General features: G+C 52.9%; 52 protein-coding genes, 1 tRNA gene and 1 other RNA gene (1 of these 54 running past the window's edge). 27 read left to right on the top strand and 27 right to left on the bottom strand.

The window, feature by feature from the left end:
- A protein-coding gene (gene mtlA / locus OGV57_RS22795; RefSeq protein ID WP_003024181.1) for a PTS mannitol transporter subunit IICBA crosses the window boundary here: on the bottom strand, positions 1–216 show its beginning. 1,701 nt of this gene lie to the left of the window's left edge; the window shows 216 of its 1,917 coding nt (coding positions 1–216); the start codon lies at positions 214–216; the stop codon falls past the left edge of the window.
- Between the two features lie 530 nt (positions 217–746).
- Between mtlA and OGV57_RS22790 the strand changes: the two genes are divergently transcribed.
- From OGV57_RS22790 to OGV57_RS22750, 9 genes are all read left to right on the top strand, one after another.
- Positions 747–1,109: a DUF3302 domain-containing protein gene (locus OGV57_RS22790; RefSeq protein ID WP_003844553.1), complete on the top strand. Its 363-nt coding sequence runs from the start codon at positions 747–749 to the stop codon at positions 1,107–1,109.
- A 2-nt stretch (positions 1,110–1,111) separates the two neighbouring features.
- Positions 1,112–2,248 carry an HlyD family secretion protein gene (locus OGV57_RS22785; RefSeq protein ID WP_003024188.1) on the top strand — a complete coding sequence of 379 codons (1,137 nt, stop codon included), beginning with the start codon at positions 1,112–1,114 and terminating at the stop codon, positions 2,246–2,248.
- Between the two features lie 70 nt (positions 2,249–2,318).
- The gene (locus OGV57_RS22780; protein ID WP_003024191.1) at positions 2,319–2,927 is read left to right on the top strand and encodes a glutathione S-transferase; all 609 of its coding nucleotides are present in this window, start codon (positions 2,319–2,321) and stop codon (positions 2,925–2,927) included.
- Between the two features lie 98 nt (positions 2,928–3,025).
- Positions 3,026–4,417, top strand: a complete 1,392-nt coding sequence (gene selA / locus OGV57_RS22775) for an L-seryl-tRNA(Sec) selenium transferase (RefSeq protein WP_044700430.1) — start codon at positions 3,026–3,028, stop codon at positions 4,415–4,417.
- A complete protein-coding gene (gene selB / locus OGV57_RS22770; RefSeq protein ID WP_032937191.1) occupies positions 4,414–6,258 on the top strand; it encodes a selenocysteine-specific translation elongation factor in 1,845 nt (614 codons plus the stop codon). Before selA ends, selB begins: the two co-directional genes overlap by 4 nt.
- A 189-nt stretch (positions 6,259–6,447) precedes the next feature.
- A complete protein-coding gene (gene yiaY, locus OGV57_RS22765) occupies positions 6,448–7,599 on the top strand; it encodes an L-threonine dehydrogenase (RefSeq protein ID WP_032937192.1) in 1,152 nt (383 codons plus the stop codon).
- A 92-nt stretch (positions 7,600–7,691) separates the two neighbouring features.
- Positions 7,692–9,230: an aldehyde dehydrogenase AldB gene (aldB, locus tag OGV57_RS22760; protein WP_003837670.1), complete on the top strand. Its 1,539-nt coding sequence runs from the start codon at positions 7,692–7,694 to the stop codon at positions 9,228–9,230.
- 185 nt (positions 9,231–9,415) lie between these two features.
- A complete protein-coding gene (locus tag OGV57_RS22755; RefSeq protein WP_003024200.1) occupies positions 9,416–9,739 on the top strand; it encodes a DUF3302 domain-containing protein in 324 nt (107 codons plus the stop codon).
- A 5-nt stretch (positions 9,740–9,744) separates the two neighbouring features.
- Positions 9,745–10,881, top strand: coding sequence for an HlyD family secretion protein (locus OGV57_RS22750; RefSeq protein ID WP_003024202.1), 1,137 nt, complete (start codon positions 9,745–9,747; stop codon positions 10,879–10,881).
- Between the two features lie 7 nt (positions 10,882–10,888).
- Here the strand turns inward: OGV57_RS22750 and OGV57_RS22745 are convergent, their stop codons facing one another.
- Entirely contained in the window at positions 10,889–11,851 is a 963-nt protein-coding gene (locus tag OGV57_RS22745; protein ID WP_003844559.1) for a LysR family transcriptional regulator, read from the bottom strand.
- Positions 11,852–11,972: 121 nt separating this feature from the next.
- Here OGV57_RS22745 and OGV57_RS22740 point away from each other — a divergent pair, with 121 nt between their 5' ends.
- Positions 11,973–12,713 carry a MipA/OmpV family protein gene (locus OGV57_RS22740; RefSeq protein WP_003024206.1) on the top strand — a complete coding sequence of 247 codons (741 nt, stop codon included), beginning with the start codon at positions 11,973–11,975 and terminating at the stop codon, positions 12,711–12,713.
- A gap of 99 nt (positions 12,714–12,812) precedes the next feature.
- On the opposite strand, the gene OGV57_RS22735 is transcribed toward OGV57_RS22740, so the two are convergent.
- Together OGV57_RS22735 and OGV57_RS22730 are read right to left on the bottom strand one after the other, a co-directional pair.
- Positions 12,813–14,768 (bottom strand): glycoside hydrolase family 127 protein, encoded by a 1,956-nt coding sequence (locus OGV57_RS22735; protein WP_032937193.1) that lies wholly within the window; start codon positions 14,766–14,768, stop codon positions 12,813–12,815.
- Between the two features lie 10 nt (positions 14,769–14,778).
- Positions 14,779–16,179 (bottom strand): MFS transporter, encoded by a 1,401-nt coding sequence (locus OGV57_RS22730; protein WP_003837680.1) that lies wholly within the window; start codon positions 16,177–16,179, stop codon positions 14,779–14,781.
- 252 nt (positions 16,180–16,431) lie between these two features.
- On the opposite strand from OGV57_RS22730, the gene OGV57_RS22725 reads away from it, so the two are divergent.
- Positions 16,432–17,247, top strand: coding sequence for a helix-turn-helix domain-containing protein (locus OGV57_RS22725; RefSeq protein WP_003844563.1), 816 nt, complete (start codon positions 16,432–16,434; stop codon positions 17,245–17,247).
- Positions 17,248–17,251: 4 nt separating this feature from the next.
- Here OGV57_RS22725 and araD read toward each other — a convergent pair whose 3' ends face one another.
- The 8 genes from araD to yiaK form a co-directional block, all read right to left on the bottom strand.
- A complete protein-coding gene (araD, locus tag OGV57_RS22720) occupies positions 17,252–17,947 on the bottom strand; it encodes an L-ribulose-5-phosphate 4-epimerase (protein ID WP_054528884.1) in 696 nt (231 codons plus the stop codon).
- Positions 17,941–18,801 (bottom strand): L-ribulose-5-phosphate 3-epimerase, encoded by an 861-nt coding sequence (locus OGV57_RS22715; protein ID WP_054528883.1) that lies wholly within the window; start codon positions 18,799–18,801, stop codon positions 17,941–17,943. The genes araD and OGV57_RS22715 overlap by 7 nt, the downstream gene beginning before the upstream one ends.
- Entirely contained in the window at positions 18,794–19,456 is a 663-nt protein-coding gene (gene ulaD, locus OGV57_RS22710) for a 3-keto-L-gulonate-6-phosphate decarboxylase UlaD (RefSeq protein WP_054528929.1), read from the bottom strand. The genes OGV57_RS22715 and ulaD overlap by 8 nt, the downstream gene beginning before the upstream one ends.
- On the bottom strand, positions 19,456–20,958 hold the full coding sequence (locus tag OGV57_RS22705; RefSeq protein WP_054528882.1) for an FGGY-family carbohydrate kinase: 1,503 nt from the start codon (positions 20,956–20,958) through the stop codon (positions 19,456–19,458). Before OGV57_RS22705 ends, ulaD begins: the two co-directional genes overlap by 1 nt.
- Positions 20,959–21,055: 97 nt before the next feature.
- On the bottom strand, positions 21,056–22,375 hold the full coding sequence (locus OGV57_RS22700; protein WP_003837687.1) for an MFS transporter: 1,320 nt from the start codon (positions 22,373–22,375) through the stop codon (positions 21,056–21,058).
- A 31-nt stretch (positions 22,376–22,406) separates the two neighbouring features.
- On the bottom strand, positions 22,407–23,339 hold the full coding sequence (locus OGV57_RS22695) for a DUF4862 family protein (protein WP_054528881.1): 933 nt from the start codon (positions 23,337–23,339) through the stop codon (positions 22,407–22,409).
- A 12-nt stretch (positions 23,340–23,351) separates the two neighbouring features.
- Positions 23,352–23,816, bottom strand: coding sequence for a YhcH/YjgK/YiaL family protein (locus OGV57_RS22690; protein ID WP_003024232.1), 465 nt, complete (start codon positions 23,814–23,816; stop codon positions 23,352–23,354).
- A gap of 11 nt (positions 23,817–23,827) precedes the next feature.
- The gene (gene yiaK, locus OGV57_RS22685; protein ID WP_003024235.1) at positions 23,828–24,826 is read right to left on the bottom strand and encodes a 3-dehydro-L-gulonate 2-dehydrogenase; all 999 of its coding nucleotides are present in this window, start codon (positions 24,824–24,826) and stop codon (positions 23,828–23,830) included.
- Between the two features lie 217 nt (positions 24,827–25,043).
- Here yiaK and yiaJ point away from each other — a divergent pair, with 217 nt between their 5' ends.
- Together yiaJ and OGV57_RS22675 are read left to right on the top strand one after the other, a co-directional pair.
- Positions 25,044–25,859, top strand: a complete 816-nt coding sequence (yiaJ, locus tag OGV57_RS22680) for an IclR family transcriptional regulator YiaJ (protein WP_003024237.1) — start codon at positions 25,044–25,046, stop codon at positions 25,857–25,859.
- A 117-nt stretch (positions 25,860–25,976) separates the two neighbouring features.
- Positions 25,977–26,450 carry a 4Fe-4S dicluster domain-containing protein gene (locus OGV57_RS22675; RefSeq protein WP_054528880.1) on the top strand — a complete coding sequence of 158 codons (474 nt, stop codon included), beginning with the start codon at positions 25,977–25,979 and terminating at the stop codon, positions 26,448–26,450.
- A 35-nt stretch (positions 26,451–26,485) separates the two neighbouring features.
- Here the strand turns inward: OGV57_RS22675 and avtA are convergent, their stop codons facing one another.
- Positions 26,486–27,736, bottom strand: coding sequence for a valine--pyruvate transaminase (gene avtA, locus OGV57_RS22670; protein ID WP_003837697.1), 1,251 nt, complete (start codon positions 27,734–27,736; stop codon positions 26,486–26,488).
- A 176-nt stretch (positions 27,737–27,912) separates the two neighbouring features.
- Positions 27,913–29,943, bottom strand: a complete 2,031-nt coding sequence (gene malS, locus OGV57_RS22665) for an alpha-amylase (protein ID WP_054528879.1) — start codon at positions 29,941–29,943, stop codon at positions 27,913–27,915.
- Positions 29,944–30,259: 316 nt separating this feature from the next.
- Here malS and OGV57_RS22660 point away from each other — a divergent pair, with 316 nt between their 5' ends.
- The gene (locus OGV57_RS22660) at positions 30,260–31,084 is read left to right on the top strand and encodes a protein bax (RefSeq protein WP_003024247.1); all 825 of its coding nucleotides are present in this window, start codon (positions 30,260–30,262) and stop codon (positions 31,082–31,084) included.
- 44 nt (positions 31,085–31,128) lie between these two features.
- Here OGV57_RS22660 and xylR read toward each other — a convergent pair whose 3' ends face one another.
- The gene (xylR, locus tag OGV57_RS22655; protein ID WP_003024250.1) at positions 31,129–32,307 is read right to left on the bottom strand and encodes a D-xylose utilization transcriptional activator XylR; all 1,179 of its coding nucleotides are present in this window, start codon (positions 32,305–32,307) and stop codon (positions 31,129–31,131) included.
- Positions 32,308–32,668: 361 nt separating this feature from the next.
- On the opposite strand from xylR, the gene xylA reads away from it, so the two are divergent.
- The 3 genes from xylA (at position 32,669) to yiaB (ending at position 36,038) form a co-directional block, all read left to right on the top strand.
- Complete coding sequence (gene xylA / locus OGV57_RS22650) at positions 32,669–33,991, top strand: xylose isomerase (RefSeq protein ID WP_003024252.1); 1,323 nt, start codon at positions 32,669–32,671, stop codon at positions 33,989–33,991.
- Between the two features lie 71 nt (positions 33,992–34,062).
- The gene (gene xylB / locus OGV57_RS22645; RefSeq protein WP_054528878.1) at positions 34,063–35,517 is read left to right on the top strand and encodes a xylulokinase; all 1,455 of its coding nucleotides are present in this window, start codon (positions 34,063–34,065) and stop codon (positions 35,515–35,517) included.
- 167 nt (positions 35,518–35,684) lie between these two features.
- Positions 35,685–36,038 (top strand): inner membrane protein YiaB, encoded by a 354-nt coding sequence (yiaB, locus tag OGV57_RS22640; RefSeq protein WP_054528877.1) that lies wholly within the window; start codon positions 35,685–35,687, stop codon positions 36,036–36,038.
- On the opposite strand, the gene OGV57_RS22635 is transcribed toward yiaB, so the two are convergent.
- The gene (locus tag OGV57_RS22635; protein ID WP_054528928.1) at positions 36,035–37,030 is read right to left on the bottom strand and encodes an acyltransferase; all 996 of its coding nucleotides are present in this window, start codon (positions 37,028–37,030) and stop codon (positions 36,035–36,037) included. The genes yiaB and OGV57_RS22635 overlap by 4 nt on opposite strands.
- 172 nt (positions 37,031–37,202) lie before the next feature.
- Between OGV57_RS22635 and OGV57_RS22630 the strand changes: the two genes are divergently transcribed.
- The 3 genes from OGV57_RS22630 to glyS all read left to right on the top strand — a co-directional run bounded on the left by OGV57_RS22630 (position 37,203) and on the right by glyS (position 40,597).
- On the top strand, positions 37,203–37,511 hold the full coding sequence (locus OGV57_RS22630; protein ID WP_003024259.1) for a YsaB family lipoprotein: 309 nt from the start codon (positions 37,203–37,205) through the stop codon (positions 37,509–37,511).
- A 95-nt stretch (positions 37,512–37,606) separates the two neighbouring features.
- Positions 37,607–38,518, top strand: a complete 912-nt coding sequence (gene glyQ, locus OGV57_RS22625) for a glycine--tRNA ligase subunit alpha (protein WP_001168551.1) — start codon at positions 37,607–37,609, stop codon at positions 38,516–38,518.
- 9 nt (positions 38,519–38,527) lie between these two features.
- Positions 38,528–40,597 carry a glycine--tRNA ligase subunit beta gene (gene glyS / locus OGV57_RS22620; RefSeq protein ID WP_054528876.1) on the top strand — a complete coding sequence of 690 codons (2,070 nt, stop codon included), beginning with the start codon at positions 38,528–38,530 and terminating at the stop codon, positions 40,595–40,597.
- Positions 40,598–40,710: 113 nt separating this feature from the next.
- On the opposite strand, the gene cueP is transcribed toward glyS, so the two are convergent.
- From cueP to OGV57_RS22605, 3 genes are all read right to left on the bottom strand, one after another.
- Entirely contained in the window at positions 40,711–41,250 is a 540-nt protein-coding gene (cueP, locus tag OGV57_RS22615) for a copper-binding periplasmic metallochaperone CueP (RefSeq protein WP_003024269.1), read from the bottom strand.
- A gap of 187 nt (positions 41,251–41,437) precedes the next feature.
- The gene (gene cspE, locus OGV57_RS22610; protein WP_000014594.1) at positions 41,438–41,650 is read right to left on the bottom strand and encodes a transcription antiterminator/RNA stability regulator CspE; all 213 of its coding nucleotides are present in this window, start codon (positions 41,648–41,650) and stop codon (positions 41,438–41,440) included.
- 279 nt (positions 41,651–41,929) lie between these two features.
- Positions 41,930–42,220 carry an HTH-type transcriptional regulator gene (locus OGV57_RS22605; RefSeq protein ID WP_003024273.1) on the bottom strand — a complete coding sequence of 97 codons (291 nt, stop codon included), beginning with the start codon at positions 42,218–42,220 and terminating at the stop codon, positions 41,930–41,932.
- Between the two features lie 380 nt (positions 42,221–42,600).
- Here OGV57_RS22605 and OGV57_RS22600 point away from each other — a divergent pair, with 380 nt between their 5' ends.
- Positions 42,601–43,311, top strand: coding sequence for a DUF3053 domain-containing protein (locus OGV57_RS22600; RefSeq protein WP_003837709.1), 711 nt, complete (start codon positions 42,601–42,603; stop codon positions 43,309–43,311).
- 58 nt (positions 43,312–43,369) lie between these two features.
- Here the strand turns inward: OGV57_RS22600 and ghrB are convergent, their stop codons facing one another.
- The 6 genes from ghrB to OGV57_RS22570 form a co-directional block, all read right to left on the bottom strand.
- Complete coding sequence (ghrB, locus tag OGV57_RS22595) at positions 43,370–44,344, bottom strand: glyoxylate/hydroxypyruvate reductase GhrB (RefSeq protein ID WP_003024278.1); 975 nt, start codon at positions 44,342–44,344, stop codon at positions 43,370–43,372.
- A 258-nt stretch (positions 44,345–44,602) separates the two neighbouring features.
- The gene (locus tag OGV57_RS22590) at positions 44,603–45,913 is read right to left on the bottom strand and encodes an MFS transporter (RefSeq protein WP_044700397.1); all 1,311 of its coding nucleotides are present in this window, start codon (positions 45,911–45,913) and stop codon (positions 44,603–44,605) included.
- A 70-nt stretch (positions 45,914–45,983) separates the two neighbouring features.
- Positions 45,984–46,922 carry a sugar kinase gene (locus OGV57_RS22585; protein ID WP_054528875.1) on the bottom strand — a complete coding sequence of 313 codons (939 nt, stop codon included), beginning with the start codon at positions 46,920–46,922 and terminating at the stop codon, positions 45,984–45,986.
- Between the two features lie 3 nt (positions 46,923–46,925).
- A complete protein-coding gene (locus OGV57_RS22580; RefSeq protein ID WP_003024284.1) occupies positions 46,926–47,675 on the bottom strand; it encodes a sugar phosphate isomerase/epimerase family protein in 750 nt (249 codons plus the stop codon).
- A gap of 99 nt (positions 47,676–47,774) precedes the next feature.
- Complete coding sequence (locus OGV57_RS22575; protein ID WP_003837718.1) at positions 47,775–48,791, bottom strand: LacI family DNA-binding transcriptional regulator; 1,017 nt, start codon at positions 48,789–48,791, stop codon at positions 47,775–47,777.
- A 141-nt stretch (positions 48,792–48,932) separates the two neighbouring features.
- Positions 48,933–49,595 carry an OmpA family lipoprotein gene (locus tag OGV57_RS22570; RefSeq protein ID WP_003837719.1) on the bottom strand — a complete coding sequence of 221 codons (663 nt, stop codon included), beginning with the start codon at positions 49,593–49,595 and terminating at the stop codon, positions 48,933–48,935.
- A gap of 159 nt (positions 49,596–49,754) precedes the next feature.
- Here OGV57_RS22570 and OGV57_RS22565 point away from each other — a divergent pair, with 159 nt between their 5' ends.
- On the top strand, positions 49,755–52,088 hold the full coding sequence (locus tag OGV57_RS22565; protein WP_048232986.1) for a molybdopterin guanine dinucleotide-containing S/N-oxide reductase: 2,334 nt from the start codon (positions 49,755–49,757) through the stop codon (positions 52,086–52,088).
- Here the strand turns inward: OGV57_RS22565 and OGV57_RS22560 are convergent.
- The gene (locus OGV57_RS22560) at positions 52,057–52,497 is read right to left on the bottom strand and encodes an N-acetyltransferase (protein ID WP_054528874.1); all 441 of its coding nucleotides are present in this window, start codon (positions 52,495–52,497) and stop codon (positions 52,057–52,059) included. The genes OGV57_RS22565 and OGV57_RS22560 overlap by 32 nt on opposite strands.
- Positions 52,487–53,056 (bottom strand): DNA-3-methyladenine glycosylase I, encoded by a 570-nt coding sequence (gene tag / locus OGV57_RS22555; protein ID WP_048232985.1) that lies wholly within the window; start codon positions 53,054–53,056, stop codon positions 52,487–52,489. Before tag ends, OGV57_RS22560 begins: the two co-directional genes overlap by 11 nt.
- A gap of 157 nt (positions 53,057–53,213) precedes the next feature.
- Here tag and OGV57_RS22550 point away from each other — a divergent pair, with 157 nt between their 5' ends.
- From OGV57_RS22550 to OGV57_RS22530, 5 genes are all read left to right on the top strand, one after another.
- Complete coding sequence (locus OGV57_RS22550; protein WP_003846109.1) at positions 53,214–53,915, top strand: autotransporter outer membrane beta-barrel domain-containing protein; 702 nt, start codon at positions 53,214–53,216, stop codon at positions 53,913–53,915.
- Positions 53,916–54,166: 251 nt separating this feature from the next.
- A complete protein-coding gene (locus tag OGV57_RS22545) occupies positions 54,167–55,369 on the top strand; it encodes an L-lactate MFS transporter (protein WP_003024301.1) in 1,203 nt (400 codons plus the stop codon).
- 213 nt (positions 55,370–55,582) lie between these two features.
- Positions 55,583–57,277, top strand: coding sequence for a kdo(2)-lipid A phosphoethanolamine 7''-transferase (gene eptB, locus OGV57_RS22540; protein ID WP_046670991.1), 1,695 nt, complete (start codon positions 55,583–55,585; stop codon positions 57,275–57,277).
- Between the two features lie 91 nt (positions 57,278–57,368).
- Positions 57,369–57,445 (top strand) — tRNA-Pro (locus tag OGV57_RS22535).
- Positions 57,446–57,476: 31 nt separating this feature from the next.
- Positions 57,477–57,610: non-coding RNA, RtT sRNA (locus OGV57_RS22530), on the top strand.
- The last annotated feature ends 61 nt before the right edge of the window (positions 57,611–57,671 follow it).

Raw genomic sequence — 57,671 nt, 5'->3', positions numbered from 1 at the left:
AACCAGCTTACCACCGGTATAACCGATCAGCAGCGGCAGCAGATAGGTGATCATAGGACCGACAAGCTTCGCCAGCGTTTCGTTCGGCAACCACCCTGTCGGAATGAATAATGCGGTGATAATACCCCACGCGATAAACGCGCCGATATTTGGCATCACCATGTTGCTGAGGAATCGACCAAAGCTTTGCACCTTGATCTTAATATCGGATGACATAAAAACACCCCTTCTTATGTTTGCTATCGCGCAGGCTGAAAGCCCGAGGTTTGTTAATGTAGCGGCAGGAGGTAGCCGGACCCTGTAGATACTGCGAAATCTGGCACTGAATCGTTCAACTGTCCAGTCGACGACCTTTTATGTGATATTCGTCACGTAAATATAGGGTGTATGGCGTTAGTTAATGTGATCTTGATCACAAAATATCGGTACAAAAAAACATCACTGGATCAGAATTCGCCAAAAATGTGGGGTAAATGTGAACTGATTCACATTTTATCCTTTGCTGTTTGTTGAATCTTTGTGATGCAGATCGCAAAGTATTTTCATCTGCATTTGCTCGGATGTGATCTACAGCAGGTTCTACCCCCCGATATTTTTATTGCAAACAAAGCAACTTCTCACCAGAAAAAATATTTATTTTGTGGTATGGCGAAAACCCCAAACTGCAGTTATGTTCAAAACATCAGCCTGGGTGCATGCGGCTGCCGGCATAAAAAAACTCTAATTAGCGTGAATTCGAGGCAGGTATGTTTCTAAATTATTTCGCACTGGGCGTGCTGATCTTCGTCTTTCTGGTTCTGTTTTACGGAATCATCGCCATTCACGATATTCCCTATAATATGGCTAAAAAACGCAACCATCCTCATGCTGATGCCATTCATACGGCGGGTTGGATTAGCCTGTTTACACTCCATGCAATATGGCCGTTCCTGTGGATTTGGGCGACGCTCTACCAGCCTGAACGGGGGTGGGGCATGCAATCACACATCATGTCGAACGGAAAGGACCCAGACCCCGAGATTGCCGCACTGGCAGAGCGCATCACCCAGTTGGAAAAAAGACTGGATGGGGAGAAGAAAACAGATAACTCCACCTTTCCGGAGATTTAATCATGGATTTGTTGATAGTCCTGACCTATGTGGCCTTTGCCTGGGCCATCTTTAAAATATTCCGTATTCCGGTAAACCAATGGACGCTCGCTACTGCTGCATTAGGTGGGGTATTCATTGTTGCGGGACTGATCTTATTAATGAACTATAACCACCCGTATACCTTTACGGCGCAAAAAGCGGTTATTTCAATTCCGATCACTCCGCAAGTCACAGGAATTGTTAGTGAGGTAACGGATAAAAATAATCAGTTGATTAAAAAAGGCGAAGTGTTATTTAAACTCGATCCAGGCCGCTATCAGGCACGTGTTGACAGACTGCAGGCTGATCTTGTTACCGCCACACACAACATCGACAATCTGAAAGCCCAACTTTCTGAAGCCGTCGCCAATACTACCCGCGTTTCCGCTGAACGCGATCGTCTGTATAAAGATTATCAACGCTATTTGAAGGGCAGTCAGGCGAAGGTTAATCCCTTCTCTGAAAGCGATATCGACAACGCCCGGCAGAACTATCTGGCACAGGACGCGCTGGTAAAAGGTTCCGTTGCCGAACAGACGCAGATTCAGAGTCAGTTAGACAGTATGGTCAACGGGGAGCAATCTCAGGTTGCGTCTTTGCGTGCTCAGCTCGCTGAAGCCAAATACAATCTTGAGCAGACTATCGTCCGTGCCCCCAGCAACGGCTATGTTACGCAGGTGCTTATTCGGCCCGGGACCTACGCCGCCGCACTACCTCTGCGCCCGGTGATGGTATTTATTCCGGAACAGAAACGGCAAATTGTGGCGCAATTCCGCCAGAACTCGTTGCTGCGTCTTAAACCGGGTGATGAAGCGGAAGTGGTCTTCAACGCGCTGCCTGGTCAGGTTTTCTCCGGTAAGTTGACCTCCATTCTTCCGGTTGTGCCGGGCGGTTCTTATCAGGCGCAGGGGGCATTACAGTCCTTAACTGTGGTGCCGGGTACCGATGGCGTGCTGGCTACGATTGAGTTGGATCCTAATGCCGATGTGGATGCGCTGCCGGACGGTATCTATGCTCAGGTGGCGGTCTATTCCGACCATTTCGCTCACGTTTCAGTGATGCGTAAAGTGCTGCTGCGCATGACCAGCTGGATGCATTACCTTTATTTGGATCATTGAGATCGTCATCACCTGCCATTTACGGCGACCTGAGCCATACTGATATTTTTGTTGGCAAAAAGGACCCGGCATGAAACTCATTGGCAGCTATACCAGCCCTTTTGTGCGTAAAATTTCTATTCTGTTACTGGAAAAGGGCATCACCTTCGAATTTGTGAATGAACTTCCCTATAGCGCGGATAGCGGCGTGGCGCGTTATAACCCGCTAGGAAAAGTACCCGCGTTGGTCACCGATGAGGGTGAGTACTGGTTTGACTCTCCGATCATCGCAGAATACATCGAGCTGCTGGATATTGCGCCAGCCATGCTACCGGGTGAACCGTTAGCGGCACTCAAAGTTCGTCAACTGGAAGCGTTGGCCGACGGTATTATGGATGCGGGATTAGTCTCGGTGCGCGAGCAGGCTCGCCCCGCCGCGCAGCAGTCAGAAACTGAACTGTTACGCCAGCGGGAGAAGATCACCCGCAGTCTGGATATGCTGGAAGGCTATCTGGCGGACGGTACGCTGAAAACGGATACGGTTAACCTGGCTACCATCGCGATTGCCTGTGCCGTCGGTTATCTCAATTTCCGTCGGGTCGCGCCCGGCTGGTGTGTGGACCGCCCACGTCTGGTCAAACTGGTGGAAACGCTTTTTCAACGCGAAAGTTTTGCCCGCACAGAACCGCCAAAGGCTTGATGCAGATAATACCTGCCTGAGCAAAGTCACGGTACAATCCTTCCTATATCGATAGCCCTCTCCGCGGTGGAGAGGGCCACCAACAGCCAGGCCCTTTCATGACAACCGACATGCGTTCACTCTACAGCCAGCTTCCCGCTATCGATCGTTTATTGCGCGATAGCGCCTTCCCAGCCTTACGTGAATCTCACGGTCATACCCGGGTGGTTGACCTGCTGCGTCATATGCTTGACGAAGCCAGAGATGCGATTCGCGACACGCACGCGCTCCCGGCATGGTGTGAGGACTGGGCGCAAGAAGCCAGCGCCCGGCTGGAACGAGAATCGCAAAGCGCGCTGCGTCCGGTGATTAACCTGACCGGAACGGTGCTGCATACCAACCTTGGGCGAGCGTCGCAGGCCGAAGAAGCGATCGAGGCGGTGGTGCAAGCAATGCGCACGCCAGTGACGCTGGAATATAGCCTGGATGATGCCGGACGTGGACATCGGGATCGGGCGCTGGCGGATTTACTCTGCCGTCTGACGGGAGCGGAGGACGCCTGTATCGTCAATAACAATGCGGCAGCGGTTTTACTGATGCTGGCCGCCACGGCCAACGGCAAAGAGGTGGTCGTTTCGCGCGGTGAGCTGGTGGAAATTGGCGGCGCGTTTCGTATTCCGGACGTGATGTGCCAGGCCGGATGTGTTCTGCGCGAAGTCGGTACCACCAACCGGACCCATGCGAAAGATTACCGTCAGGCGGTGAATGAAAATACCGCTCTGCTGATGAAAGTCCATACCAGTAATTACAGTATTGAAGGCTTTACGAAGTCGGTGGATGAGGCTGAGCTGGCCGCTATTGGCAAGGAACTGGATGTGCCGGTGGTGGCGGATCTCGGCAGCGGCTCACTGGTCGATCTCAGCCAGTATGGATTACCGCAGGAGCCGATGCCGCAACAGCTGATTGCCGCTGGCGTCAGTCTGGTGAGCTTCTCTGGCGATAAATTACTGGGTGGGCCGCAGGCCGGGATTATCGTCGGTAAAAAAGAGATGATCGCTCGCTTACAGAGCCATCCGCTGAAACGCGCATTACGGGCTGATAAAATGACACTGGCTGCGCTGGAAGCGACGCTGCGGCTCTACCTGCACCCGGAAGCGCTGGCGCAGAAGTTGCCGACGTTACGCCAGCTCACTCGCTCGCAGGAGGCTGTCCACGCGCAGGCCCAACACTTACAGGCACGGCTTGCCGAGCATTACGGTGACGAATTCGCCCTGAACGTCATGCCTTGCCTGTCGCAAATTGGCAGCGGCTCGCTGCCGGTTGATAGGCTGCCCAGCGCGGCATTAACCTTTACCCCCCATGACGGGCGCGGTAGCCGCCTCGAGGCACTGGCCGCCCGTTGGCGTGCACTGCCCGTGCCGATCATTGGCCGGATTTATGATGGCCGCATGTGGCTGGATCTGCGCTGCCTTGAAGACGAGACCCGGTTTATGGAGATGATGCTGAAATGATTATTGCAACCGCCGGACACGTTGACCACGGAAAAACAACGTTATTACAGGCGATTACCGGCGTGAATGCCGACCGTCTGCCGGAAGAAAAAAAGCGCGGCATGACCATCGATCTCGGCTATGCCTACTGGCCGCAGCCGGACGGGCGGATACTGGGATTTATCGATGTACCCGGACACGAAAAGTTTCTGTCTAACATGCTGGCGGGTGTTGGCGGGATTGATCACGCGCTGCTGGTGGTGGCGTGTGATGACGGCGTGATGGCGCAAACGCGTGAGCACTTGCAAATTCTGCAACTGACGGGTAATCCGCAGATCACCGTGGCACTTACGAAAGCCGACCGCGTGGACGAAGCAAGAATTGAAGAGGTGCGTGCGGAGATTCAGGCCGCGCTGGGGAATTATGGTTTCGCGGAGTCGGTGCTTTTCGTCACTGCCGCCAGTGAAGGCCGTGGCATCGAGGAACTGCGCGAACATTTGCTGCAATTAACGTCGCGTGAGCATGCCCGCGATCACAGCTTCCGCCTGGCGATTGACCGTGCCTTTACGGTCAAAGGCGCGGGACTGGTGGTGACCGGGACGGCGCTCAGCGGTGAAGTGAATGTCGGTGACACACTGTGGCTCACGGGCGTCAACAAACCGATGCGCGTACGTAGCCTGCATGCACAAAATCAGGCCACCGATCGCGCGCAGGCGGGACAACGTATTGCGCTAAATATTGCCGGTGATGCGCAAAAAGAAGAACTTAACCGCGGCGACTGGCTGCTTGCTGATGCGCCGCCAGAGGCGTTTACCCGCGTGATTGTTTCTTTAGAACATGCCGCGCCGCTGATGCAGTGGCAACCGTTGCATATTCACCACGCGGCCAGCCACGTCACCGGGCGTATTTCCCTGCTCGAAGGGACGCTGGCGGAACTGGTGTTTGATACACCACTCTGGCTCGCCGATAACGACCGTCTGGTGCTGCGTGATATTTCGGCTCGCACGACGCTGGCCGGTGCGCGCGTGGTCACGCTCAATCCGCCGCGTCGCGGGAAGCGTAAGCCGGAATATTTGCAGTGGCTGTCGGCGTTGGAAAACGCACAGAGTGATGGTGACGCTCTGGCGCTGCACCTGACGCGTGGAGCGGTAAATATTCCCGACTTCGCCTGGGCGCGTCAGCTCAACGGTAACGGCATGCGTCCGTTGATCGAGCAGCATGGTTTTATTCAGGCGGGATACAGTCTGTTGGATGCCACTGTTGCAGCGCGCTGGCAGCGCAAAATCCTCGATACGCTGGCGACTTACCACGACCAGCACCGCGATGAGCCTGGACCTGGGCGCGAACGCCTGCGCCGGATGGCTTTGCCGATGGAAGATGAAGCGCTGGTCCTGCTGCTGATTGAAAAGATGCGCGAGAGCGGCGTCATCCATAGTCATCATGGCTGGCTGCATTTGCCCGATCACAAGGCCGGTTTCAGCGATGAGCAGCAAGCTATCTGGCAAAAAGCAGAACCGCTTTTTGGCGATGAGCCGTGGTGGGTGCGCGACCTGGCAAAACAGACGGGCACGGATGAGCAAATGATGCGTGTGGTGTTACGACAAGCGGCGCAGCAAGGCATCATCACCGCGATCGTGAAAGATCGTTATTACCGTAACGATCGGATAGTGGCCTTTGCCAATATGATCCGCGAACTGGATCAGGAAAGGGGATCGACATGTGCCGCTGATTTTCGCGACAGGCTTAACATCGGGCGCAAATTGGCTATTCAGATTCTGGAATATTTTGACCGCATTGGTTTTACTCGCCGTCGGGGAAATGATCATTTATTACGCGATGCATTGCTGTTCCCCGAAAAGTAATGAAACAATTAATTCAGGAATTAAATGAATTAATACAAAATAGATATTGATTGAAATAAGCACATTAGATTATGAACCTAATGTGCTTTTTAATTTTGGTTGTTATTAAAATAACAACCATGATCATATTCTGTTGGATATTTCACTCGTATGCTTCCTGACTCTTTTAGAGTAATTAAGGATCGTACAATGGCTGCTTCAACATTTTTTATTCCTTCCGTGAATGTAATCGGCGCTGATTCATTAAAAGACGCAATGAATACAATGGCGGAATATGGTTTTCGCCGTACGCTGATTGTCACGGATGCCATGCTAACGAAATTAGGTATGGCTGGCGAGATTCAAAAAGCATTACAGGAACGTGATATTTTCAGCGTAATTTACGACGGTACGCATCCTAATCCCACGACCAGCAACGTTGCCGCTGGCCTGCAAATGTTGACTGAAAACGACTGTGATAGCGTTATTTCTCTCGGTGGCGGTTCTCCACACGATTGTGCAAAAGGTATTGCGCTGGTGGCGGCTAACGGTGGCGATATTCGCGATTACGAAGGTGTAGACCGTTCTGCAAAACCGCAGTTGCCGATGATCGCCATCAACACCACGGCGGGTACGGCATCTGAAATGACCCGCTTCTGCATCATCACCGATGAAGTACGCCACATTAAAATGGCGATTGTGGATAAGCACGTTACGCCGCTGCTGTCGGTTAACGACTCCTCGCTGATGGTCGGCATGCCGAAGTCTCTGACGGCGGCTACCGGTATGGATGCGTTAACCCACGCTATCGAAGCTTACGTGTCGATTGCTGCCACGCCGATTACCGATGCATGTGCGCTGAAAGCGGTCACCATGATTGCGCAAAACCTGCCGGTCGCCGTTGAAGAGGGCAGTAATGCTCAGGCGCGCGAAGCCATGGCCTATGCGCAGTTCCTCGCAGGTATGGCCTTTAACAATGCCTCTCTTGGCTACGTGCATGCAATGGCGCACCAACTGGGTGGCTTCTACGATCTGCCACACGGAGTATGTAATGCCGTACTGCTGCCGCATGTACAGGTATTTAATAGTAAAGTTGCTGCCGCCCGCCTGCGCGATTGCGCCTCGGCAATGGGTGTGAACGTTGCTGATCTCAACGAAGAGCAAGGGGCAGAAGCCTGCATCGCAGCGATCCGCGAACTGGCGCAGAAAGTGAATATTCCGGCCGGTCTGCGTGAGCTGAACGTGAAGGAAGAAGATTTTGCCGTTCTGGCGACTAATGCCCTGAAAGATGCCTGTGGTTTCACTAACCCTATTCAGGCGACACATGAAGAAATCATGGCGATTTATCGTGCTGCCATGTAATTCGTGATACCTGTCGTAAAGCAGTAAAAGGCTGGCGAATAATTCGCCAGTCCCGTCTACCCTTGTAGTACCCCTACAGCAAGGAGACGGTCATGACCAATAACCCCCCTTCAACGCGTATTTACCCCGGCGAGTATGGTTACCCCCTGAAGTTAAAAGCCCGATACGATAACTTTATCGGTGGTGACTGGGTCGCCCCGGTGGACGGCGAGTATTACCAAAACCTGACGCCGGTAACCGGGCAATTACTGTGCGAAGTGGCCTCTTCCGGCAAAAAGGACATCGATCTGGCACTGGATGCCGCGCATAAAGTAAAAGATAAATGGGCGCAGACTTCCGTGCAGGACAGGGCGGCGATTTTGTTCAAAATTGCCGATCGTATGGAGCAAAATCTGGAGCTGCTGGCAACGGCTGAAACCTGGGATAACGGTAAACCCATCCGCGAAACCAGCGCGGCAGATGTGCCGCTGGCAATTGACCATTTCCGCTATTTTGCCTCCTGTATTCGTGCGCAGGAAGGGGGAATCAGCGAGGTTGATAGCGAAACCGTGGCTTATCACTTCCATGAACCTCTTGGCGTGGTAGGGCAAATTATCCCGTGGAACTTCCCGCTGCTGATGGCCAGCTGGAAGATGGCACCCGCGCTGGCGGCGGGTAACTGCGTGGTGCTTAAACCCGCGCGCCTGACGCCGCTGTCCGTGCTGTTGCTGATGGAAGTCATCGGCGATCTGCTCCCGCCTGGCGTGGTGAACGTGGTAAACGGCGCGGGTGGGGAGATCGGTGAGTATCTGGCGACGTCAAAACGTATTGCGAAAGTGGCGTTTACCGGCTCAACGGAAGTTGGGCAGCAGATCATGCAGTACGCCACGCAGAACATTATTCCTGTCACGCTGGAACTGGGCGGGAAATCACCCAATATCTTCTTCGCGGACGTGATGGATGAAGAAGATGCGTTCTTTGACAAAGCGCTGGAAGGTTTTGCATTGTTTGCCTTCAACCAGGGCGAAGTGTGTACCTGTCCGAGTCGTGCGCTGGTTCAGGAATCCATTTATGAACGTTTTATGGAAAGAGCCATTCGTCGGGTGGAAAGTATCCGTAGCGGCAACCCGTTAGACAGCGTGACGCAAATGGGCGCGCAGGTGTCGCATGGTCAACTGGAAACTATTCTGAATTACATCGACATTGGTAAGAAAGAAGGAGCAGATGTTCTCACCGGCGGGCGGCGCAAGCAGCTGGATGGCGAGTTAAAAGAGGGGTACTACCTCGAACCAACCATTCTGTTTGGTAAGAACAACATGCGGGTTTTCCAGGAGGAGATCTTCGGGCCGGTGCTGGCTGTCACAACGTTTAAAACCATGGAAGAGGCGCTGGAAATCGCTAATGACACCCAATATGGGCTTGGCGCTGGCGTCTGGAGTCGTAATGGAAATCTGGCGTACAAAATGGGACGTGGGATTCAGGCGGGGCGAGTTTGGACCAACTGTTACCATGCGTATCCGGCACATGCGGCGTTTGGTGGCTATAAGCAGTCGGGCATCGGGCGCGAGACGCATAAGATGATGCTTGAACATTATCAGCAAACCAAGTGCCTGCTGGTGAGCTACTCTGATAAACCACTGGGGCTGTTTTAATTTCACGTCACTGATTGCCCGGTTTTGCACCGGGCAAATCTTTATTCTGCAGTTATATATAAACCCATATATCGTTATATAAATAAGAAAATTGCATCCACTCTGGTCATTCCAATACTATTATCAACTCTATTGTTTAAATCAAATTGCATCTGAATTTCTTAATTTAAATCCCTGAGGCAAATATGTTCCTTAATTATTTTGCATTAGGAGTGCTTATTTTTGTATTCCTGGTCATTTTTTACGGGATTATTATTCTGCATGATATTCCCTATCTAATTGCAAAGAAACGTAACCACCCCCATGCCGACGCAATACATGTTGCGGGTTGGGTTAGTTTGTTTACCTTACATGTTATTTGGCCCTTTTTATGGATCTGGGCAACGCTTTATCGTCCGGAGCGCGGATGGGGTATGCAGAGCGCGGATTCTTCCCTGATCCAGCTTCAGGCAAGGGTTGCGGATCTGGAAAAGAAACTGGGTGAGGCCAAGACCTCTCCGGCGGAGTAATATCGATGGATTTACTAATTGTTCTGACCTATGTGGCGTGTGCATGGTCAATTTTTAAAATTTTTAAAATTCCTGTAAATAAATGGACAGTTCCTACCGCAGCATTAGGCGGTATATTCATTGTTTGCGGGCTTATATTACTGATGAATTATAACCATCCGTATACCTTTAAAGCACAAAAGGCGGTAATTTCTATTCCCGTGGTGCCGCAGGTAACGGGTGTAGTGACAGAAGTGACGGATAAGAAGAATACGCTAATCAAAAAAGGCGAGGTTCTGTTTAAGCTTAATCCAGGGCGTTATCAGGCACGGGTCGATCGCCTGAAAGCTGATATTGTCACCGCACAGCATAAAGAGCAGGCTCTGGTTGCGCAGTTAGACGAAATGATAGCCAACACGCAGCGGGCAAAGGCCACGCGTGACAAACTGGCAAAAGATTACCAGCGCTATGCACAGGGTAGTCAGGCGAAGGTGAATCCTTTTTCTGAACGCGATATCGATGCGGCGCGGCAAAACTATCTGGCGCAGGAAGCGTCGGTGAAATCCTCCGTCGCGGAGCAGCAGCAAATCCAGAGTCAGTTAGACAGCCTGATACTGGGCGAGAATTCGCAAATTGCCAGCCTGAAAGCGCAGTTAGCCGAAGCGGAGTTCAACCTGGACCAGACGGTGGTTCGCGCGCCCAGCGATGGCTATGTGACGCAGGTGCTGATGCGCCCGGGAACCTATGCCGCCGCGCTGCCGATGCGTCCGGTGATGGTATTCATCCCGGATCAAAAAAGGCAAATTATCGCCCAGTTCCGTCAGAACTCGCTGCTGCGTCTGGAACCTGGCGATGAAGCGGAAGTGGTATTTAACGCGCTGCCGGGTAAGGTATTCAGCGGTAAACTGGCTGCAATTAGTCCGGCAGTGCCGGGCGGGACATACCAGTCGAATGGGGCGCTGCAATCCTTAAATTCTACGCCCGGTTCGGAAGGGGTAATCGCCACGATTGAGCTGAATGATAATGCGGAGGTTAGCGCGTTACCTGATGGGATCTACGCGCAGGTCGCGGTTTATTCTGACCACTTCGAACATGTGTCCGTCATGCGCAAAGTCTTGTTGCGCATGACCAGTTGGGTACATTACCTGTATCTCGATCATTAAACTCAGGCTATTTTGCTTGCTCAGTCTGCTGATCCAGCGACTGAGCAAGCTGCCGGCGAATCTCCGCCAACATCTCATCAAGAATAAACTGTACCCGCCATGGCTGATATTCACGTTTGCGGAAAATCGCCACCAGATCCAGCCACCATTCATGCTGTCCGGAGAAACACGGAACCAGCCCGTTAGGCTGACTTTCTTTTTGTACGCTCGCCTTCGGTGCAAAAACAATGCCCAGATGGTTTCGCGCCAACGACAGCGCAGATTGCGTATTGTCGCAAACATAGTTACCCGTTACGCGATAGTCATGCATCTCTTTACCACCGGGGGAGGAGAATCGCCAAATGTTAGCATCATCAATCATCATGGAATCAATCAGAATACAGGAGTGATGCTCAAGTTCTTCAGGAGTGCTGATGGGATGTTGGGCCAGGTATTGATTACTGGCGAAAGCGGTAACCACATATTTGGTAATAAAACTGGCGACCAAAGATTCATCTTTTGGATGTGCATAAGTAATTAAAACATCACAGTCATCAGGAAATTCGACTCCTTCATAAAAGGCTTTACGTTCCAGGTTATAGGTTTTTAGCACCAGACTGATATCGCCAATATCCATAATTTTTGCAATAACATGTTGCGATAAGTAAGCGATAATTCCGGTTGGTGCATATACCGTTACTTTTCCACGTTTCTCGTGCTTATAATCAGCAATGAAATTATTTAACTGCTCGTTTCTGTCTAACATGTCATTGATGTAAGGAAGTAACGCTATACCAAACGGCGTGAGGGTCAGTTGCCGGGTGGTGCGGTCAAACACCTTTAATCCAACTTTTGATTCAAAATCAGCAAGATATTTACTGACGTTGGCCTGTGCGATGCCGAGAACAGTCGCGGCATGACTGATATTTTCACTGGCAGCGATTACCGAAATAATCTTCAGCTCCCGGTGTTTAAGTTGTAATTTATTCATCGCCAAGCCCAATATATATAATTTTTTATATATTACTATATAAATATGAACCTTGCATCGATGAAATTGTAAGCATTATTATGCACCAGTTTTGTAGCTTATTTTAAAATGGAATGTTGGCATGTTAATTAAACACAATATTGTGGCACTGCTCGCCTTTTCTTTTATGGCGAGTGCAACTGCCGCAGAGTTTTCTATTGGCGCTGGTGCTGTATATAATGAATCACCTTATCGCGGGTATAATGATAATGTTCACGCAGTACCGCTAGTCAGTTACGAAAGTGAATCATTTTATTTTAGGCAAACAACGCTAGGTTATATTTTGTCTAAGAGTGAAAGTAATGAATTTAGTATTACTGCCTCTTATATGCCGCTTGAGTTTGATCCCGGCGATAATGACGATCATGCGATGAAAAAGCTGGATAAGCGTGACGCAACTGCAATGGCGGGTGCCGCGTGGTATCACCATGAAAGATGGGGTAGCGTGAAAGTCTCCGCCGCTGCGGATGTGCTGGACAACAGTAATGGCTGGGTAGGGGAAGTTTCACTGTTCCGTCCAATGCCGATGGGCAAGCTGACGCTGACGCCATCGATTGGCGTGCTCTACTATGACGAAAACTTCAATGAATACTACTACGGCATATCGGGTAATGAGTCCCGTCGTAGTGGCTTATCAAGCTATTCCCCAGGCGATAGCTGGACACCGTATGTTGGCCTGTCCGCTAAATACGCATTGACCACTAACCTGACGCTGCTGGCAAGCGCCAATTATAGCGCACTGCCGGATGACATTAAAAATAGCCCGATGGTTGATCGCGATGACAGCTTTACCTTTATGTCCGGTCTGACCTGGCGTTTCTGATTTAAATACGTGCCTGATGGCGCTTCGCTTATCAGGCCTACGTGGATAGGTGTTGTAGGCCGGATAAGACGTGAAGCGTCGCCATCCGGCACGGTTTAATTACTGCTCGTTTATCCAGATACGCATTTCGCCTTCACCACGGTTTGCCCAGCTAAACCACGGAATAAACGTCAATGTATGCGCCTGACGCGAAGTTGGGGAAACATCGTAGTGCCACAACGATTGTTGTGCTGCATCGGCTGCACTTTGCTTCACACCTTCAGCCTGAATTAACATTTTATGGCTGAACAATCCCTTACCTTCGAATACTCTGAACTCACTCTCTTTTGGCAACCACAGATTATGCAATTCCTCGCCGTTGTCGGCCTGCTCCAGGCAATATACCAGTGGCCCACGCTGAATGGCGACCTTACCGGCAACATGACGCACTAATGGATTTCCGTATACCCGACGCACCGGCATTGGCAGGGTCAAACTGAGCGTATCGCCTTCCTGCCAGGTTCGACTGATGTGCAAATAGCCTTTGCGAATATCCTGCTCAACCGGCTGACCATTCAACAAAACCTGCGGCGCGGAGCACCAGTCTGGCAGGCGCAGAGCCAGAGTGTGATAAACCGACCGCGGTGATTCGATGGTGATTTTTACCTGCTCATGCCATGGGTAATCTCCGCTAATACGCAGTTTAAGCGAGCCGTTTACAACAGGGACCTCCATGCTATTGCCCACGTACATATTGATATACAGCGCGTCCTGACGCGGTGTATAGATGTAGTGGCCAATTGAGGTTAACACGCGGGCGATATTCGGCGGGCAACAGGCGCAGCCAAACCAGCGCTGGCGAACGGGTTTCACGTGGTCATAAATATGATTGAATTTTAATGATTTAGGATGTACTTCCAGCGGGTTCACATAGAAGAAGTGCTTGCCATCGAGCGCCATCCCGCCCAATACGGTATTATACAGGGCGCGCTCCATCACGTCGGCATACTGGCTGTCGGCTTCCATTTCCAGCATTCTGCGGGCGAACATCATCAGGCCGATTGAGGCGCAGCTTTCCGCATACACGGAGTCGTTGGGCAGATCGTAATCGCTGCTAAACGCCTCGCCGCTGCTTTGTGAACCGATCCCGCCGGTAATGTACAACTGGCGCTGGGCCATGTTTTTCCACAGACGCAGGCAATCCTGACGCTTGCCTTCGTCCTGGCTTAAGCGTGCCAGATGAGCGACGCCGGTCATCAGGTAGACAAAGCGCACCGCATGCCCGATCGCCGTTTGCTGTTCTGAAATGGGCTGATGAGCCTGGCTATAGGGTTTATCCTTCACCATCCATGCCGGACCGTAAGTATGCCAGTAAGAGGTTTGGCCGCGCTTTTCGTACTCTTCGTCATAGAAATGGGGCTGTGCGCCGCGCTGTTCCACAAAGTAATTTACCAGCGCCATATAGCGTGGTTGCTGGGTCACTTCGTATAAGCGCATTAACGCCAGCTCGATTTCCGGGTGTCCTGGGTAGCCGCGCAGTTGATTCTCCCCGAGTCCAAACACGCTGTCGATGTGATCTGCCAGGCGACACACCACCTCTAACAGACGGCGTTTACCCGTCGCCTGAAAGAACGCGACGCCTGCTTCGATCAAATGACCTGCACAGTACAACTCATGACACTCGGCGAGGTTGGTCCAGCGTTCATCCGGTGCTTTCACTGTGAAGTACGTATTGAGATAGCCGTCTTCACACTGGGCGGCCGCCACCAGTTCAATGACTTCATCGGCCGTTTTTTCAAGTTCCGCATCGGGTTTCTGGCACAGGGACCAGGCAACGGCCTCCAGCCACTTTGCTACGTCGCTATCCTGAAAAACCATGCCGTAAAATTCGCCATCCTGCAGGCCCGCGGCGATACGGAAATTCTCTATCGCATGACTTGGTTCCGCCTCTGCAATGCGGTCATTGAGCGCATCCCATTGATAGGGGATCACCACGTCACGCACCAACTGCTGATATTGTCCGAGGAACGGATCGCTGACGGTGAGCTTATGCAGGTCGACTTCCAGTACGTTCATTTCGTGCTCCTTAAGGCTGTACATGACGCTGACGCAGATCGGTGGCAATGCGCGACATCATCGGATTATTGAGTTTGCAGATGCGGATAGACAGCGCCAACAGCAGGTGGAACAGCGCGGGCAGCAGCGTCTCCATCGCGGTAATTCCTTGCAGCGAGCTGGCGGTTTGGTTACCAGCGCCTGGCTGATAGGCGACAAAAATAAACAGCAGGCTGATGATCCCCGCACTTGAGGCCCAGGCCAGCTTGATGAAAAACAGATTGAAGGCGAAATTCATGCCGGAGGAACGTACGCCGGTTTTCCACTCGCCGTAATCGTCGGCGAAGGCCATCAGTGAGAAGTGCAACGGCAGCGTGAAGCCTAAAATAATGCCGTTACCGAGGATGACTGCCAGCCACAGCGTCTGATAAGCCGGGCCGGTTGGCAGGAACCACATCAGTATCGCCAGGGCCGTCAGCACCAGATTGGTGTAGTAATAGAGTTTGACGGTATCGATGCGGCGGGTCAGGGGGCTGACAATCACTGAACCGATGATGGACGCGAAAGTGACCATGGTGAAAAACAGCGACGTATAGGCGGTGCTGCCTTCCAGCACGTAGGTAATAAAATACATGTACCCGCCGCCGCGAATATTAAAGACGTTGATCAGCAGGAAAGACATTACCAGCATCAACAATAGCTGATCGTTTTTGCGCAGCCCTCCAATGTGTTCACGCAGGGTAAATTTCCCCATCATCGCCAGCGGTACACGCTCGCGAACCCAGAAGAAACAGCACAGGAACATCACCACCGCGATGGCACACAGGATGCCCACGCCAAACTGATAACCCTGTGCGGCATTGCCCTGACCCAGAATATCCACCATCCACGGCAGACCAACGGAAACCAGGAATCCCGCCACGCCGCACAGCACAAAGCGCCAGGACTGACAGGCGATCACCTCGTTATGGCGGGTCGTCATGGTGTTGATCAGCGCACAATACGGTACGTTGATGGCGGTATAGCCGACAGAGAGCAGGAGATAGGTGCCGAATGCCCAGGCGATCTTGACCCCCATGCTGGCGTCCGGGACGGTAAAAGTGAGCACGCCAATAATACCGATCGGAATCGCAACCCACAGTTGCCACGGGCGAAAGCGCCCCCAGCGGCTTTGCGTACGGTCGGCTAGCACACCCATGATGGGGTCGGAAATGGCGTCAAATACACGCAGGGCAATAAATAATGTGCCGACCAGCGCAGGCGTTAACCCGAAGACATCGGTGTAGAAAAATGTCAGGAAGTTCATGATCAGGCAGGTAATTACTGTCCCGCCAGCATCGCCTAGTCCATAACCAATTTTTTCACGCAGGGATAATTTGTCGTCCTGGGCACGCTGTGCCAAATCAGATGTTGTAATCGGAGCCGAAGTCATAAATAACTCCCGGAGAGGATGTTCAGAAAGTATCCCGCTACGTTGCGGGTTATTTGTTTGTAATTTGCAAAATACGTTATTTATTCTGCACGAAATGTTTGGGTCAACAAGGGAAGAGAAAAGTATAAAAAGATGACAATTCCGACTTCATTATAAAAATGTGATTTCGATCCGGCGGAAAGCAGGTTTATCGTGAATAATCAATGATAAAGATCGGTTTAAATAATGTAGAAAGCGGGAATTTGAATATATATGCTCGAATTATCCATGTCTCTTCCGATTAAAGTGCAAAATGGTGGGCTATTTATTTCCCGGGGCGTGGGCAGTCATCCTGCGCGACGATTGCAATCCTGGGAAATTATCTTTGTTGAAAAAGGGACATTAACGATTCGCGAAGGCCAGACAGTTTTTTGCGTGAATGCCGGAGAAAGTTTGCTGCTGTGGCCGCAGCGCTTGCATATTGGCGTTGGGCAATTTCCGGCTGATTTGAAATTTTACTGGCTGCATTTTGAGGTGACGGCAGAAAACGACGCATCAATAACGGAACCGTTACTTGCTATCCCTCAACATACCCGGGTGGGCGAGCCCCAATATATTATTTCGCTGTTTCGCCAGTTCTTACGCGAGCAGGAAAATATTCATCGCAGCATGGCGCTGGAACTGATCCTGCTGCTGATTTTGCAGCAAATATCCGCAGCCGCCAGCGAGCAACCTGTCGACAGCCCCGGGAATGCGTTGGCCTGGAAAGCGCAGCAAATCATTCACACCCGGTTCCACCTGCCGATTTCCGCCTCAACGTTGGCGAAAGAGCTGCATTGCAATGCGGATTATCTGGGGCGCGTTTTCCGTGGCGCTTTCCGGCTGACGCTAACCGAAGCGTTGCACCGTCAGCGGGTAAGGGCGGCAGAAAAACTGTTAATCAGCGATTCGCTGTCGCTAACCGAGGTGGCGATGAAATGTGGATTTAATGATGTGGGTTATTTTCGCAAAATATTCCACAAGCACACCAGCCTGACGCCTGCGGCGTGGAAACGGCGCTATTGCAAAGAACATATCAATAGCGCCTGACCCGTTATTGTCCGTAATACGCATTCGCCCCGTGTTTGCGCAGATAATGTTTATCCAGCAACTCAGACTGCATATCCGGCAACTGCGGGGCTAACTGGCGAGAGAACAACCCCATGTAGGCGCACTCTTCGAGCACCACAGCGTTATGCACCGCGTCTGCGGCGTCTTTACCCCAGGCGAACGGTCCGTGGGAGTGCACCAATACCGCCGGAACCTGCAGCGGATTGAGATCGCGCTGCTCGAAGGTCTGAATGATCACCTTTCCGGTTTGATATTCATATTCGCCGTTGATCTCTTCAGCGGTCATTAGACGCGTACACGGAATAGAACCATAGAAATAATCGGCATGCGTGGTGCCCCATGCAGGGAGATCCAGACCCGCCTGCGACCAGATTGTCGCGTGGCGAGAATGGGTATGGACGATCCCGCCGATCTGTGGATAACGACGATACAGCGCCAGATGGGTTGGCGTGTCGGACGACGGTTTTTTGTTGCCTTCCACTACGTTGCCGCTGGCAATATCCACTACCACCATGTCGTCGGCGGTCATCACCTCATATTCCACGCCGGATGGCTTAATCACCATCAGTTTACGTGTTTCATCCACTGCGCTGACGTTGCCCCAGGTAAAGGTGACTAAGCCATGAGCCGGGAGCGCCAGGTTTGCCGCCAGCACCTCGGCTTTCAGTTGTTCTAACATGGAAATCCCCCTTCCTGCATGCGTGCTTCTATCCAGCGCCGTGCCTGGATAATTTCCAGTACCGGCTCCTTCGCTTTTTCAGTCCACATTTCAATCAGAAACGACCCGCGATAGTTCAACTGATGCAGCGTTTTGAAGATGCCAACAAAGTCCACGCACCCTTCGCCAAACGGCACATCGCGAAACTGGCCCGGATGAGTTTCGGTTACCGGCAGCGTGTCTTTCAGATGGATAGCAGCGATGCGGTCAATGCCCAGCGTCAATTCGGCAGTGACGTCATTCCCCCAGGCGCTGAGGTTGCCCACGTCCGGATAAACGGTGAACCACGGCGATGACAGCATTTCATCCCACTTTTTCCACTTGCTGATCGAGTTCATAAACGCGGTATCCATGATTTCTACCGCCAGCATCACCTGCGCGGCAGCGGCTTGCTCGACTGCCCATGCCAGCCCTTCGGCAAAGCGCTGCTGCGTTCCTGCGTCATGTTCTTCGTAATAGACGTCGTAACCAGCCAGTTGAATAGTGCGGATACCCAGATCGCGCGCCAGACGAATGGCTTTGCTCATTATTTCTCGCGCCCGCTCACGCACGGCTTCATCGCGGCTGCCAAAGGGAAAACGACGGTGGGCGGACAAGCACATTGATGGGATCGCCACGCCGGTTTCCAGCATCGCGCTCACCAGCGATGTGCGCTGAGCCGGACTCCAGTCGAGACGCGACAGACGTTCATCGGTTTCATCCACCGACATCTCGACGAAATCAAAACCGCAGCTTTTTGCCAGCACCAGCCGTTCCGGCCAGGAGAGGTCTTTCGCCAGCGCTTTTTCATAGATACCTAATGGATGATTACGCATGCTGTGTTCCCCAGATGGCGTCGATTTGCGCATGGAATTCGCCAGCAACCTGCGCTGGGTTTTGCGCTCCCGCCAGCGCGCGCCCGGCAATAAAAGCTTTGACGTTAATATCGCGAAACAACGACAGATCGGCGGGCGTGATCCCACCGGTAATCGACAGTTCCAGACCAATATCAGAAAGCGCCTTCATACGCGCCAGGTCTGCTTCTCCCCACTGTTGTCCGCTGGCCTGAGCATCGCGGCCACGATGGTAAATCGCCTGGCGAACGCCAACGCGATACCAGTCGCGGGCATCATCCAGAGTCCAGTTGCCGAACAGCTCCATCTGAATTTCGCCGCCGCAGGACTGCGCGATGCCATGACCTTTCTCTACCGTCGCCAGCGGCGCAGCACAGATGATGGTCATCCAGTTGGCACCTGCTCCAAAGGCTTGCTGCGCGAGGGTTTCGCCCGCATCGGCCACTTTCCAGTCGGCGACGATGATTTTATTTGGGCACTGGGCACGCAGGGCTTTCACGGCGCTCAGCCCTTCGGTTAAGCAGAGAATCGTCCCCGCTTCAACGATATCGACGCTCTCTTGTAGCAGCGCGACGTCGCGTTGTGCGGCTTCAAGGCTGGTGTGGTCGAGCGCCAGTTGCAGTAATGGTCGACTCATCATTCGTGCTCCTTAATGCAGGCGTGGTAGCCCTGTAGTGCGGTAATTAAATCCAGGTATTGGCTGTATTTACGCTGGTAGCTCGCCTGCGCGGCGGCGTCCGGCAATAGCGTGCGTACCGGGTGCTGTAGGCTGCGCTGGGCGTCGCTGAAGTTGGAATAAACGCCGGTGCCGACGCGGGCGGCAAGCGCAGCGCCAAAGCAACCGGTCTCTTCAATCTGTGGCAATTCGATACGTAAACCGCTGACGTCTGCCAGCATTTGCATCCAGATGTCGGAGTGCGCCGGACCGCCGGTGACGCGCAGGGTATGCGCCTTCGTAAAACGTTCGCGCATGCGGTTGAGGTGGGTCATGTGGCTAAAAACCACGCCTTCGTAGATGGCCTGTAATAAGTGGGCGCGAGTGTGTATTGCCTGCATGCCATAAAAGCCGCTGGTCATCTCCAGCCCGGCGTTGCTGCCGTACAAAAAGGGCAGGAAGAAAAGCTCGCTACTGGCTTTCGGTAAGCTGGCGACGGCCTGATTGATCTCAGCAAAAGAGAGTTCGCCCCACTGGGCGGTAAACCATTCCAGATTGCCGGAAGAGGTCGGGCTGGCTTCGTGAACGATGTACTGCCCGTCGTTGACATAGCGCCCATAAACATAGGGATGGGCCTCGTGGTCGCGCAGACCGTGAGCGATCCCGCTGGTGACGGCCCAAGTACCCATCACCGCGTTGAGGGTGTATTCATCTTCGATACCGGCGCAGAGTGCGGTGGAAACCACATCAAACAGTCCGCCGACGACGGGCGTGCCCGCCGCCAGACCGGTTATGGCGGCTGTCTGAGCGGTGATTTCCCCGCATATTTCTGCTGAACCGACAATCGGTGGTAGCGCATTGTCGATCTCACTGATGCCCAGCCACTGGGTCAGGCGCGAGTCGTACTGACCCGAAGTCATGTTGTAGAGGTTCGACTCGGAGATATTGCTCTCTTCACAGCCTTTGACGCCGGTTAAGCACCAGCGCAGATAGTCATGGCCCATCATGACGCAGCCAATTTGCGCGTAACGGTGAGGTTGATTCTCTTTCACCCAGCGCAGCAATGATGCCGGATGCCCGGTCCACAATGTCTGGCGGGTGACCGGGTAGAGCTGCTCAGGGATCCCATCCTGCTGCCAGCGCTGAACGATATCCATCGCCCGGCGGTCGGAAGAGAGGATGGCATTGCCCAGCGGTTTATCCTGCTTATCGAGAAGGAACAGGCCTTTGCCCTGAGCGGAAATACCGACGCCTTTGATTTGATCGCCGCAGACGCCGGTGCGCGCTAACAGCCCGGCGATCGTGGCTACACACTGTTGCCACAACTGGTGCATATCGCGTTCGGCGTAACCGGGCAATGGCGATGCGGTCTGCAACGATTGCCGGTTAATGCCATGTTCATGACCTTTGGCGTCATACAACCCAGCTTTCAGATACGTACCGCCACAATCAATACCCAGCCAGAAGGTCTCTTTCTCACTCATCTTGTTATCTCATTTTTGCCGGATGGCGCTGCGCTTATCCGGCCTGGGACGGTTGCTACCTGTAGGCCCGGTAAGCGCAGCGCCACCGGGCATTGTTTTACGCTGTACGTTTATGTGGATTCAGTGTCTTTAGCGGAGCGGCACCGGCGTCGCATTTGGCTGGCAGCAGCAGCGCCATCAGCGCGGCCAGAGCCAGTGAGATAGCCAGGCAGTAAACCCCCGCATCTTTGCTATACAGGGTGATGAGTACGCCGACCGCATAAGGACCGCAGAAGCCGCCGAGGTTGCCCAGCGCGTTGATGACTCCACGCGCGCCACCGGCCATTTCCGCACTGAACAAACGCGCCGGAATGGTCCAGAACACGCCCGCTGCCGATTGCAGGAAGAAGCCGCAGCCGACCAGCGCGGCATAAGCCAGCCAGACGTTATTTTTCAGCGCCACGGAAAGGAACATGCACAGGGCAAAGCCAATCAACGGCAGGCAGACGAACAGCTTGCGTTTACCGGTGCGGTCAGAGAGAGAAGAGAACAGGAACATCCCGGCAATGGCCCCGACGTACGGCAGAATGGCGAGCATACCGACCTGTCCCATGCTGCTGTGCGTCAACTCTTTGAGGATGGTCGGCAGCCACAGGGTGTAACCGTAAATCCCGGTCTGATAGAAGAAGTTCAGCGCGATGAGCTGCCACATGGTTTTATCGGAAAGCACCGCGCCCAGAGAGGCATTTTTGACTTCCGTTCCGGCAATGGCTTTTTGCTCGGCGGCCAGCGTTTCGACCAGGTAATTTTTCTCGGCCTCAGAGATCCAGCGCGCCTCCTGCGGACGGTCGTAAACGGTATAGGCCCACAACACCAGTACAACGACGGAAAGCAAACCTTCAATGATGAACAGCCAGCGCCAGTCGAGAACGGTGATAATCCAGCCCGAGAGCGGGGCGGTAATGATCCCGGCAATCGGCACAAACATAATCACAATCGCATTGGCGCGACCACGCTCGGCGTCGGGGAACCAGTTACTGATCATCGTCAGCACCACCGGCAGCATGCCGCCTTCGGCAACGCCGAGTAAAAAGCGCAGAACCAGCAGTTGGTACTGATTAGTGATTAACCCCGTGAGGACGGAAATAACCGCCCAGGCAACCAGCGACCAGCCGATAAATTTCTTGCCGCTGCCGTGAACGGCAATTTTTCCGCCGGGAACCTGTAAAAACAGATAACCGATAAAGAAAATACCGCCAGCCAGTCCTGCCATGGTGGCGGAAATACCTAATTCCTCATCCATTCCGCCCGGCATCGCGAAAGCGATATTGACGCGGTCCATATAAGAAATAATACAGGCGATGAGAATAGGTGGAATAATCCGCAGCCAGCGCTGACGGGGTATATCTTTGAGTGTAGGGCGAGAGGTCATGTTCATATTAATATTCTCGTAGAGTAGTATTTTATTTTTATAGTTTTGCTTTATTTAATGCGGCGATACCGTCGCGCAATATTGCTACGCGATGGTTCACATCTGCATTGGCATTTATTTCCAGCAATTTAATACCGGCAAATTGCAATGGTTCGGCTTCTGCGCAGGCGAATAGTTCGCGGGCATGGTCGGTGGTCATCAGGCTTTGTGGGCAGAATGGGGCAAACGGCGCGTGTAAGTCCTGCCATTCGCCGTATTCCCCCGCAAGCGTGGTACCGGAGAACATCAGCGCGCCCAGTTTTCCAGCCCGTTTGGCCTGCTGCGTGTGGGCCAGCGCCAGGGCGGGGTTCTGCCCTTCAATGGTCGATCGCGCCCAGTTAATGCACAGGCTGATGTCATACCCGGCAATGACCTCCAGCACGTTGTCCAACGGCAGAAAGCCTTTGCGCGGCGCAATGCCGGTCATGGCATCGCAATGTTCCAGCACCAGATCGCAGGACCAGTCCCAGGAGGTAATCTCTTTCAGCGAACGGGCAAACGCGTCGGTGGCCTGTGCAACATTTGGGTTGCTGGCATTGGGGGCGGCATGCAGTTCCAGCGCAATCACTTTTCCGGCGTGTGCCGTATTGATATGGTTGATTTTCTGCTGCAGATGACGGTAATACGCCACGCTGGCTTTACGCTGTTCTTCGTCGCTGGAGGCCAGCCCAAAAGCGCTGTTTGCGCCGCGACGGCGCATGGTTTCCATAATGGCGGTGACCACGATTTGCCAGTCGCCCGGCGTATGACGTAATAACCATTCGTCGCCTAACGGGTGAAGATGTTCAAGGCAGGGCTGCTCCAGACCGCGAATATCGGGAGTATCGGCGAGCTGTCGCCAGAATTCCTTCTCTTCCTCTTCACTCTTTTGGTGAAATGAGGGTGCACAGGGGTACGCACCGATAATATAACCGGCATTATTAACGCTCATGTTGTGCTCCTTTTATAAAACTGAAATAGCAACCTTCACAACTATTTTGCGGATCGGCGTGGCGACAGTTTTATGACATGCAGGGCGATGAACATCCTGCGGGAAAAATATGGCATAACTTCCCGGAATCATTTCAATGAAAGATTCATGTTCGCTGGCGTGATAAAAAATAATATCGCGCTGTTCTAATAACGATTCGCTGATTTGGTTATTCCCAGTATCAATCGCGATCCCGATTTTCTCTTCGCCCCAGGCCAGAAATTGAATATCCAGGTAGCGGCGATGCACCTCCGGGCGATTTTCGGCAACGTCACGCGTGGTTAAATCGATAACCTGCGCGAAGATATTTTTACCGTCGATTTCTACCACGCCCGGTTCCAGATTGCGGAAGTCTGTGCTGCGCAGAAAGTCGAGTGCCCTTTCAATCGCCGCGGGTAAACGACATGGGTTAGGCTGAGCGATATGTCCAAAGATCATACACTGACTCCTTACAACGCCTGAATTTTGGCCCAGACGCTGTCATCAACGGTGATACCGTTGCGGCGGTTTTCTTCCAGCAGCTTTGTAAACTCGTGGCCCGGCAGGCGGACAGGTGTGTTTTCATCGGCGCGTTCGGCGGAGGTGATGAAATCCATAATCCGCTGTAGCTTGGCATCACGGGTGGCGCCATCGATCAGCTTGTCTACTTCAATGGCGATGAAAATCTGTGAAACGCCATATTCATCGCTGTTGTCCTGGGTGACCTCGGCCACGGAAGAACCGTCTGAAAGCAGGGTGGCGATCATATCCAGCACAATCGACAGACCTGAACCTTTCCAGTAACCCATTGGTAAAATGCGGCGGTTTTTTTCGATAACGCCCGGCTCTTTAGTGAGATTGCCTTCATCATCAAAGCCACCATCTACCGGCAGTTCGCGACCGGCCAGGCGATTCACTTCCAGCATGCCGTAGGAGAACATCGACATCGACATATCAACCATGGTGATTGGCGATGAGGGGATCGCGACGATCAACGGGTTAGTACCAATGCGGCACTCTTTCGAACCCCATGGCGGCATGACGGCAATCGAGTTAGTCCAGCAGATACCGATGTAACCTTTCTCCGCCGCCTGCCAGCCATAGCTGCCGCCGCGCATCCAGTGGTTGGCGTTACGCAGTGCGACCAGGCCAATACCGTGATCGGAGGCCAGCTCAATGGCTCTGTCCATCATCTTTTTCGCCGTTAGATTTCCGATCGAACGCTGGGCATCCCATTGTTCAATCGCTCCCAGGCTAGTAATGCGTTGCGGTTTGGCCTCAGGAATGATGTCGCCGTTATCTAATTGCTGAATAAAACGAGGAAAACGATTCACGCCGTGCGAATACACGCCGGACTCGGTGGTGCGCGCAAACATTTCGGCACAGGCATCGGCGGTTTCAACGGCGATACCGCGTGCCAGCAGTACCCGATTGAACGCATCTTTCAACTGCTCAAAAGTGACTTTCATTCCTGTTTCCTTGTTTAAATTTGATCGCTTTTTTATCTCTAAATTTCACTATGCGAAATCTGATTTCAAATATAGCGATCAAATTTTGACAGATCAACGGGGTGGTCTATTTTTTAAAATCATCAAAATCAAATAGTTGTGTTTTTTCGGTTCAGATCGTGAACTGAAACACACTTTGCGCTACCATCAGAGCGCGACGAAAAGGGGAGCGGAAGCGATGGGCACAAAAGAGAGTGAAATGACGCAAGACAAAGAGAGGCCAGCCGGAAGTCAGAGCCTGTTCCGTGGTTTGATGTTGATTGAGATTCTGAGTAACTATCCGAATGGGTGCCCGTTGGCGCATTTGTCTGAACTGGCAGGGCTGAACAAAAGTACTGTGCATCGACTCCTGCAAGGGCTGCAATCCTGTGGGTATGTCACCCCCGCGCCAGCGGCAGGGAGTTATCGCCTGACCACCAAATTTATTGCCGTGGGTCAGAAGGCGTTGTCGTCACTGAACATCATCCATGTTGCTGCGCCGCACCTCGAAGCGCTGAATATCGCCACCGGTGAAACCATCAACTTCTCAAGCCGTGAAGATGACCACGCGATTCTGATTTATAAGCTGGAACCGACGACGGGCATGCTGCGTACCCGCGCTTATATCGGCCAACATATGCCGCTGTATTGCTCGGCGATGGGTAAAATTTACATGGCGTTTGGGCATGCGGATTATGTGGAAGCCTACTGGGAGAGCCATCAGGATCTTATTCAGCCCCTGACCCGCAATACCATTACCGGTTTACCGGCGATGTACGACGAATTGGCGCAGATCCGCGAAAGCAGTATGGCGATGGATCGGGAAGAGAACGAACTGGGCGTTTCCTGTATTGCCGTGCCGGTGTTTGATATTCATGGTCGGGTGCCGTACGCGGTGTCAATTTCACTCTCTACCTCGCGACTTAAGCAGATAGGGGAAAAAAATCTACTCAAGCCACTACGGGAAACCGCGCAGGCGATTTCAAATGAGCTGGGTTTTACCGTTCGCGATTAGGCAGAGATCCATAGTTATTCAGGCACCTGACAATATTTAACCGTTTCCCCTGTCCGATCAAAGCGACAAGGGCGACCTCTCTGGCACTCTGTGGTTTTCACGCAGAGGGAGGGGACAATGAACGCGTTTATTATGGCGGATGCGGCAAAATGTATTGGGTGTCGTACCTGCGAAGTTGCCTGCGTCGTCGCGCACCAGCAAAACCAGGACTGTGCGTCGGTCTCTTCTTCTGCGTTTATACCGCGGATTCGGGTAATCAAAGATGACGCCTTTACAACGGCGGTCGCCTGCCATCAATGCGAAGACGCTCCCTGTGCGAATGTTTGCCCAACGCACGCCATTCGTCGTGAACATGGGCATATCTTCGTTGAACAGACACGTTGTATTGGTTGTAAAAGCTGTATGCTGGCATGCCCGTTTGGGGCAATGAATGTCGTTGCCCGTTCGTCGCGGGTGCAGGCGATAAAATGCGATTTGTGCTGGCATCGTGAGACGGGGCCAGCGTGTGTAGAAGCCTGCCCGACCAGCGCGTTGCAGTGTATAGATGCGGTCAGCGTCCAGAAACAGCGTCTACGTTCCCAGCCGCTGTGAAAGTAGCCCGACCCGTGCCTGGGTCGGGTTTATCATCAGCCTTCCAGCCAGGCGCGTTCGATCTCTTCAGCCAGAATCTTCACGCCAGCCTCGATTTTCTCCGGTTCCGGAACGTAGTTCATGCGCATGCACTGATGGGTATGCGGCCACGGTTTATCCAGCCCCGGGAAGAAGTAGTCGCCGGGAACCATCAGCACGCCACGCGCTTTCAGGCGCTGATACAGCAGTTCAGTCGTGATGGGCAAATCTTTGAACCACAGCCAAAGAAAAATCGCGCCCTCTGGTTTATGGATAAGGCAGCGATCTTCTGACAAGTAGCGGCGAATAATCGCAATCGTCTCCTGAACGCGCTGATAGTAAAACGGTTTAATTACCGTTTCGGACAGGCGCAGTAGATCGTTACGTTTAATCATCTCGCACATCATCGCCGGTCCCATCCCGCCAGGAGCAAGGCTGATGATGCCGTTCATATTGGTAATCGCAGTGATGATTTTTTCATTGGCGATAATGATGCCGCAGCGGGAACCTGGCAGACCCAGTTTGGAAAGGCTCATGCACAGCACAATGTTGGGGTTCCACAGCGGACGCGCTTCGCTAAAGATGATGCCAGGGAATGGTACGCCATAGGCGTTATCAATCACCAGCGGGATCCCATGCTGGTTGGCCAGCCGGTCCAGCTTCATCAGCTCGTCGTCTGTGATCACATTGCCTGTCGGGTTAGTCGGGCGTGACACGCAGATCATCCCCGTCTCTTCACCGATGTGCAGGTGTTCAAAATCAACGTGATACTTAAACTGGCCTTCCGGTAACAGTTCGATGTTCGGACGTGCGGATACGAAAAGATCTTCTTCTAGCCCGGAATCGGCATAGCCAATGTATTCCGGGGCTAATGGGAATAACACTTTTTGCGTTGTTCCGTCAGCGCGGCGTCCGGCGAACAGATTGAATAAGTAGAAAAATGCGCTCTGACTGCCATTTGTCAGTGCAATATTTTGTGGCTCGATATCCCAACCCTGCTTCTCACGTAGCAGTTTCGCCAACTCAGACAGGAGCTCGGTTTTCCCTTGCGGACCGTCATAATTGCAAAGCGCATCAGTGGCTTTGCCGTTTGCCAGCATATCTGTCAGCAGAGACTGGAAGTAATTTTGCATCTCTGGAATTTGCGCCGGATTACCACCGCCGAGCATGATGGCGCCTGGGGTGCGTAAACCGTCGTTGAGGTCCTCCATCAGGCGGGTGATGCCTGAATGGCGGGTAAATTTGTCGCCAAAAAGTGAGAATGTCATAGCAGGGGGTCTGTCGAACTGAGTAGTAAAGTGGCTAACCATAGCGCTACCCATGGCAGGGTGCAAATCAGGGGAAGCGGACCGGATTGATGTTTTGTGCTGCAGATGTTTGCCTGGCTGGTTTTTTATTTTGTGTTGGGTTTCCCGCCGTATGCACAGCGGGAAGCCTGTTGGGATCAGGGCTGGCCGGCCCACACCACCATCACCTTATCGTCGTCATGCTCGCGGATAAATCCGTATCCCTGCTTCAGGGTAAGCGTAGTCTGTTTACCGGCGCCGATGGCGGGATGTCTGGCTCGGAACTGACTGATGCGCTGCCAGTGTGCGACGCTGGCAGCAGATTTCCCGCTCACATCCTGCCAGTTCATTTCTGAGCGCGTGCCCTGCAATGGGTCTGAACCTGTTGGTCCAAAGGGTCGGGCCGACTCGTCGCCGTAAAAGAGTTGTACCGCGCCAGGCGCCAGCAGCAATAGCTCGGCGGCTTTGTCTCCACCTTCGCGAAACAGACGCGTATCGTGTGAGGAGAGATAGCTCAGGACGTTGAAATCCTGCAGTTTTTCAGCCATTTGTTGCCAGGTGACATCCATATTTGCCAGACAATCGACGGCCTTTGCCGCCTGCTCCTGATAGTCGAAATTGATCATCGCATCAAAGCCGTGTCGGTAATAGTCGCTTTGCATCACGCCGTGACCCCAGGCCTCGCCGGTCATCCAGAAAGGTTTATCATCCAGCGCTTTATCCGGGTTGGCTTTCTTCCATTCAGCCAGCGCTGCGCTGGCCTGTGTTTTTAATTGCTGCCAGGCGGGAAGCTCGACGTGTTTGGCGGTATCAACCCGAAATCCGTCAATCCCGTAATCACGCACCCACTGGCTGAGCCAGTGCGTCAGATAATCGCGGGGCGTGTAACCGGCAATAGCTTTAGCGTGCGTATCTGGTTTGTGCTGATAAAAGTTTGGCAGCCCGGAAGGTGTGGTGGATTCGGTTTTCAGATCGGGCAGGAAGGCCAGTGACATGGTCAGGTCGTCAAAGCCAGGATTGTCGTAATCGCCAATATCGGTACGGATCCAGTTTTTCCCCCACCATTTTTCCCAACCTGTTTTATCGCTGAAGTTGATGTAATCATTAAAGCTGTGCCAGCTTTGCCCGGCGGCTGGCTTCCAGTCCGTCCAGCGTTCACCGAGCGTGTTTTTCAGTTCATCGCCCGACAAGTACAGCGCCCCAAACTGATACTCCTGCATATCCGCCAGCGTGGCGTAGCCGGTATGATTCATGACGACATCGAACAGGATACGAATGCCGCGCTGGTGCGCACCGTCAACCAGGGCACGCAGGTCAGCTTCATTACCCATATTCGCATCGAGCGTGGTCCAGTCCTGAGTGTAATAGCCGTGATAAGCGTAGTGGGGGAAATCGCCTTTGGTGCCACCGCCGACCCAACCGTGAATTTGCTCAAACGGTGCGCTGATCCACAAGGCGTTGACGCCCAACTGTTGCAGGTAGTCGAGTTTACTGGTGAGTCCGCGCAAATCGCCACCGTGGAAAGTGCCAATTTCCTGCATGCCGTCGTTGCGGCGTCCGTAGCTGTGGTCGTTGCCTGGGTCACCATTTACAAAGCGATCCGTCAGAACGAAATACACCGTAGCGTTATGCCAGTCGAAAGCAGCCGGGGCATCGGTTTCCGCCCGTTCCAGCAGCAACAGCCCGTTACTGGCTGCGGCAGGCTGTAGGGTAATCGACCCATTCTTTACCGTTGCCGTTTGTTTGCTGTAGTAATCGCGCACCACGGCACCTTCCGGAAAGGTCTGGCTCACATCCAGTGTTAACGGCGAACCATCCCATTTCGGGCACTGGCGAATCTGGGTCGTGACAGGGTCTGCGGCGCTTTTTACCGAGAGCATCAACGTTGGCGTTCCGGAGCGAGTATCGACTTCCAGCGTGTAATCGCCGTCTTTGAATAAACGCCACTGCGGCGGCGCGCCTTCACACGGTTTTAGCGATAGCATCTGGTTGAGTTTTATCGCATCAGCAGGCTGCCAGCACTGTTGGTCAAAATTTAGGATTAAAGGACGAGTACCCTTCGTCAACGCTGCATGGCTGACGAATTTACCCGTACCTTCCGCTTCGAAGTTGGGGAGTCCCTGAGAAGTCCATGATGAGGCGATGGCAATGCCGGGCATGAGCGCCAGCGCAACGGCGGCAAGTTTCATAATGCTGTCCTTGGTGCTGCTGTTTTCGCCAGTTTGCCAGTGAAATCAGGCTGGAAACTCATCCTTTGAGTCGATTCCGCCAGGAGGAGAAGTGAGGGTGAGCGATCGCGTTCAAAAAATGAACTTATTTTGCGATAACCTCCACATTTTCTTCGAATTAATGGCACCCTGAACCGTTAATGCGTGACATAGTTTCAGAATTGGACTATTCCTTTGGGTGCTCTTGACGGCTATTTTTGATATGATTTGAGATTCATCTCTCATTTTTGTGAAAAATATAAGGTGTTGGAATGTATAAATCCGACCAGGAGACCTAATGATATTGACTCCCATTCGACGATATGGGGCAATGATTCTTATGTTACTCACCGTTGCATTTTCGGGTGAGGTGCTGGCAAAGACACACACGGCGACAACGAGTCACAAGCCCCAGATAACCAAGGCAAGTAATAAACAGGTTAGCAGTAAACAAGAGTATTCTCGCAATAGTGCAAAGAGTAGTTCACTTCCTGATTTGCGAAAATACCCTTCCGGAACACCAAGGAAAAAAGCGTTTCTCCGGACGGTTATGCCTTATATTACCAGTCAGAATGCTGCCATTACTGCGGACCGTAACTGGCTGATTTCAAAACAGTACCAGAACCGCTGGTCACCGACTGAGCGTACGCGTATGAAAGATATCGCGAAGCGCTACAAGGTGAGCTGGTCTGGCAACACGCGTAAAATTCCGTGGAATACGCTGCTTGAGCGCGTAGACATTATCCCGACGAGCATGGTGGCAACCATGGCTGCGGCCGAAAGCGGCTGGGGTACGTCGAAGCTGGCGCGTAGCAACAACAACCTGTTTGGCATGAAATGTGGCAAAGGTCGTTGTAACAATGCCCCTGGTAAGGTGAAAGGCTACTCACAGTTTGAATCGGTGAAAGAGTCGGTGAATGCTTACGTCATCAACCTGAACACGCACCCGGCTTACTCTTCTTTCCGTAAATCACGTGCGCAGCTGCGTAAAGCCGATCAGGAAGTTACCGCTACCGCGATGATCCATAAGCTGAAGGGTTATTCCACTAAAGGACAGAGCTACAACAACTATCTGTTCGCAATGTATCAGGATAACCAGCGTTTAATCGCCGCGCATATGTAATTCTGTGTGCCGGATGGCGGCTTCGCCGTATCCGGCAATAATCCTCACAGCAACACTTCGCTGTTCACATCGCGATACTCTTTTGGCGTCGTGTCGTACTCTTTCTTGAAGACCGAATAGAAATACTGCAGAGACGGATAGCCACACATCTGTGAAATTTCGTTGATTGAAAGCGTGGTAGAAATCAACAGACTGCGCGCTTTTTCCAGCTTTTCGGCATGAATCACGGCGTGGATAGTCTCTCCGACCTCTTCTTTAAAACGCTTCTCCAGATTTGAACGTGAAATCCCTACTGAATCAAGAACTTGCTCAACCTTAATCCCTTTGCAGGCATGATTGCGGATAAAGTGCATCGCCTGAATAACGGCAGGATCGGTCAAGGAGCGGTAATCGGTTGAGCGCCGCTCAACCACGCGCACCGGAGGAACCAGAATGCGTTGCAGCGGCAGCGCCTCATTCGCCAGCAAGCGGTGCAGGAGTTTTGCGGCCTGGTAGCCCATCTGCCGGGCTCCCTGAGCCACGGATGACAGCGCTACCCGTGATAAGTAACGGGTCAGTTCTTCGTTATCTATTCCTATCACGCATAGCTTTTCCGGTACCGGAATATGTAGGTGCTCGCAGACTTGCAGGACGTGTCGTGCCCGCGCGTCGGTGACCGCGATAATGCCGGTTTGCGGCGGCAACGTTTGTAGCCAGTCTGCCAGACGATTTTGCGCGTGCTGCCAGTTTTCCGGCGCAGTTTCCAGCCCCTGGTAGACGACGCCTCGGTACTTTTCTTTAGCCACCAACTGGCAAAAGGCATATTCACGTTCTGCGGCCCAGCGTTTACCGCTTGAGGAAGGCAGGCCGTAAAACGCAAAACGGTTAACCCCTTTCTCTTTCAGATGCAGAAAAGCGCTTTCTACCAGCGCGTGGTTGTCGGTAGCAATGTAATGTACCGGGGGATAATCTTGCTCCCGATGGTAGGAACCCCCAACGCCGATGATCGGAACATCGACATCGGCAAGTAATTGCGCAATGTCATCATCGTCATAATCGGCAATAACGCCATCGCCTAACCAGTCTTTAATATTATCGATACGGGCGCGGAAATCTTCCTCAATGAATATATCCCACTCGGATTGCGATGCCTGTAAATATTCACCCACTCCTTCTACCACCTGACGGTCATAGGCTTTATTGGCATTGAATAACAGAGTGATGCGGTGACGTTTATCAAACATAAGAACCTGTCCTGGATAGGTTAACGTGGGCCTGTCGATACTAGCAAAACCGCCGGTACGACTGCTTGATGAAGCGTGACAAATTTCCTGATTGCCTGAGGCCAGGCAAAATTTACATACTGTCAGCGGGATGACAATTGTCATTTTTCATCTGCGCATTACGGTTTTTTGTTTAATGGCTAACCTTCGATCGCGATCGCTTTTTTATTTCGTTTTTCAGCGCGTTTTTTTGGGAGCCAGCGCACGTTTGGGTATTCTCTTAATAGCGGTGTGAAATAACGTAATTGAGCAATAAATCAGGAAATTCCAGTATAGCCATATCGCAGTTTACTTACCGTATTACCTGATTATGGAGCTTATTATGCCGGCTTATTTTGACCAACTCGATCGTGTTCGTTTTGAAGGTACTCAATCCACCAACCCGCTCGCATTTCGCCATTACAATCCTGACGAAATCGTGTTGGGCAAACGTATGGAAGATCATCTGCGTTTTGCTGCCTGCTACTGGCATACCTTCTGCTGGAACGGTGCGGATATGTTCGGTATGGGCGCTTTCGATCGTCCGTGGCAGCAGCCTGGTGAAGCACTGGCGCTGGCGAAACGCAAAGCGGACGTGGCATTTGAGTTCTTCCACAAGCTGAACGTGCCTTACTACTGCTTCCATGATGTGGATGTCTCGCCTGAAGGGGCTTCACTGAAAGAGTACAAAAACAACTTTGCGCAGATGGTTGATGTGCTGGCGGCAAAACAGGAACAGAGCGGCGTGAAGCTGCTGTGGGGAACAGCAAACTGCTTTACCAACCCACGCTACGGTGCGGGTGCGGCAACAAACCCGGATCCAGAAGTGTTCAGCTGGGCCGCCACGCAGGTGGTTACGGCCATGGATGCCACGCACAAGTTAGGCGGTGAAAACTACGTTCTGTGGGGTGGTCGTGAAGGCTATGAGACGCTGCTGAATACCGATCTGCGTCAGGAACGTGAGCAAATTGGTCGCTTCATGCAACTGGTGGTGGAACACAAACACAAAACCGGTTTCCAGGGCACTTTGCTTATCGAGCCGAAACCGCAGGAACCGACCAAGCACCAGTACGACTACGATGCGGCGACCGTCTACGGCTTCCTCAAGCAGTTCGGTCTGGAAAAAGAGATCAAACTGAATATCGAAGCTAACCATGCCACGCTGGCGGGCCACTCGTTCCATCACGAAATCGCCACCGCTATCGCGCTGGGTCTGTTTGGCTCTGTTGATGCCAACCGTGGTGACGCGCAGCTGGGCTGGGACACGGATCAGTTCCCGAACAGCGTAGAAGAGAACGCGCTGGTGATGTACGAAATCCTGAAAGCGGGCGGTTTCACCACCGGTGGCCTGAACTTCGATGCCAAAGTGCGTCGTCAGAGTACCGATAAATATGATCTGTTCTATGGTCATATTGGCGCGATGGATACCATGGCACTGTCGTTGAAAATTGCGGCCCGTATGATTGAAGACGGTGGTCTGGATCAGCGCGTGGCAAAACGTTATGCCGGTTGGAATGGTGAGCTGGGCCAGCAAATTCTGAAAGGGCAGATGACGCTGACGGAAATTGCGCAGTACGCTGAACAACATAACCTGGCACCGGTGCACCAGAGCGGTCATCAGGAATTGCTGGAAAATCTGGTGAACCATTATTTGTTCGACAAATAACGGGTTTCTGAGAACGTCCGTAAGCCCGGTCAGCTCGCGCTACCGGGCCTTTCTTTAAGGAACGATGCCTTATGTATATCGGGATAGATCTTGGCACATCAGGCGTAAAGGCCATCCTGCTCAACGAGCAGGGGGATGTGGTCGCTTCGCACACGGAGAAACTCACCGTCTCGCGCCCGCATCCGTTATGGTCTGAACAAGACCCTGAGCAGTGGTGGTCGGCAACGGATCGGGCTTTGAAAGCGCTGGGTCAGCAGCATTCACTCCGCGAGGTGAAAGCGTTGGGGATTGCCGGACAGATGCACGGCGCGACGCTACTGGATGAGCAACAGAAGGTATTGCGTCCGGCTATTCTGTGGAACGATGGTCGCTGTGGTGAAGAGTGCGTGATGCTGGAGAATCAGGTTCCGCAGTCTCGTGCGATCACCGGCAACCTGATGATGCCTGGCTTTACCGCGCCAAAACTGCTGTGGGTGCAACGCCACGAGCCGGAGATTTTCAAACAGATTGATAAAGTTCTGCTGCCGAAAGATTACCTGCGTTTGCGCATGACCGGTGATTTTGCCAGCGATATGTCTGATGCGGCAGGGACAATGTGGCTGGATGTCGCGAAGCGTGACTGGAGCGATGTCATGCTGGCTGCCTGTAAACTGACTCGCGCACATATGCCTGCGCTCTATGAAGGCAGCGAGATTACCGGAACCTTGTTGCCAGACGTCGCTAAAGCCTGGGGAATGCAGGAGGTTGCGGTTGTTGCCGGAGGTGGTGATAACGCGGCGGGGGCGGTTGGCGTAGGCATGATGAATGCCGGTCAGGCGATGCTTTCGCTGGGGACATCCGGTGTCTATTTTGCGGTGAGTGATGGTTTCCTTAGCAAACCGGAAAGTGCGGTTCACAGTTTTTGCCATGCTTTGCCTGAGCGATGGCATCTGATGTCTGTGATGTTAAGTGCGGCATCGTGTCTGGACTGGGCGGCAAAATTAACCGGACTGGCGAGCGTTCCTGCATTGATTGACGCTGCGCAACAGGCTGATGAACTCGCGGAGCCGGTCTGGTTTTTACCTTATCTTTCCGGTGAACGTACGCCGCATAACAATCCGCAGGCCAAGGGCGTATTTTTCGGTCTGACGCATCAGCATGGTCCGGCAGAACTGGCGCAGGCGGTGCTGGAAGGTGTGGGGTTTGCGCTGGCTGACGGTATGGACGTAGTACATGCCTGCGGCGTGCAGCCCGCCAGCATTACGTTGATTGGCGGCGGGGCGCGCAGCGAATACTGGCGTCAGATGCTATCTGACATCAGCGGATTGCAGCTGGATTATCGTACCGGCGGTGATGTCGGCCCTGCACTTGGTGCGGCGCGACTGGCGCAAATTGCCATGAATCCGCAGCGGCCTTTATCAGACCTTCTGCCTCAGCTTACGCTGGAACAAGCGCATTATCCTGACGCCGGGCGCCACGCGCTTTACCAACAACGTCGGGAAACCTTCCGCCGAATCTACCAGCAGTTGCAACCGCTGATGTCCTGATCCTCGTTCCCCTCTGGTAAACAGAGGGGATTTATCAAATGTATATTTCAATCCAATAAATAGTTAGTACGCATGGATTTATTCTGAAAGTCCGGCGTAGTGCCATTTTTCTGTGTTGTCTTTAGCGGGTTATTCATATTGTATCCATGATGGATAAGGAGATCCCAATGAAGACGACAAGGCTGTTGCTATGGATGTTATTCCTCTCTGGCGCACTGATTTACGTTATTGGTTTTTGGCGGGCATGCCCGTTATTGAGTGGCAAAGGCTATTTTTTCGGCGTGCTGATGACGGGAATGTTTGTGACATATGTTTATCAGCGTGCTGAAAATCTCGATCAGAGCGACGAGCGCTTAACCTCTGTATGTCAAATGGTCACACTCATCACGGTAGGGTTGCTGCTGGTGGGCGTCTGGAACGCCCCATTATCGCCCCTTGAAAAGGGGCTTTACCCGATGGCATTCATCGTATGTTTACTGGGGCAAGCTTTATTGCTGCGCCTGCAAAATACGGGGGATTAACTCACCAGCCTGCGCGTATCGATGCGTTGCAGCAGCATGGATAGCAGCAGGCTTCCCGCCAGCGTGGCGCTGAAAATCCACAGCATATCGAGCGGCGGCCAGTTCTTGAGTTCGATGCCATTGGTGCGCAGCGCGTGAATGATCAGCGCATGAAAACCATAAATGCCCAATGAATGGCGAGAAATAAGGCCCAGTAGCGGCAGAGTACGTGTGCTGAGCGTATTTTTGACCAGCGTCAGGAGTGAGACGGCGCAAATAAATACCGCAGGGCCGCAGTAGAGGTACCAGGTGTCGGCAAAATTGCCTCGCCAGCGCAGTTCATGCAATGTGCCACGAGAAATAATAAATACTGCGGTAATGAATAACGCCGCACAGAGCCAGCTGAGCGCGCGCTTTTGCGTATCCATCATGCCAATCGCCCGGCCCAGCATGCCGTACAGGATGTAATAGAAGGTGTCGCCGCTGATGTACAGGTTAATGGGTAGCCATTCAAAACCGCCAATTTTTTGCGAGACGGTATTGGGATTGGCAATCACGCCTATCACCACCATCAACGCCAGCAGCATCTTGCCGCTGATATTTTTCACCTGTATCAGCGGAGAAACCAGGTAGATGACGGCGATCGCGAAGAAAAACCACAGATGATAGAACACCGGCTTTTGCAGCAGGTTCTTCAGCGACAGCTCAGCGTTGATCGAGGTAAACAGCAGGATATAGGCCAGCGCCACGCTGCTGTAAAACAAAATGCAGAGCGCGATGCGCAGGAAATGGCGCGGTTTGGCGCTACGCTCACCAAAAAACAGATAGCCCGAAATCATAAAGAACAGCGGGACGCTGACGCGAGAGGCTGAATTGAGCACGTTAGCCAGATCCCAATTCAACGGGCTGACGCTTTGCGCATTGGTGATGTACCAGGTCGTGGTGTGGATCATCACGACCATTAAACAGGCTATCCCGCGCAGGTTATCAATCCAGAAAATTTTGGGCTGCATCAGTTCCTCTGTGTCCATTAAAAAAAGTCTGACCGATATTTTGCGAACGTAGCTCACTGGAATAATCCGAGTTCTTACGCTAAAGCTTGAGATGGTCTGATGAGATTCTCAAAATAGGATCTGTTTCCAGACACTAATAATAAGACTGACCAGCAAACCAGGCGGTAATAAAATGATGATGAAGTATTTCTTTCCCACAATCGCTACCCTTTTGCTGGTAGCGTGCGCTGACACACAACCGTCTGCACCCGCGCAGAAAGCGCAAAAGGTTAAGGTCAGTGCCACACGTTCGCTGGATATGGAGTCATTGTGCAAAAATGAGGCGGCGCAACGCTACAACACTGGCGCGCAGAAAATTGATATCTCCGGCCTGGAGCAATTCCAGGGCAGCTATGAGATGCGTGGTTCTACCTTCCGTAAAGAGAGTTTTGTCTGTTCTTTTGATGCAGACGGGCAGTTTTTGCACCTTTCCATGCGCTAAGTTCCCCCTTTTTCCCGTTTCGTACTGTATATCTTGCAGCCAGCGGGTATACTGATCGCTTCCTTTAAATCCACACGTATCCAGCACGAAATAATATGCAAAAGTTTGATACCAGGACCTTCCAGGGCTTGATCCTGACCTTACAGGATTACTGGGCTCGCCAGGGCTGCACCATTGTTCAACCATTGGACATGGAAGTCGGCGCGGGAACATCTCACCCAATGACCTGCCTGCGTGCGCTGGGGCCGGAACCGATGGCGACTGCTTATGTGCAGCCTTCCCGTCGTCCGACCGATGGCCGCTATGGCGAAAACCCGAACCGCTTACAGCACTACTATCAGTTCCAGGTAGTGATTAAGCCGTCACCGGACAACATTCAGGAGCTGTACCTGGGTTCTCTGAAAGAGCTGGGTATGGACCCGACCATTCACGATATTCGTTTCGTGGAAGATAACTGGGAAAACCCGACGCTGGGTGCCTGGGGTCTGGGTTGGGAAGTGTGGCTGAACGGCATGGAAGTGACTCAGTTCACCTACTTCCAGCAGGTTGGTGGTCTGGAATGTAAACCAGTAACCGGGGAAATTACCTACGGTCTGGAACGTCTGGCCATGTACATTCAGGGCGTAGACAGCGTTTACGACCTGGTCTGGAGCGACGGCCCGCTGGGTAAAACCACTTACGGTGACGTGTTCCATCAGAACGAAGTGGAGCAATCCACCTACAACTTTGAATACGCCGACGTGGACTTCCTGTTCACCTGCTTCGAGCAGTACGAGAAAGAAGCGCAGCAGCTGCTGGCGCTGGAAAATCCGCTGCCGCTGCCTGCGTATGAACGTATTCTGAAAGCCGCCCATAGCTTCAACCTGCTGGATGCGCGTAAAGCCATCTCTGTCACCGAGCGTCAGCGCTATATCCTGCGCATTCGTACCCTGACCAAAGCAGTGGCAGAAGCTTACTACGCTTCCCGTGAAGCCCTTGGCTTCCCGATGTGCAACAAAGACAAATAAGAGGCGGCCATGTCTGAGAAAACTTTTCTGGTGGAAATCGGCACTGAAGAGCTGCCACCAAAAGCACTGCGCAGCCTGGCTGAGTCCTTTGCTGCAAACTTTACCGCGGAGCTGGACAACGCTGGCATCGCGCACGGCAACGTTGAGTGGTTTGCTGCACCGCGTCGCCTGGCGCTGAAAGTCGCGAATCTGGCGGAATCTCAACCCGATCGTGAAGTTGAAAAACGCGGTCCGGCCATTGCCCAGGCGTTTGACGCTGAAGGCAAACCGAGCAAAGCGGCAGAAGGTTGGGCACGTGGCTGCGGCATCACGGTTGATCAGGCTGAGCGTCTGACTACCGACAAAGGCGAATGGCTGCTGTATCGCGCGCATGTGAAAGGCGAAAGCGCTGAAACGCTGCTGCCAAACATGATTGCCACTTCGCTGGCGAAGCTGCCGATCCCGAAACTGATGCGCTGGGGCGCGTCTGACGTTCACTTCGTGCGTCCGGTTCACACCGTGACCCTGCTGCTGGGCGACAAAGTGATTCCGGCAACGATTCTGGGCATTCAGTCCGATCGCGTGATCCGTGGACACCGCTTTATGGGCGAGCCGGAATTCACTATCGATTCTGCCGATCAGTATCCGGAAATCCTGCGTGAGCGCGGCAAAGTCATTGCGGATTACGCTGAGCGTAAAGCGAAAATCAAAGCCGATGCTGAAGAAGCGGCCCGTAAGATTGGCGGTAACGCTGACCTGAGCGAAAGCCTGCTGGAAGAAGTCACCTCGCTAGTAGAATGGCCGGTAGTGCTTACCGCGAAATTCGAAGAGAAATTCCTCGCTGTTCCGTCTGAAGCGCTGGTACACACCATGAAAGGCGACCAGAAGTACTTCCCGGTTTATGCGAATGACGGCAAACTGCTGCCGAACTTTATCTTCGTTGCCAACATTGAATCGAAAGATCCGACCCAGATTATCTCCGGTAACGAGAAGGTTGTTCGTCCGCGTCTTGCGGATGCTGAGTTCTTCTTCAATACCGACCGTAAAAAACGCCTGGAAGACCATCTGCCGCGTCTGCAAACCGTGCTGTTCCAACAGCAACTGGGTACGCTGCGCGATAAGACTGACCGTATCCAGGCGCTGGCGGGCTGGATTGCTGGTCAAATTGGCGCTGACGTTAACCACGCAACCCGCGCTGGCCTGCTGTCCAAGTGCGACCTGATGACCAACATGGTCTTCGAGTTCACCGACACCCAGGGCGTGATGGGAATGCACTACGCGCGTCACGATGGCGAAGCGGAAGATGTTGCTGTGGCGCTGAACGAGCAGTATCAGCCGCGTTTTGCCGGTGATGACTTGCCGTCTAATACGGTGGCTTGTGCCGTGGCGATTGCTGACAAGATGGACACCCTGGCGGGTATCTTCGGTATTGGTCAGCATCCGAAAGGCGATAAAGACCCGTTTGCGCTGCGTCGTGCTGCGCTGGGCGTGCTGCGTATCATCGTTGAGAAGAACCTGAATCTGGATCTGCAAACGCTGACGGAAGAGGCTGTTCGTCTGTATGGCGACAAGCTGACCAACGCCAACGTGGTGGATGACGTTATCGACTTTATGCTTGGTCGCTTCCGCGCCTGGTATCAGGACGAAGGTTATACCGTCGATACCATTCAGGCCGTGCTGGCGCGTCGTCCGACTCGTCCGGCTGATTTCGACGCACGTATGAAGGCGGTTTCGCACTTCCGTACACTGGAGGCCGCGTCCGCGCTGGCTGCCGCGAACAAACGTGTATCGAACATCCTGGCGAAGTCTGAAGAAACGCTGAATGACCGTGTGAATGCGGCAACGCTGAAAGAGCCGGAAGAAATTGCGCTGGCGATGCAGGTTGTGGTGCTGCGCGATAAGCTGGAGCCAGTTTTCGCCGCTGGCCATTACCAGGAAGCGCTGGTTGAGTTAGCGGAACTGCGTGAGCCAGTTGATGCGTTCTTCGAGAAAGTGATGGTCAACGTAGAAGATAAAGATCTGCGTATCAACCGTCTCTCCATGCTCGAAAAACTGCGCGAACTGTTCCTGCGCGTGGCGGATATTTCGCTGCTGCAGTAACGGTCCTGAGCTGACTTAGAAAATGCCGGATGGCGGCTTCGCCTTATCCGGCCTACGAGATAAACACCAGTAGGCCGGATAAGCATTGCGCCATCCGGCATTTTTTTATGTTGTTAGCGCAGCTGTAATTTAGTCAGACAGGTCTGGCTGTCTTCCATGGTCTTAATGGGATACTCCGCTTTTTTGCCGTTGTAGCTTACTGCGATGGTGCCTGCCATATTGCGCGGTAGCCAAACCCCGACGAAGCCATTTCGACCGCTCTTCATCTCTTTTTGTAGCACTACATCACCCTTGTTATCCGTCACTTTGACATTGAATGTCTTCTCCGGCATTTCGCCCTGGCAACCGGAAAGGCTGTGGTTGAAGCAAGGATGTGTTTGCCATTCATAAGGGGCAAATGACAGATAGAACTTGTCACCGAGCGGCAGGGTATAGATCTGATCGCCTGAAGAGAGCTTCAGTTCAGTGCTGGTGACGGATGCCGAGTAGGGCAGTGGGCGGCTCTGTGGAGACTGGTCAATGGCCTCGACGATTTGCTCGACGGATTTTCCGCTGAGCCCGTGTTCCGCCAAAAAAGTGGCTTCAGGGGTTGCGGCGAACGCGCTACCGGTGGTGAGTAAACCTAAAACCAGCAGTAATGAGGATTTCGACATAGCTTCAATTCCTTGTGAACGTTGTGGAATACAGACTGGCTCACTATAAAGCTTGCCCTTAGGGAAAGGTCAAAGGGGCTGCGGGTAAAGTAATGCAAAGACGCGTGTGGGCGAGGCGTTTTAAGAAGTACAGATAAAAAAAATCCCCGCCGTTTGGCAGGGATTCAGAATCTTGAGCTTTTTAAGCTTACAGGCTGGTTACGTTGCCAGCTGCCGGGCCTTTAGCGCCGCTTTCGATGGTGAAGGAAACTTTCTGACCTTCGTCCAGAGATTTGTAGCCATCGTTCTGGATAGCAGAGAAGTGTACGAACACGTCTTTAGAGCCATCGTCAGGAGTGATGAAGCCGAAACCTTTGTCAGCGTTGAACCATTTTACGATACCAGTCATTTTACCGGACATAGTGTATTACCTTTTAAAAAATAAGTGTGCCTTTCGGCGATATGGCGTGCTTTACAGATTTTTTAACAGTAAAGGAAATGCTCACTACGAAGGGTATCAACGATAACTCTTGAAGGGACTTGCCTTACTAACTGCTGTAATGGTCTGTACGTCAAACCGTTGAGGGCATTAACTCATTTTACGCATGTGGATGCAACTACTATTTTCTTTTTTGTGGATAACCTTCGTAAGGGAACGGCCCCGTTACAGGACCGTTCTTAAGCAAAATTGAAAAATAGTTCAATCCATCAGTTGCTTACTTAATCTTGGATCTGCCTGGATCAGGCGCATTAACTTCAATTCGGTAGTGGAAGGCTTTACGCGTTTAGACTCCCATTCATGAACCATCGCGACTGTCACGCCCATTACTCGGGCAAAATCATCTGTTTTTAAACCCGTCCCTCGTCGTAACTGTTCAAATTCGGTGAAAGGGTTGGTTTTTTGCGTCAGAGTGACCGTCTGCGATACATCTTTAAAAACAATCTGCTCCAGACTGCTCAGCAGTTCAAACATAGGATCTTTGTATTCCATTGAGAACTCCTACAAATCACACAGCGGGATCGTGAATTTCTTCGAAGCTCATTAAGAGTAGTCGGAAAAAATGAAGTCGGATTCGGGGTTTGAGAGATGGATTCGTTTCAGCAAACGGTGGGCAACAATCTTTCGCAGGCTAACAAACTGATAAAGGTCGGGATCTCCGAACGATCGATTCCGATTGTAAAGATGACTAAAATATGACGCCGAGTAGTAAATGCAGCATTGTTTAGCAAAACGAACGGTGGTGGGAACGGTTATTTTCCCCCACAAGATTATGCGGAAAGGGTATCTTGCGGGGCTGACCTGGACTATCCTTGTTAACGTCAGGCACGCGGGTGTCGTTGTGCGCATTTTTGGGTGAAAGGAGTATTAAAATGGCGACAGGTAAGTCCTGCTCTCGCTGGTTTGCGCCTGTTTTGGCGCTCTTAATGGTAGTTGGCCTGAGTGGGTGTTTTGATAAAGAAGGCGATCAACGCAAAGCGTTTATCGATTTTCTGCAGAATACTGCAATGCGTAGCGGAGAGCGTTTACCAACGCTGACCGCCGATCAGAAAAAACAGTTTGGCCCGTTTGTGTCCGATTACGCGATTCTGTATGGCTATTCGCAGCAGGTTAATCAGGCGATGGACTCCGGTCTGCGTCCGGTGGTTGATAGCGTAAATGCGATTCGTGTTCCTCAGGATTATGTGACTCAGCGTGAGCCGCTGCGTCAGGCAAATGGTGCGCTAGGTGTATTAGGGCAACAGTTGCAGAATGCGAAACTACAGGCAGATGCTGCGCATGGCGCGCTGAAGCAGGGCGAAGATCTGAAGCCGGTCTTTGACCAGGTTTACAATAAAGTCGTCACTGTACCTGCAGAGGCGTTACAGCCGCTGATCCCTGCAGCGCAAATCTTCACGCAGCAGTTAGTGCAGGTTGGTGATTTTGTGGCGCAGCAGGATACGCAGGTGAGCTTTGTCGCCAACGGTATCCAGTTCCCAACGTCACAGCAGGCAAGTCAGTACAACACGCTGATTGGCCCGTTGGCTTCTCAACATCAGGCATTTAACCAGGCCTGGACTGCTGCGGTGAATGCCGCTCAGTAATTAAGCCGCTGTAAGATATGAAGGGCCGGGTGAGCGTAAGCGCTACCCGGCCTTTTGTTTATCGCGCGACCTGCGGGTTTACGCAGTTCTTCTCAACGCGTCCTTGCAGCGCATCGATTAAGTTATCCACCGCACAGGCCGCCATGTTATAGCGTGTTTCGTGCGTGGCTGAACCAATGTGCGGCACAGCAACCACGTTTGGCAGCGACAGCAGCGGTGAGTCTGCCGGTAATGGCTCCTGCTCAAACACATCCAGACCAGCGGCATGAATTTCGCCGTTTTGCAGGGCGGCAATCAGTGCTTTTTCATCGACCACCGGCCCACGTCCGGCGTTAATGAAAATGGCGGAAGACTTCATTTTGGCAAACTGTTCGGTGCTGAACAGATGATGCGTTTCGTCGGTTAACGGCAGGATCAGGCAGACAAAATCGGATTCTTGTAACAGCGTATCAAGATCGCAGTAGCGCGCATTGAAGCGTTCTTCTGCTTCCTGATGATGACGGCGCGCATTATAGAGAATCGGCATGCTAAAGCCGAAATGCGCACGTTGTGCCAGCGCCAAGCCAATACGGCCCATGCCGACAATCCCCAGCGTTTTGTGGTGCACATCCGTACCGAACCAGTCCGGCCCGATACTTTTGGTCCATTCACCGACCTTCACCCGTTCAGCCACTTCTACCACGCGGCGAGCGGTGCTTAACACCAGCGCCATCACCGTATCGGCGACGGTTTCTGTCAGTACGGTTGGCGTGTGCATCAACAGTACCTTACGCGCGTTAAGGGCATCGACGTCGAAGTTGTCATAGCCGACGGAAATCGTGGAGGTCGCACGCAGTTTCGGCATTTTCTCCAGTAGCGCGGTATTGACGGCTTCACTGGAGCCCAGCAGACCTTCCGCATTGGCAAACGCTTCGGCGTGCTGTGCGACCGTTTCCGGGCGCAGGTTAGGCACCTGAGTCACAGTAAAATGCTCTTCCAGGCGATGCAGTAAATCGTCAGGTAACGCTTTATAGAGAATAATGGACGGCTTCATGCGAATCTCCGTAAGTTAAAATTTAAGCGTGGCGTGCGCCAATAGGTAGCTGATGATTATTAGCAGGCTCAGGCCGAGTCCTGCCGTTGCACACGCACGTCGCTGGCGGTTATTTTTGCCCAGTGCAAGGCACGAGCAGAGAAGTTTGGTGAACCAAACGAGCTGGGAGTAACGCCGCAATGGGCAAAAATAGCCCCAGCCCTTCGGGACACGCGTCAGAACCACGAACTCTTCGTTGTCTGGCTTGGGCATAGTTCACTATGCCCAGCGCCCTCCGCCTTGATTACGCGGTTCTGCCACAGTGTCGACGGTGTGTTCAATGGCAGGACTCGGCCTCACAATGAGAGTTAGCCATACTGAGACAAAAAGCGCTACCCCCATAAAAATGTACGAGGCGGACGGGCTGCCGGTAGCGCCATTGAGGTAGCCGACAAACCATGAACCAAAGAATGAGCCTAGCGCGCCCATACTGTTAATCAGCGCCATTGCACCCCCGGCAACGTTACGCGGCAGCATTTCAGGAATGATGGCAAAGAAAGGACCATAAGGGGCATACATTGCCGCACCCGCAATAACCAACAGCGTGTAAGAAATCCAGAAGTGGTCTGCGCCCACGGCCCAGGAGCCGATAAAAGCGAAAGCAGCTATCAGTAACAGTGGCCAGACAAACAGCTTACGATTTTGCAGTTTATCGGAGGCCCAGGAAACGAGGATCATCGCCGCAGTCGCCGCCAGATAAGGTACGGATGACAGCCAGCCAACCTCAACCATCCCCAGATTTGCACCGCCGTTGCGGATAATCGACGGCAGCCACAGGACAAAACCATAGACGCCAATACTCCAGGTGAAATACTGCATACACAGCAGGATGACGTTACGTGAGCGGAAAGCCTCGCTATAGTTCCGTACGGCTTTGATTCCTTGCTGCTCTTTTTCCAGTTGTGCCTGAAGGGCGGCTTTTTCAGATTCTGACAGCCAACCGACCTGAGACGGTTTGTCTTTTACCAGCACCCACCAGCAGAACGCCCAGATGATGGCCGGGAAGCCCTCGATGATGAACATTTCCCGCCAGCCCAGCGCCTGGATCAGATACCCGGAAACCACGGACATCCACAGCACGGTGACCGGGTTGCCAAGGATCAGGAAGGTGTTGGCGCGTGAACGTTCGGATTTGGTAAACCAGTTGCTGATATAAATCAGCATTGCGGGCATCACGGCAGCTTCAACGACACCGAGAATAAAGCGAATGGCGGCAAGCATGGGAATGTTACTGACCATGCCGGTCAGTGATGCGCATCCACCCCAGAGGATCAGACAGACAAAAATCAGTTTTCTTACGCTGCGACGCTCGGCGTAAATCGCGCCTGGGATCTGGAAGAAGAAATAACCGAGGAAAAACAGCGCGCCCAGCAGGGAAGAGATCCCTTTAGTAATGCCGAGATCCTCGTTGATACCGGCGGCGGAGGCGAAGCTGAAGTTCGCGCGGTCGAGATACGCCAGGCTGTACGTGATAAACACGATTGGCATGATGTACCACCAGCGTTTTGCTGCATTTGTTGAGCTATTCATAGACTGCCCTCTGATTATGCTGTTACGCCGCCTCTGAATGTAGGGTACAGAGACAGAGTTGACCGGGAATTTATTCCCCTAATTGTTCACGTGTGGGTAATCCTTCGCTGTCGCCCTGAACCTGAATGGCCAGAGCGCCAATTTTATTGCCGCGGGTCACCGCCTGATGCAGCGAGCGACCTTCCAGCAGGGCGCTGATAACGCCGACCGCAAAGCCATCGCCTGCGCCGACGGTGTCGACCACGTTGTCGACTTTTACCGGTGCGACGCAGCCCTGCTCGCCGTTGGCGGCTTTATACCAGGCGCCATCGGCCCCTGTTTTGATGATCACGGCCTTCACCCCGTGGCGCAGATAAAAGTCGGCGATGGCTTCAGGCGTCTGCTGACCGGTTAAAATCATGCCCTCTTTTAATCCAGGCAAAACCCAGTCGGCCTGGAATGCCAAACGGTTCAGTTTTTCCACCATCTCGGCTTCGCTTTTCCACAGCACAGGGCGTAAATTCGGGTCGAACGAGATGGTCTTCCCTTGTGCTTTCAGTGTGCGGGCGGTATGGGCTAACAGTTCATAAGAGCTGGCAGAAAGTGCCGCCGCTACGCCGCTCAGGTGCAGGTGGCGCGCGCTGGCGAAGTAGGCTTCGTGATAATCCTCAATGCTGAGGTGGCTGGCAGCGGAACCTTTGCGGAAGTATTCCACAATGGGATCGGTTCCATTTTCGACCTTAGATTTAAGCTGAAAGCCGGTAGCGTAACGCTCGTCCTGGGTGACTCCCTGCGCATCAATCCCTTCTTTTTCCAGCGACTTAACGATAAAACGGCCAAAACTGTCGTTGCCTACACGGCTTACCCAACCGACCTTCAGGCCCAGCCGGGCAAGACCGGTCGCCACATTGAGTTCAGCGCCAGCAACGCGCTTGATAAACTGCTCCACATCCGCCAGTTCGCCGGTTTGCGTGGCGACAAACATCGCCATCGCTTCACCAATAGTGACCACATCCAGTGAATTTCTCATGCGTTACTCCTCGCGTAACAACTCGACGTAACGGCGGGTAACCGCCGCCAAATCCTGCCCTTCCAGGGGAAACTCAATGCCGCGTGGAACATCGCCCGGCAGCGTTTTCAACAGCGTCAGCCAGCGCGGATCGGCTGCATCAGGCGGTACGGCACGGTAGCTGTCGCGATGTGCAACGGCGGCTTTGACATGGATATACCCAACGGTTGACGCCAGTTTCTGCGCCGCCTGTTCCGGGGAGTCGCCCACCCACAGCCAGTTGCCCATATCGAAGGTCAGAGATATTGGCAGATTTTGCGTCTGGCAGGCTTCGTTAAAGCGCTGCATCGGCTTCAGGCGTCCGCAGGCGGTCTGATCGTTTTCGACAACCAGTTCCATTCCGCTGTTGTCCAGCCATTCACGTAACACGTTGAACTGTTCTGTATGGGAGAAATGGCCGAGGGAGACTTTTAGCCATAGCGCCTGCAGGGCCTGTGCTTCTTCAAGTAGCGCAGGAAGTCGGGGATTGAGGCTACCGTCCTCAAGGAACAACGGCTCAGGCGCTGAGTAACAGGCCAGCAGGCCGAAGATTTCGATAGCAGATGCCACCGTAGACAGCGTGTGCAGCTCGGCGTCGGTCAGCAATTCGCGGCGGATTTCGACGCCGTCAGCACCGGCTTCAGCGATAATGGGCAGCATTGCCGTTTGCCCGCCAGCGGCCCGTACCTGGTCGTGGCCGTAAGCGGCGGTGACCACCATAATTTTTCTTTTCATGGAAACTCCAGACTAGCGTTCTTGCTATAACGCTAGATGGAACCGGTTCCAAAGAAAAGCTTATGATGTTGAATTTATGATCACCATCACGAAGGAAATTTAACGGGCGGTAGAGCCGCGAACGATCAGTTCGCCGGAGAAGACCTGTTCCTGAATGGCAGCAGAGCCGCCATCGATCCGGCGTACAACCTGCTCAACGGCGGTGTAGCCAATCTGCCAGGTAGGTTGTTTCAACGTGGTAATACCAACGCCCGCCAGTTCGGCCCATTCCAGTTCGTCAAAACCGAGCAGGCCGATATCGCTGCCCCAGTTAAGGCCAATGCGTTTCAGGGCGCGGGCAACCTGTAGTGTGAGAGCGCCATTGGCTGAGATAACGGCTTTGCGCATTCCCCGGTGCTGCTGGTGGAACTGGCGCAGGGTTTCGTCCAACTGCGTATTGTCCGTGAGCGGGACTTCGGCATTTTGTGCGATAACGCCGGGGTACTGTGCGAGGGTGGCGCGAAAAGCGCTCAGGCGTTCGCGGCGGGTATTCACCATGCCGAGCGGTTCGCTGAGGAACAGGATGGCTTCAAAACCTTGTTCGACCAGATGTTCCGTGGCAACCGTTGCCGCCTGGGTGTTATCCAGCCCGACCATATCACAGGCGAAATCGGGAATTTTACGGTCAATCAGCACCATCGGCAGCGCAGACTGCTGCAGGCGGTTCAGCCCCTCTTCGCGCATCCCGACGGCGTTGACCACAATCCCTTCGACCTGGTAGCTGCGCAGCAGGTCAAGATAATGCAGTTCCTGATCCACTTCGTTGTTGGTGTTACACACCAGCGGGGTAAAGCCTTTATCGCGGCAGGCGGCTTCAATGCCGCTTAACACGTTGACGGAGTAGGGATTGGTAATATCGGCGATGATCAGGCCAATCAGGCGGGTACGACCGTGTTTCAGTCCTCTTGCCATCAGGCTGGGACGGTAGTCGAGATCGGCAATGGCTTGTTCAATGCGGGCCAGTAGCGCGTCGGAAAGCAGGTGCTTTTCACCGTTGAGATAGCGTGAAATGCTGGTCTTGCCGGTTTTTGCGGCTTTCGCCACATCGCTGATGGTTGCCCGTGTTGATTTGCTCATCGCTGATTTCCCTGAATTTCGTGTGAATACCTTAGCGGGAAAATCTGACGAAGCAAGTAATTTGCCCGGTGGCGCTGCGCTTACCGGGCCTACTTGTCGAACGTAGGCCGGGTAAGGCGAAGCCGCCACCCGGCTCAACGATTACTGCATAGGACTCAACGTAATCTCTACGCGACGGTTCTGCGCTTTACCTTCCGCCGTGCTGTTGCTGGCGATCGGATTTGACGGACCCATGCCCTGAGTGCGGATACGATTAGCGGCAACCCCTTGCGTGATTAAGGCGCTGGCCACGGAGTCCGCGCGTTGCTGAGACAGACGCATATTCAGATCCTGGCTGCCGGTGCTGTCGGTGAAGCCCAGCACGTTGACGGCGGTTTTATTGTACTCTTTCAGTACCATTGCCACGCCGGTCAGGGTGTTGGCACCAGCAGGTTTCAGGTTGGCGCTACTGCTGTCGAAGGTGACGTTATTCGGCATATTCAGAATGATGTTATCGCCACTACGCGTCACGCTGACGCCCGTTCCCTGCATTTTGTCGCGCAGTTTGGCTTCCTGCACGTCCATGTAATAACCGACACCGCCGCCAACGGCCGCACCCGCCGCTGCGCCAATCAGTGCACCTTTACCGCGATCTTTCTTCGAAGAAGAGAGTGCGCCAATGCCCGCGCCGACCAGAGAGCCAATACCCGCGCCAATGCCGGATTTACCCGCTTCGCGTTCGCCGGTGTAAGGGTTTGTTGTGCAGCCAGAAACCGCCAGGGCGCCGCTCACGATGGCAGCAATAACAAAAACACGTTTCTTCATCTTAATTCCTTAATGACTTTTTCTTCTTTGCCACAGCGACCGTGGCGGTTGATTATGACGTGTGAACATGAAGAAAATTCCAGGGAAGACTCTGAAATTTGTAAGTAACATTGAACGGCATAATAAATAAGCCGTCACATCGCATTCAGGAGCGCCATCTTGGCTAATTCAACCGCACATTACTCGGTGTTAACCGCCGCCCACTGGGGACCAATTCTCGTCGACACCGATGGTGAGACGGTTTTCTCCTCGCGTGGCGCGCTGCCCACTTCCCATCCCAACTCTTTGCAAACCGTGGTGCGCGACCAGGTTCACAGTAAAACGCGGGTACGTTTTCCAATGGTGCGTAAAGGCTTTCTCGCCTCGCCAGAGAATCCCCAGGGCGTGCGTGGGCAGGATGAATTTGTTCGCGTCAGTTGGGACGACGCGCTGAATCTTATCCATACGCAGCATAAACGCATCCGTGACAGCTACGGCCCGGCCTCGATTTTTGCCGGTTCCTACGGCTGGCGATCTAATGGCGTGTTACACAAAGCGGCAACTCTGCTACAGCGTTATATGGCGCTGGCAGGCGGTTATACCGGGCATCTGGGGGATTATTCGACAGGGGCTGCACAGGCGATCATGCCGTACGTGGTGGGCGGTAACGAAGTTTACCAGCAGCAAACCAGCTGGCCTGTGGTGCTTGAGAACAGCGAGGTGGTGGTGTTATGGAGCGCTAATCCGCTGAATACACTGAAGATTGCCTGGAACGCGTCCGATGAGCAGGGGCTTGCTTACTTTGAGGCTTTGCGCGACAGCGGTAAACGGTTGATCTGTATCGATCCGATGCGATCGGAAAGCGTCGAATTCTTTGGCGAAAAGATGGAATGGATTGCCCCGCATATGGGGACCGACGTGGCGCTGATGCTGGGCATCGCGCATACGCTGGTGGAAAACGGCTGGCATGACGAGGATTTTCTCGCCCGGTGTACCACCGGCTATGACCGTTTTGCAAACTATCTGTTGGGTAAATCTGATGATGTTGTGAAAACGGCAGAGTGGGCTGCGGAGATTTGCGGTATACCCGCAACAAAAATACGCGAACTTGCGGCGATATTTCACCAAAATACCACCATGCTGATGGCCGGATGGGGGATGCAGCGCCAACAGTATGGTGAGCAGAAACACTGGATGATCGTCACCCTGGCCGCCATGCTCGGGCAAATCGGGACGCCAGGCGGCGGTTTTGGGCTGTCGTACCATTTTGCCAACGGAGGCAACCCAACGCGCCGGGCTGCGGTGCTGGCTTCAATGCAGGGCAGCGTTAAAGGCGGTACCGACGCGGTAGATAAAATCCCGGTAGCGCGAATTGTTGAAGCGCTGGAAAATCCCGGTGGTTTTTACCAGCACAACGGCATGGACCGCCATTTCCCGGACATCCGCATGTTGTGGTGGGCTGGTGGCGCTAACTTCACCCATCATCAGGACACTAACCGTTTAATTCGCGCCTGGCAAAAACCGGAGCTGGTGGTTATCTCGGAGTGTTTCTGGACCGCCGCAGCGAAGCATGCCGATATCGTACTGCCAGCGACCACCTCCTTTGAGCGCAATGATTTGACCATGACCGGCGACTACAGCAACCAGCACCTGGTGCCGATGAAGCAGGTTGTGCCGCCGCAGGACGAAGCGCGAAATGATTATGATGTTTTTGCCGAGCTGAGTGAACGCTGGGAAGAGGGCGGTTACGAGCGATTCACCGAAGGCAAAAGCGAGCTGGAATGGCTGGAGACGTTTTACAATATTGCCGGGCAACGTGGGGCCAGTCAGCAGGTGACATTGCCGCCTTTCGCCGAGTTTTGGCAGCGCAACGCCCTGATCGAAATGCCGGAAAATGCCGCCAGCGCGCAGTTTATCCGTTTTGCGGATTTTCGCCGCGACCCGCAGGCTCATCCGCTGAAAACGGACAGCGGAAAAATTGAAATCTACTCCGCGAGGATTGCTGGTTACGGCTACGCGGACTGTGCGGGGCACCCGATGTGGCTGGAGCCGGATGAGTGGTTCGGTAACGCCGAACCGGACCAGCTACAGCTGCTTTCCGCCCATCCGGCGCACCGTTTGCATAGTCAGCTTAACTACAGTGCGCTACGTGAGCAGTACGCGGTAGCGGATCGTGAGCCGGTAACGATTCATCCGCAGGATGCCCACGCGCGCGGCATTGCGGATGGCGATACGGTCCGGGTGTGGAACCAGCGTGGCCAAGTACTGGCGGGCGCGGTGGTGACGGCGGGTATTAAACCCGGCGTTATCTGTATTCATGAAGGCGCCTGGCCTGATTTGGATCTCGCAGCGAACGGTATTTGTAAAAATGGCGCCGTCAACGTGCTGACCAAAGATCTCCCCAGCTCGAAGCTGGGGAATGGCTGCGCGGGCAACACCGCGCTGGCGTGGCTTGAAAAATACAACGGACCCACGTTGACGCTTACGGCGTTTGATCCGCCTGCCAGCCCATAATCCACGTGGGATGGTGAGTCTCTTCCTGCCATGCGCCGTCTTCAATGCGAAAACCCAGCGCATGGTAGAAGTTCACCGCGGATTGATTCTTCTGGTAGACCTCCAGGCTGAGTAACGAAAAGCGCTGCTGCACATGCTGCACAAGCGCTTTGCCGATCCCGCTTCTGATGGCGGCAGGCGCGACAAACAGCGCGCCGAGGAAGCGGTCATCAATGACGCTGACAAAACCTTTGAGCTCGCCTTCTTCTTCCCATACCCAGGTTTGCGCGGCTGGCAGATAAACATCCCGCACCACTGATTCATTTTCGCGCCAGTAGCGCTCTTCGATAAACGGATGGGCATGGATTGTGCTTTCCATCCACAGCGTCAGAATCGCTGGTAGATCTTCAGCCTTTGATTCACGAATCATGTTGTTCTCCCGGATAACAGATGCAGCTGGTGACATGATCGTTGACCAGGCCGCATGCCTGCATAAAGGAGTAACAAATGGTGGTGCCGACAAACTTAAAACCGCGTTTTTTTAACGCTTTAGACAGCGCGTCTGACGCAGGCGTGGAGGTGGGAATATCGCTCAGGTTGGCGGCGCAGGTCACTTGTGGTTGGTTATCAACAAATGACCAGACGAACTCGCTAAACGACTCTCCGTTTTGTGCCATCGTCAGAAAGGCACGAGCGTTGCCGATAATGGCCTGAATTTTTCCGCGATGGCGAATTATGCCGGCATCCAGTACCAGCCTTTCCACATCCTCTTCGGTCATGGCCGCCACTTTTTCCGGGTCAAAATGGTGGAAAGCGTGGCGATAATTTTCCCGTTTCTTGAGTACGGTAATCCACGATAACCCGGCCTGCTGGCCTTCGAGGCAGATCATTTCGAACAGCTTTTTGCCATCGGTTTCGGGGACGCCCCATTCCTTGTCGTGGTAGGCAATGTAAAGTGGATCCTGACTGACCCATCCGCAACGCTGCATATTCTTCCTCGCTGTTTTTACTGGCGTAAAAATTTCATTCGGCCCGCCTTGACGCGCCAGCTAAAAAGACAATATTTAATACAAGGCCTGCTGGCCCAAATACTTCACACAATGACAATAATATCGCCGAATTCGGCTCTTTTCTGGAGTCGCGTTGATGCTTATAAGAAACAGTAGTGGTCGCCAAAGGTTAACTCTGGCGAGCGTCATAGTTTGTGCGCTGTCCATCAATACAGCATATGGCTGGCAACAAGAATATATCGTTGATGCGCTGTCAGGGCATACGGCTGAACGTTATACATGGGACAGCGATCACCAACCACGTTATAACGACATTCTGGAAGAACGTATTCGTTCCACTCAGAACGTGGCGGGGCCCGTGGTGAATCTGGCGGATGAGACACCTATGGATGCCACCAGCGGCATGAGTATGGGCTGGAACTTCCCGCTTTCAAGACAGGTGACAACCGGTCCGGTTGCCGCGCTGCATTATGACGGTTCCACCACATCTACTTACAACGAATTTGGCGATAGCGCGACGTCGGTAACGCAGAACGATCCGCTGTGGCATGCCAGCGTGAGCTCGTTGGGCTGGCGAGTCAATTCGCAGTTCGGTGATGTGCGACCGTGGGCGCAAATCAGCTATAACCAGCAGTTTGGCGAAAATATCTGGAAGGCGCAGTCGGGTCTCAGTCGCATGACGGCGGCGGGTCAGGACGGTAACTGGGTAGATGTTACCGTCGGTGCGGATATGCTGTTGAACCCGCACATGGCGGCTTACGCGGCGCTGTCGCAGGCGGAAAATAGCACCAACAACAGCGACTATATGTACACCATGGGAGTGAGCGCCAAATTTTAACGTAAACAATCATCACATAAACATCTTGATTACATGTTGAGATCAACAATCACACGCACTCCAGCGATAGCGTGTACTAACTCATGCGATAAAATTCAGTAACCCGACTTTTTGTCTCGTCATTCATTCCGCATTCCAGGCATTTCATTCCGTCCTGGCGGCATTTCATGCCGTTTTCCCCTGCTCATAAAAACGCTTCGGTATGGTTGTTGGCAGAGAATTTCCCCTTTTGTTTATGCAGGAAGACTGCCATGAAAACTTCTGATTATCAGCGTACCCGCTGGCTGACACTGATCGGCACCATCATTACCCAATTTGCTTTAGGTTCTGTTTATACCTGGAGCCTGTTTAACGGTGCGCTTTCTTCTAAGCTTGATGCGCCGGTGAGTCAGGTTGCCTTTTCCTTTGGCCTGCTGAGCCTCGGGCTGGCAATTTCTTCTTCCGTCGCCGGGAAACTGCAGGAACGTTTTGGCGTGAAACGCGTCACCATGGCCTCCGGTATTTTACTCGGTGTGGGCTTCTTCTTAACCGCCCACTCTGACAGCCTGATTATGCTGTGGCTGAGCGCTGGTGTGTTGGTTGGTCTGGCGGATGGCGCAGGCTACCTGTTAACACTTTCCAACTGTGTAAAATGGTTCCCGGAGCGTAAAGGGCTGATTTCCGCCTTCGCTATCGGTTCTTACGGTCTTGGCAGCCTCGGTTTTAAATTCATCGATAGCCAACTGTTGAGCACCGTGGGTCTGGAAAAAACCTTCATGATCTGGGGCGCGATTGTGCTGGTAATGATCGTCTTTGGCTCCACGCTGATGAAAGACGCGCCGAATCAGGAAGTGAAAACGAAAAATGGCGTGGTTGAGAATGACTACACCCTGGCGCAGTCCATGCGTAAACCGCAGTACTGGATGCTGGCGGTCATGTTCCTGACGGCATGTATGAGCGGGCTGTACGTAATTGGCGTGGCGAAAGATATCGCACAAAGTCTGGCACATATGGATGTGGCAACGGCGGCAAACGCGGTGACCGTGATTTCTATCGCTAACCTGTCCGGTCGTCTGGTTCTGGGGATTCTGTCCGACAAAATCTCTCGTATTCGCGTTATCACCATTGGTCAGGTCGTTTCGCTGGTGGGTATGGCCGCACTGCTGTTCGCGCCGTTGAATGATGTGACCTTCTTTACGGCGATTGCCTGTGTGGCATTTAACTTTGGCGGCACCATCACCGTGTTCCCGTCACTGGTGAGTGAGTTCTTCGGTTTGAACAACCTGGCTAAAAACTACGGTGTCATTTACTTAGGTTTCGGTATCGGCAGCATTTGTGGTTCCATTATCGCCTCGCTGTTCGGCGGATTCTATGTGACCTTCTGCGTTATCTTTGCGCTGTTAATTATCTCGCTGGCGCTTTCTACCACTATTCGTCAGCCGCAGCGTAGCGTCTATACCGAGGCACACGCCTGAATCTATTAGTGGTCTGATTAATGCCCGGCGCATATATTTACAAAAATATATGCGCCGTTTGCATTCTCTATAAGCACTTTTCTTCCCTCCTGTGGTCTACTTACCTGCGCTGTAGAATTTTCTTATTATCTGCACTTGTCGCACTTTTCCCCTGTATGGCCTGACAGGCTTTTGCGCAGGGTGTTTTTATCCCTTCCTCCAGGGTTTGTTTGCATGAGATATATCAAATCGATGACGCAGCAGAAGCTGAGTTTCTTGCTGGCGATCTATATCGGTCTTTTTATGAATTGCGCTGTGTTTTTCCGTCGCTTTAGCGGATATGCGCACGAGTTTACCGTCTGGAAAGGACTCTCTGCGGTTGTTGAATTAGCTGGCACTGTGCTGGTGACCTTCTTTTTACTCCGTGTTCTCTCTTTATTTGGCCGACGCGCCTGGCGTGTACTGGCAACGTTTGTGGTGCTCTGTTCTGCCGGCGCCAGCTATTACATGACCTTCCTGAACGTGGTCATTGGCTACGGTATTATTGCCTCGGTCATGACCACCGATATTGATTTATCAAAAGAAGTCGTCGGCTGGCATTTTATCGTTTGGCTGGTTTCAGTCAGTATTATCCCATTGGTGTTGATTTGGAGTAACCGCTGTCGTTATACCCTGATGAAACAGATTCGTACGCCTGGCATGAGATGGCGTAGCGTAGCGGCGGTTTTATTGGCTGGCCTGATGGTGTGGGCGCCCATTCGTCTGCTCAGCATGCAACAAAAAAGCGTTGAGCGTGAAACAGGGATCGATTTACCCAGCTACGGCGGAGTCGTTGCGAACTCCTATTTGCCGTCAAACTGGCTCTCTGCGCTGGGTTTGTACGCCTGGGCGCAGGTGGATGAATCTTCAGACAACAAATCGCTGATGAACCCGGCGAAGAAGTTCACCTACGTTGCCCCCAACAATCTCGACGACACCTATGTCGTGTTTATTATCGGTGAAACCACGCGCTGGGATCATATGGGGATTTTTGGCTATGAGCGAAACACCACGCCAAGGCTGGCTCAGGAGAAAAACCTGGCGGCTTTCCGTGGATATTCCTGTGATACCGCGACCAAGCTTTCGCTACGCTGCATGTTCGTTCGTGAAGGTGGGGCAGAGGAAAACCCACAGCGTACGCTGAAAGAACAAAACGTCTTTTCTGTGCTCGGCCAGTTAGGATTTAAAACCGATCTGTACGCGATGCAAAGCGAGATGTGGTTCTACAGCAATACCATGGCGGAAAACATTGCCTATCGTGAACAGATTGGCGCAGAGCCGCGTAACCGTGGCAAAAACGTTGACGATATGCTGCTGATTAATGAGATGCAGCAATCTTTACAGAAGACTGATGATGGCGAAAAGCGTCTGATTATTCTGCACACCAAGGGCTCGCATTTTAACTACACCCAGCGCTACACCCGCGAATATGCACAGTGGAAGCCGGAGTGTGTCAATGTTGATAGTGGCTGCTCGAAAGCTGAGATGATTAATTCATTTGATAATTCGGTAACCTACGTTGATCACTTTATTACCCAGGTGTTTGATCAATTGCGCGATAAGAAAGCGATCGTGTTTTACGCCGCCGATCACGGTGAGTCAATTAACGAACGTGAGCACCTGCACGGTACGCCGCGTAAAATGGCGCCGCCTGAGCAGTTCCGCGTTCCTATGATGGTGTGGATGTCAGACAAATATCTGGAAGACCCTGACCATGCGAAGGCATTTGCGCACCTGAAGCAAGAAGCTGAGATGAAGGTGCCGCGTCGTCATGTGGAACTGTACGATACCGTTCTGGGTTGCCTTGGTTATACCTCGCCAAATGGGGGGATTAACGAGAATAACAACTGGTGTCGTATCCCGGACGCGAAGAAGGTTACAGCCCAGTAACAGAGCTGCTGACTTTCTCGCCGATCAAATGGCATTTTGATACTAAGGGATTGACGGGCGCGCGGCTGAGCAGTAAGATGCGCCCCGCATTCGGTGATTGGCGCAGCCTGGTAGCGCACTTCGTTCGGGACGAAGGGGTCGGAGGTTCGAATCCTCTATCACCGACCAAATTTAAAACCCTGCTCAACGAGCAGGGTTTTTTGCTTTATAGCCCAGGAGGATGAGAACCTCCGGGGGTAAGAGGTTCGACTCGAGCGTAGCGAGAGAACGTTGCGTCAGCAACGGCCCGCAGGGCGAGCCACGCAGTGGCGAGTAATCCTCTATCACCGACCAAATTTAAAACCCTGCTCAACGAGCAGGGTTTTTTGCTTTATAGCCCAGGAGGATGAGAACC

This window comes from Citrobacter sp. Cf087 (genome assembly GCF_030334285.1).
GTDB classification, from domain to species: Bacteria; Pseudomonadota; Gammaproteobacteria; order Enterobacterales; family Enterobacteriaceae; genus Citrobacter; species Citrobacter freundii.
Note: the sequence above shows the minus strand (reverse complement) of the source record. Positions and strands in the feature narration are given on the sequence as shown.

Excerpts from the sequence above, each read along its gene's own strand:
- OGV57_RS22790 (WP_003844553.1), top strand. The coding sequence starts at position 747 with ATGTTTCTAAATTATTTCGCACTGGGCGTGCTGATCTTCGTCTTTCTG.
- OGV57_RS22785 (WP_003024188.1), top strand. The coding sequence starts at position 1,112 with ATGGATTTGTTGATAGTCCTGACCTATGTGGCCTTTGCCTGGGCCATC.
- OGV57_RS22780 (WP_003024191.1), top strand. The coding sequence starts at position 2,319 with ATGAAACTCATTGGCAGCTATACCAGCCCTTTTGTGCGTAAAATTTCT.
- selA (WP_044700430.1), top strand. The coding sequence starts at position 3,026 with ATGACAACCGACATGCGTTCACTCTACAGCCAGCTTCCCGCTATCGAT.
- selB (WP_032937191.1), top strand. The coding sequence starts at position 4,414 with ATGATTATTGCAACCGCCGGACACGTTGACCACGGAAAAACAACGTTA.
- yiaY (WP_032937192.1), top strand. The coding sequence starts at position 6,448 with ATGGCTGCTTCAACATTTTTTATTCCTTCCGTGAATGTAATCGGCGCT.
- aldB (WP_003837670.1), top strand. The coding sequence starts at position 7,692 with ATGACCAATAACCCCCCTTCAACGCGTATTTACCCCGGCGAGTATGGT.
- OGV57_RS22755 (WP_003024200.1), top strand. The coding sequence starts at position 9,416 with ATGTTCCTTAATTATTTTGCATTAGGAGTGCTTATTTTTGTATTCCTG.
- OGV57_RS22750 (WP_003024202.1), top strand. The coding sequence starts at position 9,745 with ATGGATTTACTAATTGTTCTGACCTATGTGGCGTGTGCATGGTCAATT.
- OGV57_RS22745 (WP_003844559.1), bottom strand. The coding sequence starts at position 11,851 with ATGAATAAATTACAACTTAAACACCGGGAGCTGAAGATTATTTCGGTA.
- OGV57_RS22740 (WP_003024206.1), top strand. The coding sequence starts at position 11,973 with ATGTTAATTAAACACAATATTGTGGCACTGCTCGCCTTTTCTTTTATG.
- OGV57_RS22735 (WP_032937193.1), bottom strand. The coding sequence starts at position 14,768 with ATGAACGTACTGGAAGTCGACCTGCATAAGCTCACCGTCAGCGATCCG.
- OGV57_RS22730 (WP_003837680.1), bottom strand. The coding sequence starts at position 16,179 with ATGACTTCGGCTCCGATTACAACATCTGATTTGGCACAGCGTGCCCAG.
- OGV57_RS22725 (WP_003844563.1), top strand. The coding sequence starts at position 16,432 with ATGCTCGAATTATCCATGTCTCTTCCGATTAAAGTGCAAAATGGTGGG.
- araD (WP_054528884.1), bottom strand. The coding sequence starts at position 17,947 with ATGTTAGAACAACTGAAAGCCGAGGTGCTGGCGGCAAACCTGGCGCTC.
- OGV57_RS22715 (WP_054528883.1), bottom strand. The coding sequence starts at position 18,801 with ATGCGTAATCATCCATTAGGTATCTATGAAAAAGCGCTGGCGAAAGAC.
- ulaD (WP_054528929.1), bottom strand. The coding sequence starts at position 19,456 with ATGAGTCGACCATTACTGCAACTGGCGCTCGACCACACCAGCCTTGAA.
- OGV57_RS22705 (WP_054528882.1), bottom strand. The coding sequence starts at position 20,958 with ATGAGTGAGAAAGAGACCTTCTGGCTGGGTATTGATTGTGGCGGTACG.
- OGV57_RS22700 (WP_003837687.1), bottom strand. The coding sequence starts at position 22,375 with ATGAACATGACCTCTCGCCCTACACTCAAAGATATACCCCGTCAGCGC.
- OGV57_RS22695 (WP_054528881.1), bottom strand. The coding sequence starts at position 23,339 with ATGAGCGTTAATAATGCCGGTTATATTATCGGTGCGTACCCCTGTGCA.
- OGV57_RS22690 (WP_003024232.1), bottom strand. The coding sequence starts at position 23,816 with ATGATCTTTGGACATATCGCTCAGCCTAACCCATGTCGTTTACCCGCG.
- yiaK (WP_003024235.1), bottom strand. The coding sequence starts at position 24,826 with ATGAAAGTCACTTTTGAGCAGTTGAAAGATGCGTTCAATCGGGTACTG.
- yiaJ (WP_003024237.1), top strand. The coding sequence starts at position 25,044 with ATGGGCACAAAAGAGAGTGAAATGACGCAAGACAAAGAGAGGCCAGCC.
- OGV57_RS22675 (WP_054528880.1), top strand. The coding sequence starts at position 25,977 with ATGAACGCGTTTATTATGGCGGATGCGGCAAAATGTATTGGGTGTCGT.
- avtA (WP_003837697.1), bottom strand. The coding sequence starts at position 27,736 with ATGACATTCTCACTTTTTGGCGACAAATTTACCCGCCATTCAGGCATC.
- malS (WP_054528879.1), bottom strand. The coding sequence starts at position 29,943 with ATGAAACTTGCCGCCGTTGCGCTGGCGCTCATGCCCGGCATTGCCATC.
- OGV57_RS22660 (WP_003024247.1), top strand. The coding sequence starts at position 30,260 with ATGATATTGACTCCCATTCGACGATATGGGGCAATGATTCTTATGTTA.
- xylR (WP_003024250.1), bottom strand. The coding sequence starts at position 32,307 with ATGTTTGATAAACGTCACCGCATCACTCTGTTATTCAATGCCAATAAA.
- xylA (WP_003024252.1), top strand. The coding sequence starts at position 32,669 with ATGCCGGCTTATTTTGACCAACTCGATCGTGTTCGTTTTGAAGGTACT.
- xylB (WP_054528878.1), top strand. The coding sequence starts at position 34,063 with ATGTATATCGGGATAGATCTTGGCACATCAGGCGTAAAGGCCATCCTG.
- yiaB (WP_054528877.1), top strand. The coding sequence starts at position 35,685 with ATGAAGACGACAAGGCTGTTGCTATGGATGTTATTCCTCTCTGGCGCA.
- OGV57_RS22635 (WP_054528928.1), bottom strand. The coding sequence starts at position 37,030 with ATGCAGCCCAAAATTTTCTGGATTGATAACCTGCGCGGGATAGCCTGT.
- OGV57_RS22630 (WP_003024259.1), top strand. The coding sequence starts at position 37,203 with ATGATGATGAAGTATTTCTTTCCCACAATCGCTACCCTTTTGCTGGTA.
- glyQ (WP_001168551.1), top strand. The coding sequence starts at position 37,607 with ATGCAAAAGTTTGATACCAGGACCTTCCAGGGCTTGATCCTGACCTTA.
- glyS (WP_054528876.1), top strand. The coding sequence starts at position 38,528 with ATGTCTGAGAAAACTTTTCTGGTGGAAATCGGCACTGAAGAGCTGCCA.
- cueP (WP_003024269.1), bottom strand. The coding sequence starts at position 41,250 with ATGTCGAAATCCTCATTACTGCTGGTTTTAGGTTTACTCACCACCGGT.
- cspE (WP_000014594.1), bottom strand. The coding sequence starts at position 41,650 with ATGTCCGGTAAAATGACTGGTATCGTAAAATGGTTCAACGCTGACAAA.
- OGV57_RS22605 (WP_003024273.1), bottom strand. The coding sequence starts at position 42,220 with ATGGAATACAAAGATCCTATGTTTGAACTGCTGAGCAGTCTGGAGCAG.
- OGV57_RS22600 (WP_003837709.1), top strand. The coding sequence starts at position 42,601 with ATGGCGACAGGTAAGTCCTGCTCTCGCTGGTTTGCGCCTGTTTTGGCG.
- ghrB (WP_003024278.1), bottom strand. The coding sequence starts at position 44,344 with ATGAAGCCGTCCATTATTCTCTATAAAGCGTTACCTGACGATTTACTG.
- OGV57_RS22590 (WP_044700397.1), bottom strand. The coding sequence starts at position 45,913 with ATGAATAGCTCAACAAATGCAGCAAAACGCTGGTGGTACATCATGCCA.
- OGV57_RS22585 (WP_054528875.1), bottom strand. The coding sequence starts at position 46,922 with ATGAGAAATTCACTGGATGTGGTCACTATTGGTGAAGCGATGGCGATG.
- OGV57_RS22580 (WP_003024284.1), bottom strand. The coding sequence starts at position 47,675 with ATGAAAAGAAAAATTATGGTGGTCACCGCCGCTTACGGCCACGACCAG.
- OGV57_RS22575 (WP_003837718.1), bottom strand. The coding sequence starts at position 48,791 with ATGAGCAAATCAACACGGGCAACCATCAGCGATGTGGCGAAAGCCGCA.
- OGV57_RS22570 (WP_003837719.1), bottom strand. The coding sequence starts at position 49,595 with ATGAAGAAACGTGTTTTTGTTATTGCTGCCATCGTGAGCGGCGCCCTG.
- OGV57_RS22560 (WP_054528874.1), bottom strand. The coding sequence starts at position 52,497 with ATGATTCGTGAATCAAAGGCTGAAGATCTACCAGCGATTCTGACGCTG.
- tag (WP_048232985.1), bottom strand. The coding sequence starts at position 53,056 with ATGCAGCGTTGCGGATGGGTCAGTCAGGATCCACTTTACATTGCCTAC.
- OGV57_RS22550 (WP_003846109.1), top strand. The coding sequence starts at position 53,214 with ATGCTTATAAGAAACAGTAGTGGTCGCCAAAGGTTAACTCTGGCGAGC.
- OGV57_RS22545 (WP_003024301.1), top strand. The coding sequence starts at position 54,167 with ATGAAAACTTCTGATTATCAGCGTACCCGCTGGCTGACACTGATCGGC.
- eptB (WP_046670991.1), top strand. The coding sequence starts at position 55,583 with ATGAGATATATCAAATCGATGACGCAGCAGAAGCTGAGTTTCTTGCTG.